The sequence below is a fragment of the Pseudomonas sp. UBA2684 genome, assembly GCA_002354655.1.
GTDB lineage: Bacteria > Pseudomonadota > Gammaproteobacteria > Pseudomonadales > Pseudomonadaceae > Aquipseudomonas.
Window position 1 is genome coordinate 1 of sequence record DELY01000026.1, and the last position, 56,066, is coordinate 56,066.

At 63.7% G+C, this 56,066-nt stretch carries 52 protein-coding genes and 3 pseudogenes (1 of these 55 running past the window's edge); 41 read left to right on the forward strand and 14 right to left on the reverse strand.

The genetic code is table 11. The annotated features are described in order from the left end of the window. The first annotated feature begins 256 nt into the window (after positions 1-256). The 3 genes from brnQ (at position 257) to B3M58_RS09295 (ending at position 2,794) form a co-directional block, all read left to right on the forward strand. Positions 257-1,570, forward strand: a complete 1,314-nt coding sequence (brnQ, locus tag B3M58_RS09285; RefSeq protein WP_296218537.1) for a branched-chain amino acid transport system II carrier protein — start codon at positions 257-259, stop codon at positions 1,568-1,570. 100 nt (positions 1,571-1,670) lie between these two features. Beyond that, entirely contained in the window at positions 1,671-2,405 is a 735-nt protein-coding gene (locus tag B3M58_RS09290; RefSeq protein WP_296218539.1) for a DUF599 domain-containing protein, read from the forward strand. Beyond that, on the forward strand, positions 2,402-2,794 hold the full coding sequence (locus tag B3M58_RS09295) for an MAPEG family protein (protein WP_296218541.1): 393 nt from the start codon (positions 2,402-2,404) through the stop codon (positions 2,792-2,794). Before B3M58_RS09290 ends, B3M58_RS09295 begins: the two co-directional genes overlap by 4 nt. Before the next feature lie 57 nt (positions 2,795-2,851). Here B3M58_RS09295 and B3M58_RS09300 read toward each other — a convergent pair whose 3' ends face one another. After that, positions 2,852-3,142, reverse strand: coding sequence for a hypothetical protein (locus tag B3M58_RS09300; protein ID WP_296218542.1), 291 nt, complete (start codon positions 3,140-3,142; stop codon positions 2,852-2,854). A 189-nt stretch (positions 3,143-3,331) separates the two neighbouring features. Between B3M58_RS09300 and B3M58_RS09305 the strand changes: the two genes are divergently transcribed. From B3M58_RS09305 to B3M58_RS09325, 5 genes and pseudogenes are all read left to right on the forward strand, one after another. Continuing rightward, the gene (locus B3M58_RS09305; RefSeq protein WP_296218543.1) at positions 3,332-3,808 is read left to right on the forward strand and encodes a PaaI family thioesterase; all 477 of its coding nucleotides are present in this window, start codon (positions 3,332-3,334) and stop codon (positions 3,806-3,808) included. Beyond that, complete coding sequence (locus tag B3M58_RS09310) at positions 3,805-4,251, forward strand: PaaI family thioesterase (RefSeq protein ID WP_296218544.1); 447 nt, start codon at positions 3,805-3,807, stop codon at positions 4,249-4,251. The genes B3M58_RS09305 and B3M58_RS09310 overlap by 4 nt, the downstream gene beginning before the upstream one ends. Positions 4,252-4,280: 29 nt before the next feature. Next, complete coding sequence (locus tag B3M58_RS09315; RefSeq protein WP_296218545.1) at positions 4,281-5,537, forward strand: MFS transporter; 1,257 nt, start codon at positions 4,281-4,283, stop codon at positions 5,535-5,537. Between the two features lie 103 nt (positions 5,538-5,640). Continuing rightward, positions 5,641-7,541 (forward strand): annotated as a pseudogene (gene htpG, locus B3M58_RS09320) (molecular chaperone HtpG). Positions 7,542-7,645: 104 nt separating this feature from the next. Continuing rightward, complete coding sequence (locus B3M58_RS09325; RefSeq protein WP_296218546.1) at positions 7,646-8,428, forward strand: dienelactone hydrolase family protein; 783 nt, start codon at positions 7,646-7,648, stop codon at positions 8,426-8,428. Between the two features lie 45 nt (positions 8,429-8,473). Here the strand turns inward: B3M58_RS09325 and B3M58_RS09330 are convergent, their stop codons facing one another. The 7 genes and pseudogenes from B3M58_RS09330 to B3M58_RS22560 form a co-directional block, all read right to left on the reverse strand. Then, positions 8,474-9,265 carry a DUF4394 domain-containing protein gene (locus B3M58_RS09330; protein WP_296218548.1) on the reverse strand — a complete coding sequence of 264 codons (792 nt, stop codon included), beginning with the start codon at positions 9,263-9,265 and terminating at the stop codon, positions 8,474-8,476. A 171-nt stretch (positions 9,266-9,436) separates the two neighbouring features. After that, entirely contained in the window at positions 9,437-10,156 is a 720-nt protein-coding gene (locus B3M58_RS09335) for an anti-sigma factor (RefSeq protein ID WP_296218550.1), read from the reverse strand. Beyond that, positions 10,153-10,701 carry a sigma-70 family RNA polymerase sigma factor gene (locus B3M58_RS09340; RefSeq protein ID WP_296218551.1) on the reverse strand — a complete coding sequence of 183 codons (549 nt, stop codon included), beginning with the start codon at positions 10,699-10,701 and terminating at the stop codon, positions 10,153-10,155. Before B3M58_RS09340 ends, B3M58_RS09335 begins: the two co-directional genes overlap by 4 nt. A gap of 103 nt (positions 10,702-10,804) precedes the next feature. Beyond that, entirely contained in the window at positions 10,805-11,665 is an 861-nt protein-coding gene (locus tag B3M58_RS09345) for a pirin family protein (RefSeq protein ID WP_296218553.1), read from the reverse strand. Further along, positions 11,662-12,063: an OsmC family protein gene (locus tag B3M58_RS09350; RefSeq protein ID WP_296218554.1), complete on the reverse strand. Its 402-nt coding sequence runs from the start codon at positions 12,061-12,063 to the stop codon at positions 11,662-11,664. The genes B3M58_RS09345 and B3M58_RS09350 overlap by 4 nt, the downstream gene beginning before the upstream one ends. Before the next feature lie 68 nt (positions 12,064-12,131). Then, positions 12,132-12,440 (reverse strand): PDC sensor domain-containing protein, encoded by a 309-nt coding sequence (locus tag B3M58_RS22555; RefSeq protein WP_414704069.1) that lies wholly within the window; start codon positions 12,438-12,440, stop codon positions 12,132-12,134. Between the two features lie 252 nt (positions 12,441-12,692). Next, positions 12,693-13,523 (reverse strand): annotated as a pseudogene (locus tag B3M58_RS22560) (methyl-accepting chemotaxis protein); the annotation flags it as partial. A gap of 257 nt (positions 13,524-13,780) precedes the next feature. Between B3M58_RS22560 and B3M58_RS09360 the strand changes: the two are divergent. From B3M58_RS09360 to B3M58_RS09375, 4 genes are all read left to right on the forward strand, one after another. Further along, positions 13,781-14,803: an amidohydrolase family protein gene (locus tag B3M58_RS09360; protein WP_296218557.1), complete on the forward strand. Its 1,023-nt coding sequence runs from the start codon at positions 13,781-13,783 to the stop codon at positions 14,801-14,803. A 63-nt stretch (positions 14,804-14,866) separates the two neighbouring features. Then, on the forward strand, positions 14,867-15,331 hold the full coding sequence (locus B3M58_RS09365) for a DUF3859 domain-containing protein (RefSeq protein ID WP_296218558.1): 465 nt from the start codon (positions 14,867-14,869) through the stop codon (positions 15,329-15,331). A gap of 152 nt (positions 15,332-15,483) precedes the next feature. Continuing rightward, the gene (locus B3M58_RS09370; protein WP_296218559.1) at positions 15,484-15,789 is read left to right on the forward strand and encodes a methyltransferase family protein; all 306 of its coding nucleotides are present in this window, start codon (positions 15,484-15,486) and stop codon (positions 15,787-15,789) included. Between the two features lie 235 nt (positions 15,790-16,024). Further along, on the forward strand, positions 16,025-17,650 hold the full coding sequence (locus tag B3M58_RS09375; RefSeq protein WP_296218561.1) for a methyl-accepting chemotaxis protein: 1,626 nt from the start codon (positions 16,025-16,027) through the stop codon (positions 17,648-17,650). Positions 17,651-17,838: 188 nt separating this feature from the next. Here the strand turns inward: B3M58_RS09375 and fabB are convergent, their stop codons facing one another. The 5 genes from fabB to B3M58_RS09400 all read right to left on the reverse strand — a co-directional run bounded on the left by fabB (position 17,839) and on the right by B3M58_RS09400 (position 24,804). Beyond that, on the reverse strand, positions 17,839-19,059 hold the full coding sequence (fabB, locus tag B3M58_RS09380) for a beta-ketoacyl-ACP synthase I (protein WP_296218562.1): 1,221 nt from the start codon (positions 19,057-19,059) through the stop codon (positions 17,839-17,841). Positions 19,060-19,071: 12 nt separating this feature from the next. Next, positions 19,072-19,587, reverse strand: a complete 516-nt coding sequence (fabA, locus tag B3M58_RS09385) for a 3-hydroxyacyl-[acyl-carrier-protein] dehydratase FabA (RefSeq protein WP_296218563.1) — start codon at positions 19,585-19,587, stop codon at positions 19,072-19,074. A gap of 207 nt (positions 19,588-19,794) precedes the next feature. Beyond that, positions 19,795-21,723, reverse strand: coding sequence for an ATP-binding protein (locus B3M58_RS09390; protein WP_296218564.1), 1,929 nt, complete (start codon positions 21,721-21,723; stop codon positions 19,795-19,797). Continuing rightward, positions 21,720-22,601 (reverse strand): ABC transporter substrate-binding protein, encoded by an 882-nt coding sequence (locus tag B3M58_RS09395; RefSeq protein ID WP_296218565.1) that lies wholly within the window; start codon positions 22,599-22,601, stop codon positions 21,720-21,722. Before B3M58_RS09395 ends, B3M58_RS09390 begins: the two co-directional genes overlap by 4 nt. Before the next feature lie 46 nt (positions 22,602-22,647). Further along, entirely contained in the window at positions 22,648-24,804 is a 2,157-nt protein-coding gene (locus B3M58_RS09400) for a TonB-dependent receptor plug domain-containing protein (RefSeq protein WP_339628711.1), read from the reverse strand. 141 nt (positions 24,805-24,945) lie between these two features. Between B3M58_RS09400 and B3M58_RS09405 the strand changes: the two genes are divergently transcribed. The 20 genes from B3M58_RS09405 (at position 24,946) to B3M58_RS09500 (ending at position 46,611) form a co-directional block, all read left to right on the forward strand. Next, positions 24,946-25,968, forward strand: coding sequence for an NAD(P)H-dependent glycerol-3-phosphate dehydrogenase (locus B3M58_RS09405; RefSeq protein ID WP_296218567.1), 1,023 nt, complete (start codon positions 24,946-24,948; stop codon positions 25,966-25,968). A gap of 29 nt (positions 25,969-25,997) precedes the next feature. After that, positions 25,998-26,345 carry a DUF4389 domain-containing protein gene (locus B3M58_RS09410; RefSeq protein ID WP_296218569.1) on the forward strand — a complete coding sequence of 116 codons (348 nt, stop codon included), beginning with the start codon at positions 25,998-26,000 and terminating at the stop codon, positions 26,343-26,345. A gap of 10 nt (positions 26,346-26,355) precedes the next feature. Further along, positions 26,356-26,820, forward strand: a complete 465-nt coding sequence (gene sixA / locus B3M58_RS09415; protein WP_296218570.1) for a phosphohistidine phosphatase SixA — start codon at positions 26,356-26,358, stop codon at positions 26,818-26,820. Between the two features lie 114 nt (positions 26,821-26,934). Further along, positions 26,935-28,602, forward strand: a complete 1,668-nt coding sequence (locus tag B3M58_RS09420; protein WP_296218571.1) for an AMP-binding protein — start codon at positions 26,935-26,937, stop codon at positions 28,600-28,602. A 103-nt stretch (positions 28,603-28,705) separates the two neighbouring features. After that, entirely contained in the window at positions 28,706-29,152 is a 447-nt protein-coding gene (locus tag B3M58_RS09425) for a hotdog fold thioesterase (protein ID WP_296218574.1), read from the forward strand. A 278-nt stretch (positions 29,153-29,430) separates the two neighbouring features. Further along, entirely contained in the window at positions 29,431-30,240 is an 810-nt protein-coding gene (locus B3M58_RS09430) for an alpha/beta fold hydrolase (RefSeq protein WP_296218576.1), read from the forward strand. After that, a complete protein-coding gene (locus B3M58_RS09435; protein WP_296218577.1) occupies positions 30,237-31,100 on the forward strand; it encodes an alpha/beta hydrolase in 864 nt (287 codons plus the stop codon). Before B3M58_RS09430 ends, B3M58_RS09435 begins: the two co-directional genes overlap by 4 nt. A gap of 51 nt (positions 31,101-31,151) precedes the next feature. Next, a complete protein-coding gene (locus B3M58_RS09440; RefSeq protein ID WP_296218579.1) occupies positions 31,152-31,814 on the forward strand; it encodes a glutathione S-transferase family protein in 663 nt (220 codons plus the stop codon). A gap of 8 nt (positions 31,815-31,822) precedes the next feature. After that, positions 31,823-32,626, forward strand: a complete 804-nt coding sequence (locus tag B3M58_RS09445) for a DUF4892 domain-containing protein (protein ID WP_296218581.1) — start codon at positions 31,823-31,825, stop codon at positions 32,624-32,626. 174 nt (positions 32,627-32,800) lie between these two features. Continuing rightward, positions 32,801-33,880, forward strand: a complete 1,080-nt coding sequence (locus B3M58_RS09450; protein ID WP_296218582.1) for an AI-2E family transporter — start codon at positions 32,801-32,803, stop codon at positions 33,878-33,880. A gap of 234 nt (positions 33,881-34,114) precedes the next feature. Then, on the forward strand, positions 34,115-34,204 hold the full coding sequence (kdpF, locus tag B3M58_RS09455; RefSeq protein WP_296218584.1) for a K(+)-transporting ATPase subunit F: 90 nt from the start codon (positions 34,115-34,117) through the stop codon (positions 34,202-34,204). A gap of 9 nt (positions 34,205-34,213) precedes the next feature. Further along, positions 34,214-35,914: a potassium-transporting ATPase subunit KdpA gene (gene kdpA / locus B3M58_RS09460; protein ID WP_296218586.1), complete on the forward strand. Its 1,701-nt coding sequence runs from the start codon at positions 34,214-34,216 to the stop codon at positions 35,912-35,914. 156 nt (positions 35,915-36,070) lie between these two features. Then, positions 36,071-38,131, forward strand: coding sequence for a potassium-transporting ATPase subunit KdpB (gene kdpB, locus B3M58_RS09465; protein WP_296218587.1), 2,061 nt, complete (start codon positions 36,071-36,073; stop codon positions 38,129-38,131). 143 nt (positions 38,132-38,274) lie between these two features. Beyond that, on the forward strand, positions 38,275-38,841 hold the full coding sequence (gene kdpC / locus B3M58_RS09470; RefSeq protein ID WP_296218589.1) for a potassium-transporting ATPase subunit KdpC: 567 nt from the start codon (positions 38,275-38,277) through the stop codon (positions 38,839-38,841). Between the two features lie 5 nt (positions 38,842-38,846). Beyond that, positions 38,847-41,498, forward strand: a complete 2,652-nt coding sequence (locus tag B3M58_RS09475; protein WP_296218591.1) for a sensor histidine kinase — start codon at positions 38,847-38,849, stop codon at positions 41,496-41,498. A 49-nt stretch (positions 41,499-41,547) separates the two neighbouring features. Next, complete coding sequence (locus tag B3M58_RS09480) at positions 41,548-42,246, forward strand: response regulator (RefSeq protein ID WP_296218593.1); 699 nt, start codon at positions 41,548-41,550, stop codon at positions 42,244-42,246. 132 nt (positions 42,247-42,378) lie between these two features. Further along, positions 42,379-43,521 (forward strand): efflux RND transporter periplasmic adaptor subunit, encoded by a 1,143-nt coding sequence (locus tag B3M58_RS09485; protein ID WP_296218595.1) that lies wholly within the window; start codon positions 42,379-42,381, stop codon positions 43,519-43,521. Further along, positions 43,518-44,201 (forward strand): ABC transporter ATP-binding protein, encoded by a 684-nt coding sequence (locus B3M58_RS09490; protein ID WP_296218597.1) that lies wholly within the window; start codon positions 43,518-43,520, stop codon positions 44,199-44,201. The genes B3M58_RS09485 and B3M58_RS09490 overlap by 4 nt, the downstream gene beginning before the upstream one ends. Then, positions 44,201-45,415 (forward strand): ABC transporter permease, encoded by a 1,215-nt coding sequence (locus tag B3M58_RS09495; protein WP_296218598.1) that lies wholly within the window; start codon positions 44,201-44,203, stop codon positions 45,413-45,415. Before B3M58_RS09490 ends, B3M58_RS09495 begins: the two co-directional genes overlap by 1 nt. Further along, a complete protein-coding gene (locus tag B3M58_RS09500) occupies positions 45,415-46,611 on the forward strand; it encodes an ABC transporter permease (protein WP_296218599.1) in 1,197 nt (398 codons plus the stop codon). Before B3M58_RS09495 ends, B3M58_RS09500 begins: the two co-directional genes overlap by 1 nt. Before the next feature lie 8 nt (positions 46,612-46,619). Here the strand turns inward: B3M58_RS09500 and B3M58_RS09505 are convergent, their stop codons facing one another. Beyond that, entirely contained in the window at positions 46,620-47,669 is a 1,050-nt protein-coding gene (locus tag B3M58_RS09505; RefSeq protein WP_296218600.1) for a patatin-like phospholipase family protein, read from the reverse strand. Positions 47,670-47,778: 109 nt separating this feature from the next. Between B3M58_RS09505 and selD the strand changes: the two genes are divergently transcribed. The 9 genes and pseudogenes from selD to B3M58_RS09545 all read left to right on the forward strand — a co-directional run. Continuing rightward, on the forward strand, positions 47,779-48,813 hold the full coding sequence (gene selD / locus B3M58_RS09510) for a selenide, water dikinase SelD (protein WP_296218601.1): 1,035 nt from the start codon (positions 47,779-47,781) through the stop codon (positions 48,811-48,813). Then, on the forward strand, positions 48,813-49,913 hold the full coding sequence (gene mnmH / locus B3M58_RS09515; protein ID WP_296218603.1) for a tRNA 2-selenouridine(34) synthase MnmH: 1,101 nt from the start codon (positions 48,813-48,815) through the stop codon (positions 49,911-49,913). The genes selD and mnmH overlap by 1 nt, the downstream gene beginning before the upstream one ends. Before the next feature lie 89 nt (positions 49,914-50,002). Next, positions 50,003-50,281, forward strand: coding sequence for a hypothetical protein (locus B3M58_RS09520; protein ID WP_296218604.1), 279 nt, complete (start codon positions 50,003-50,005; stop codon positions 50,279-50,281). Continuing rightward, a complete protein-coding gene (locus B3M58_RS09525) occupies positions 50,281-50,889 on the forward strand; it encodes a flavin reductase family protein (RefSeq protein ID WP_296218606.1) in 609 nt (202 codons plus the stop codon). Before B3M58_RS09520 ends, B3M58_RS09525 begins: the two co-directional genes overlap by 1 nt. Before the next feature lie 1,165 nt (positions 50,890-52,054). Next, positions 52,055-52,189 (forward strand): annotated as a pseudogene (locus tag B3M58_RS22565) (HAMP domain-containing protein); the annotation flags it as partial. A gap of 150 nt (positions 52,190-52,339) precedes the next feature. Continuing rightward, the gene (locus B3M58_RS22570; protein ID WP_414704070.1) at positions 52,340-53,044 is read left to right on the forward strand and encodes a methyl-accepting chemotaxis protein; all 705 of its coding nucleotides are present in this window, start codon (positions 52,340-52,342) and stop codon (positions 53,042-53,044) included. Between the two features lie 102 nt (positions 53,045-53,146). Continuing rightward, positions 53,147-54,064 carry an AAA family ATPase gene (locus tag B3M58_RS09535; RefSeq protein ID WP_296218609.1) on the forward strand — a complete coding sequence of 306 codons (918 nt, stop codon included), beginning with the start codon at positions 53,147-53,149 and terminating at the stop codon, positions 54,062-54,064. Next, positions 54,061-55,017 carry a DUF58 domain-containing protein gene (locus tag B3M58_RS09540; protein WP_296218611.1) on the forward strand — a complete coding sequence of 319 codons (957 nt, stop codon included), beginning with the start codon at positions 54,061-54,063 and terminating at the stop codon, positions 55,015-55,017. The genes B3M58_RS09535 and B3M58_RS09540 overlap by 4 nt, the downstream gene beginning before the upstream one ends. After that, positions 55,014-56,066 carry the 5' portion of a transglutaminase TgpA family protein gene (locus B3M58_RS09545; RefSeq protein WP_296218612.1) on the forward strand. 963 nt of this gene lie beyond the right edge of the window, so the window shows 1,053 of its 2,016 coding nt (coding positions 1-1,053); the start codon lies at positions 55,014-55,016; its stop codon lies off the right edge, out of view. Before B3M58_RS09540 ends, B3M58_RS09545 begins: the two co-directional genes overlap by 4 nt.

Here is a 56,066-nt window from a genome sequence, read left to right on the forward strand (position 1 = left end):
AACCTATTTCAGGACTAGACACGGCCAGGGATGAACTGTTGTCGATGCGACAGCTTTTTTCACCAGTCCGACAGCCTGACCTGTGTCAGTGCCGCTGCTGCGTCAATTTCGTTAGGCTTGCAACTATTAGCGCCTGCTCCGCCACAAGCGGCTCAGGGTGCTGCAGTGGCCCCGCTTAACCGGCTGGGTGACGTTTCCCCCGATCCATCGGGAAACCCTCGGAACTTTTAACTTTCTGCCTGTGGTATTCCCTTCTATGACTCGTTTGAAAGGCTCGGATCTCCTGGCCCTCGGCTTTATGACGTTTGCGCTGTTTCTCGGCGCCGGCAACATCATTTTTCCGCCCAGCGCCGGTATGGCGGCGGGTGAAAACATCGGCCTGGCGGCGTTGGGCTTTCTGCTTACGGGCGTTGGCTTGCCGTTGTTGACCATCGTCGCCCTGGCGCGCGTGGGTGGTGGCATGGCGCTGCTCACCGCGCCGCTGGGCAAGCGCGCCGGCGTGCTGTTTGCGGTCGCGGTTTACCTGGCCATCGGCCCGCTATTTGCCACGCCGCGCACCGCAGTGGTGTCGTTCGAAATGGGTGTGGCGCCGTTCAGCGGAAACAGCAGCGCGGCGTTGCTGCTTTACACCCTGGCCTACTTTGCCGCAGTGCTATTCCTGTCCCTCAATCCTGGGCAACTGGTGGACCGCATTGGCAAGTACATCACCCCGGTGCTGTTGGCGGCGCTGTTGGTATTGGGCGGCGCTGCGCTGCTGGTTCCGGCAGGCGAGATCGGCCAGGTTTCGCCGGATTACCAGAGCGCGCCATTTGTGCAGGGTTTCTTGCAGGGCTACCTGACCATGGATACCCTCGGCGCGCTGGTGTTTGGCATCGTGATTGCCACAGCGATTCGTGACCATGGCGTGACCGATGGCAAGCTGATTACCCGTTACTCGGTAATTGCCGGCCTGATCGCTGCGGTTGGCTTGTCGTTGGTTTATCTGGCGCTGTTCTACCTCGGTGCAACCAGCCAGGGGATTGCTGGTGAAGCGCAGAATGGCGTGCAGATTCTTACCGCCTATGTGCAGCATACCTTCGGCACTGCCGGCAGCCTGCTACTGGCCGTGGTGATTACCCTGGCCTGCCTGACCACGGCTGTGGGTCTGTTGACCGCTTGCGGTGAGTTCTTCAGCAGCTTGTTGCCGGTTTCCTACCGCGCGGTGGTGATCACCTTCGGTCTGTTCAGCCTGCTGGTCGCCAACCAGGGGCTGACCCAGTTGATCAGCTTCTCGATTCCGGTACTGATCGGTTTGTACCCGCTGGCCATCGTACTGGTGGCGCTGAGTCTGCTGGATTATCTATGGTGTTCGTCAGCGCGAGTATTCCGCCCGGTGATGGCCGTGACCCTGGTGTTTGGTCTGGTTGACGGGATTGCCGCAGCTGGTGGCAAGGCCCTGATCCCGAGCTTCTTCAGCCAATTGCCATTGGCGGACCAGAGCCTCGGCTGGTTGTTGCCTGTGCTGCTGACCTTGGTCCTGGCTGTTGTGGTGGACCGCGTGCTGGGTGCGCCGAAAACCGCCGCAGCCTAAGTTCTGTTGTTTACCCCAGGCCGCTCACTGAGCGGCCTTTTTGTTGGCCAGCTGAAAGCCAGGCCTGGCTATAATCGGCGCAGGCTAACAAGGAGTCTCCATGCCGATCAGTGACTATTACCTGCCGCACCTGCTTGCCGTTATCTGGTTCGTGATCTGTTGGGGAGGCTACACCCGTTATGCGCAAGCCAAGGGGCGCACCACGCCGTGCCTGGCCAGCGTGCTGCACCTGTATCGCGAGGACTGGATGCGCCGTATGTTGCTGCGCGACAACCGCATCGCCGACGCCAATGTGATCGGCAACCTGGAGCGCAATGCGTCCTTCTTCGCCTCCAGCACCCTGATTATCCTCGCCGGTATTCTCACCGTGCTTGGCGCGTCCGATCGCGCGGTATCGCTGCTGGCTGATCTGCCATTCGTGCAGGCCGCCAGTCGCGAGATGTCTGAGGTCAAGCTGCTGTGCCTGGGGGTGGTGTTCGTCTACGCCTTCTTCACCTTCAGCTGGTGCATGCGTCAGTACAACTTCGCCGCGGTACTGGTGGGCTCGGCACCGATGATTGGCGAGCGGCATGTCACCGAACAGGAGCGCAAGGCTTTTGCAGAACGCACCGCGCGGGTGATCTCGATGGCCGCCAACCAGTTCAACCAGGGTTTGCGCGCGTATTACTTCGGCATGTCGACGCTGGCCTGGTTTATCAATCCATGGTTTTTCATGCTGGTCAGCGCAGGTGTTGTATTGGTGTTGTACCGCCGCGAGTTTCATTCCGACGTGTTGGAAGTGATGGTCTACACCCAGACTCCGGCGTTTGAGCCGAGCAAGGAGAAACACGAATGAGCTTGCCGTTTTGGTGCATCTTGATCAGCGCAGTATTGATTTTTATCGCCAAGGCTCCTGTGGCCAAGGCCATGGCGAAGGAGGGTGATGGGCATTACGACAACCATCATCCGCGTGCTCAACAGGCCCGGCTGACGGGGTTCGGCGCGCGAGCCTTGGCCGCTCACTTGAACAGTTTCGAAGCGTTCCCGTTGTTTGCCGTGGGCGTGTTGATGGCCCATGTCACGCAAACGCACGGCGTGCTGGTGGATGTGCTCGCCGTGACCTTCGTGATCGCGCGGGTGCTGTATCTGCTGTGCTATTGGGCCGATCTGCATTGGCAGCGCAGTCTGGTGTGGGTGGTGGGGTTGCTGTGCAGTCTGTTGTTGATGCTCACGCCTGCGATGTAAGCACGGCACAAACAACAAGGCCCGCATGCTGCGGGCCTTGTTATTCAAGCGAGACGGTTACTGACCTTCAACAGCATCTTTTACTTCATCACCCGCGTCTTCGACGGCGTCTGCGGCATCGTCCGCAGCGTCTTCAATTTTCTCGCCGGTGGTAGGTTCGGTACCCATCACTTCATCGGCTTTCTGCTCGATAGCATCACCCGCATCTTCAGCAGCGTCACCCATGGACTCGGCAGCTTCCGAAATAGACTCCTTAGCGGATTCCATTTTGTCTTCCGGGGTTTTCTCGCAAGCCGCAAGGCCTACTACAGCAGCGAGAAGCAGGGCATAAGTAAATGGTTTTTGCACGGTCAATACTCCTTGTAGATGTCGTTATTGCTGGGTTTCCCCAAGCATGGCTCTTTGAGCACTGTCAATTCGACGAAGTTCCCTGCGAATTGCTCGAAAGTATTCAAGACGCAGCCGCTGCGATGTGCTGCTTGAGCTGCGAAACGCTATGATGCGCGCCCTTTGTGCAGTTGTCATGGGACTGAATCGATGAGTGAAACCCTCATGTATGAGCGGGCGCAGCGCTTTTTGACGGCCTTGCGCCATTGTCAGGTGCTCGGTATGCAGGTCCACAGTGCCGATCCGCAGGGCTTGACCCTGCGTTTGCCCTACAGCCAGCACATCATCGGTAACCCGCAAACCGGGGTGATTCACGGCGGGGCGATCACCACCTTGATGGACACCACCTGCGGTATTTCCACGGTATGCGTGCTGCCTGAGTTCGAGATTTGCCCAACGCTCGATCTGCGCATCGACTACATGCACCCGGCCGAGCCGCACAAAGACGTGTTCGGTTTCGCCGAATGCTACCGGGTTACCCCCAATATCATCTTCACCCGCGGTTACGCCTACCAGGACGATCCGGCGCAACCGATCGCCCATGTCGTCGGTGCCTTTATGCGCATGGGCAAGGGCGCTCAGGGCGATAAAGGTCTCAAGCACGATATTCAAGGCGGTGGCGCATGAGCGGCCTGAACCTCAACCAGTTGGTCCGCGAGGCCCACGAAAAGAACGACTACGATTCACTGATCAGCCTGATTCCCTACGCCAAGCTGCTCGGTATCGAATGCCTACGGCTGGGCGACGACATGGTTTTTCGCCTGCCAGCGAACAAAGACAGTATCGGTAATCCGATCCTGCCGGCGATTCATGGCGGGGTGATCGCCGGTTTCATGGAGCATGCCGCCATGCTGCATCTATTGATGTTCATGGGCACCCCACATTTGCCGAAAATCATCGACTTCTCGATAGATTACCTGCGCGCCGGTCATTATCGTGACACCTATGCCCAGTGCCAGGTGTGGCGGCAAGGTCGCCGCGTCGCCAACGTGGCCATCACGGCCTGGCAAACCAAGCAAACCGAGCCGATTGCCACGGCCCGTGCGCACTTCAAGGTCGACGAGCCTTAAGCCTCGGCCTACGTATTAAGGAACTGTGAATGGATGCGTTGCTGATCCTCGGTGGCTTGCTGCTGATTCTCGCCGGCTTGGTCTGGTTGGTCATGCGGGCTTTCAGTACCAGCCTGCTGTGGGGCTGCGCCAGCCTGTTACCGCCCTTGACGTTGTTCTATGTGCTGCGCCATTGGCGCTCCGCGCGCCAGGCGGTGGGCCTCAGTGCCTTGGGTTTTATTCCGCTGATTGTCGGTTTGACCTTGCTCGCCAGCCAGGACTCGCAACGCCTGGCGGCCATTCTCAGCCTGCAGTGGCTGAAACCCGAGGTGCAGGCGCCGGCGGAGTTGGCCATCGAGTTGCACGGCGAGCTGAATGGCCAGCCGTTTGCGCCGCAACAAGGCGAGCTGATTGACGGAGTGCTCAGCCTGCGCGAAGGGCAGGATTTCTTTGCCCGGCGCGAGGTCGTGATCCGCCTGCCGCAGCCGGTGAGCGGGGCGCTGCGGCTGGATGTCCTGCCCGGCGATGCGCAGCCGTTGCCCGAGGTCGAAGTCAGTTGGTTGCTGCCCGAGCAGGAATTGCCCGAGGCGCGGCGCTTGAGCCACGGTTACACCCTGCACCTGAACTTGCAGCCGCTGGCACCGAACAAGCTGGTCGGCGATTTTCACCTGGTACTGCCGCCGCAATTCAAGACCACCCTGAGCGGCAAGGTCGAGCTGTTCAGCGATGGCCTGCGTTACCGCGATGGCCGGGTTGATCGGCATGTCGATTCGCCCGATACCGTGGCCCATGTCATCGAAGACTATTTGCAGCGGCGTTTCGCCACCCGCGCGGTGCAACTCAGCGAACTGCCGGTGTTGGCGCTGCCGGCCGAGAGCCTGGACGTGCAGGTCCAGGCGCGCATCAATGGTCAGTTGCAGCGCCTGCCGATCCTCTTGGAGAAGAGCGATGCACGGGGCTGGACGGTGCACGCGGACCGTTTCCCGGCATTGGCCGCCGTGCCCAGCGTACCGCTGGCGGGGTCGCCAGTCGCCGCCACGGCCAGTGCAGAGAGCAGCGAGCGGCAGAGCCGTCCGCTGGATCGGCGTCTGCGCTTCAGCCTGGAAGGTTTGCTGCGCAGCCCCAGCCGCTATCAAAATCTGAGCATGCGCGTGTCGACCGAGCGGGGCAGCAGCGCCGAAGGGCGTTTCCAGGGGATCGACCCCGAGGGCCGCATCATCCTGCGCCAACGGATGAGCGGGCAGGGCATGGTCAGCTACACCCTGCGGCCTGAGGAAGTCAGCAAAATCGAGCTACTGGAGCCCTGAGCGCGCTTGAGTTGCCAGCAACTACTTGAAATCCCACTGATTGCCCCCACCTGTATGACATCCGTCGCGCTGCGGCTTAGTCAACCATGTGGAGTAAGAGAGCATGAGTGTGGAAACTCAAAAAGAAACCCTGGGCTTCCAGACCGAGGTGAAGCAACTGCTGCACCTGATGATCCATTCGCTGTATTCGAACAAGGAAATCTTCCTTCGTGAGCTGATTTCCAACGCCTCCGATGCCACCGACAAACTGCGTTTCGAGGCGCTGGCCAAGCCTGAGCTGCTCGAAGGCGGCGCTGAGCTGAAGATCCGCGTCAGCTTCGATAAAGCAGCCAGGACCGTCACCCTCGAAGACAACGGCATCGGCATGAGCCGCGAGGATGCGATTACCCATCTGGGCACCATCGCCAAATCCGGCACCGCCGATTTCATGAAGCACCTGACCGGCGACCAGAAGAAGGACTCGCACCTGATCGGCCAGTTCGGCGTGGGTTTCTACTCGGCCTTTATCGTCGCCGACCAAGTGGATGTCTACAGCCGTCGCGCCGGTAGTCCGGCCAGCGAAGGGGTGCACTGGTCGAGCAAAGGCGAGGGCGAGTTCGAAGTCGCCACTGTCGACAAAGCCGAGCGCGGCACCCGCATCGTGCTGCACCTGAAAGCCGCCGAAGACGAGTTCGCCGACGGCTGGCGCCTGCGCACTATCATCAAGAAGTACTCCGACCATATCGCCTTGCCGATCGAGCTGCCGAAGGAATTCCACGGCGAAGAGAAGGACAAGCCAACAGAAGTCGAGTGGGAAACCGTCAACCGTGCCAGCGCCCTGTGGACCCGTGCGCGTACCGAGATCAAGGACGAGGAATACCAGGAGTTCTACAAGCACATCGGTCACGATTTCGAGAACCCGCTGAGCTGGAGCCACAACAAGGTCGAAGGCAAGCTGGAATACACCTCGCTGCTGTACACCCCGGCCCGCGCGCCGTTCGATCTGTATCAGCGCGAAGCGCCGCGTGGCCTGAAGCTTTATGTGCAGCGCGTGTTCGTGATGGACCAGGCCGAATCCTTCCTGCCGCTGTACCTGCGCTTTATCAAGGGTGTAGTTGACTCCAACGACCTGTCGCTGAACGTCTCCCGCGAGATCCTGCAGAAAGACCCGATCATCGACTCGATGAAGTCGGCGCTAACCAAGCGCGTGCTGGACATGCTGGAAAAACTGGCGAAGAACGAGCCCGAGCAATACCAGGGCTTCTGGAAGAACTTCGGCCAGGTGCTCAAAGAAGGCCCGGCGGAAGACTTCGCCAACAAGGAAAAGATCGCCGGCTTGTTGCGCTTTGCCTCTACCGGCAGCGACGCGGGCGAGCAGACGGTTGGCCTGGCCGATTACATCGCCCGCATGCAAGAGGGCCAGGATAAGGTCTACTACCTGACCGGCGAAACCTATGCCCAGGTGAAGAACAGCCCGCACCTGGAAGTGTTCCGTAAGAAAGGTATCGAAGTGCTGCTGCTCACCGACCGTATCGACGAGTGGCTGATGAGCTACCTGACCGAGTTCGACGGCAAGCAGTTCGTCGACGTCGCTCGCGGCGACCTGGACCTCGGCAAGCTGGATTCGGAAGAAGACAAGAAGGCCCAGGAAGAAGTCGCCAAGGCCAAAGAAGGTTCGAGCGCCTGAAAGCCGCGCTGGGCGAGCAGGTGGCCGAGGTACGGGTGTCGCATCGCCTGACCGATTCGCCGGCGATTCTGGCGATTGGCGAGCAGGACCTGGGCCTGCAGATGCGCCAGATCCTCGAAGCCAGCGGGCAGAAGGTGCCGGACTCCAAGCCGATTTTCGAGTTCAACCCCAGCCATCCGCTGATCGAGAAACTCGATGGTGAACCGGACGAAGAGCGCTTTGCCGATCTCTCGCACATCCTCTTCGACCAAGCCGCTCTGGCAGCCGGTGACAGCCTGAAAGACCCTGCGGCTTATGTGCAGCGTCTGAACAAGCTGCTGGTCGAACTCTCGGCCTGATACCTGCCGTAATGAAAAAAGCCCGCTGATGCGGGCTTTTTTCTTGGCTGTGGCGGGGTAGGCGCTACTGTTGAAGGGTTATTCATTCAACAGGAGTACGGTCGATGAAAAAGTCACTTCTACCCCTGGCGCTGATGGGCCTGGTTGGCCTTGCCGAAGCCGCCGTGGTGGTCAAGCCGGTGCCTTACGAGATTGACGGCGAAGCGTTCGAGGGCTTGCTGATCTACGACGATGCGGTAACCGCAGCGCGCCCAGGTTTGTTGATGGTGCCTAATTGGCTGTGGGTTACCGAGGATTCGGCGAAGAAGGCGGCGCGTGCGGCCGGCGACAAGTACGTGGTGTTTATGGCCGACATGTACGGCAAAGCCGTGCGGCCGACCAATGCCGATGAGGCCAAGGCCGCTGCGACCCTGGTACGCAGTGACCGACCGTTGATGCGCAAGCGTGCGCAGGCTGCCGTGGAAGTGCTCAAGGCACAAACCGCGCAGGTTGCGCTGGATGCCAGCAGGCTGGGGGCGATTGGTTTCTGCTTCGGTGGCGGCGCGGTGCTAGAACTGGCCCGCTCCGGCGCCGATCTGAAAGGCTTTGTGTCGTTTCACGGCAATCTGGATACGCCCAACCCGGCGGATGCGCAGAACATCAAGGCGCCAGTATTAGTGCTGCATGGCGCGGACGATCCGGCTGTGCCGCAGGCGCAGATCGATGGCTTTATTGCGGAAATGAAGGCGGCGAAGGCGGATTGGCAACTGGTCAGCTACGGCGGCGCGGTGCATTCGTTCACCAGTCCGGTAGCCAACGTGCCGGGGCGCAACGAATACCACCCCGTGGTGGCCGAGCGGGCGTTCACAGCCATGAACGATTTGTTCGATGAGGTGTTCACGCAGTAGCCCTGAGCCAACCGGGAAGACATGAGGTCTTCCCGGTTGAGTGGCTTACATGGCCGGTAGCACGGCGATGTCGATGATGTTGTCCGGCAGGCCGGCTACATCGCCCAGGGTGGTTGGCTTGCCGCTGGCCAGGTCGAGGGTGTGCAGGGTTTTGCCCGTCAATAGGTAGGCGGTGTTGCCGCCTTTGCCATCGCTTTGAATATCCAGCGCGGCGGCTTTCAGGCCTTCGGCGATCTTACCGACCACTTGCTGGACGCCGTCGTTTGGCGGGTTTTGCAGCATCAGGTTGCCGCTGGCGAGGTCGACGTTGTACAGCGCGGTGGCCGTGGTGCCGGCATACGCGTTGCTGTAGGCACCGGCCAGCACTTGTGCAGTCTTGCCCGCATAAGGGCCGTCAGCGGCATAGGCGACCGAGCCATCTACCACGACTTCGCCGGTTTCGACATTGACCCGGAAGCTGGTGCCGTCCGGCGCGAGCAGGCGCAGCTTATCCGCTACCGGGTTGAAGTCGATCACTGCCTGGCCACTGCCCGGCAGGCTGTTGTTCAGTTTGGCGGCAACGCTGGCAGCGCCGCTGGCCAAATCCACGGTGTACAACTGGTTATCCGCGCCCAAGGCATACAGCTTGCCGTTGGCCGGGCGGATGTCGATACCGCGTAATGGGCTGGGGCTGCTGGCCGCCATGTTGGCGCTGACTTTCAGGGTTTGTGTGTCGACCTTGAACAGCTGGCCGTCGGCGCTCAGGGCCAACAGGTTGGCGGCGCTGACGGCGCTGGCGCCCAGGCAAAGGGTGGCCGTGCTGATGGCAACAGTAAGCTGCTTGGTGAACCTGTTCATAAGAATCCTCTCTTGAGCATCTAGCATCAGTGCAAGGCTTGCCGCCTTGCAGGTGCCTCGACGAAACACCTGATAGCTATACCCATGAGTGGCGGTTTGGATGTCGCGCGCTGAAGTTTTTTTTTCAAATCCGTCTTGCGCCTGGCCGGCAGGGCGCCGGCCAGGTTCTGCTCAATTGGCTGAAGCGAGCACCGCGCGACCGATATACAGCACTTTGCCGGTTGGGCGGTTGATCGGTGAGCCGCCAACTGGCTCCAGGGTCAGCTCGAACAGTTGTCCGGCTTGCACTGCACCGATCTGCTCGGGCGTGAGCGCCAGATCCCGGCCCGGTTCGACCAGGCCCAGCGAGCGTGGCCCGATGGCGGGGTCGACCAGGGTCCAGAACTGTACCGAACGGTCTGCCGGGATCTGATCTTGCAACAGCGGTTCCAGGCGCAATGCGCCTTGGCTGTCGACATGCACGACCCAGCCCGGTTTGGCTGCTTCGCCCGGCGCTTGCAGCACCACGGTATAGCTGTTGGGTTCGATACCCGGGCGCCAGACGCCAGGCAGCAGCGCCACCACCAGGGCAATCGCCAGGGCCGCACTGGTCAGGCGCCATGCGCCAAGGTTGTTCCACCATGTCTGCCAGGTCTGTTCTTGCACGACCGCCGCTGCCGGCCCCAGCCCCAGGTTGCGCTGAATGCGCGGCCAGAGCACGGCCGATGGGGTGTGTGCGGGCAGTTGATCGCTTAGCTCCAGGAAGTGGCGTTCCCACTCCAACGCCATGCGCGCGGCGTCTTCGTCGTCTTCGAGCAGTTGGCGGACTTCAGCGCTTTCGGCTTCATCGAGCAGGCCCAGGACATATTCGCCGATCAGGGTACGGCGTTCGGCAGGCTGTTGCGGAATCATGCTTGCAAACACTCCTGCAAAGCGCGCAACCCGGCGCGGATACGGCCCTTGATGGTGCCGAGTGGGGTGGTCAGGCGAGCAGCGATCTGGTCATGGGTCAGGCCGCGGTAAAACGCCAGCAGGATTGGGTGCCGGCGCGGGCGTTCCAAGCCTTGCAGGCAGCGCCGCAGTTGCTGCTTGTCGGCTTGCTGGTCGAACAATTCGGCTGCCTGCGGGCTGTCGTCAACCACGCGTTCGATAAAATCGTCGTCCAGTTCGACCAGGCGCCCACGGCTGCGCAACTGGTTCAGTGCCCGGTAACGCAGGATGCTGTGTATCCAGGCGCGACCGCTGCCGATGGAGCGCTTGAAACGCTCGGCATTACGCCAGATTTGCACGAAGGCATCGTGCAGGCAGTCTTCCGCCTGGTCACGGCGGCCGAGCAGGGTAATCGCGAGGCCCAGCATTTGTGGTGCCTCCTGTTGGTAAAGTGCTTGAAAGGCGCGCTCATCGCGCCGGGCACACGCTTCTAAGGTGCTCTCGTAATCGAACATCGGGTCCGGCATGCAGTCTTCCTATGATCCGCCACGTTTCTGACACATCTACCGCCGCCACAGGTTATACCCGAGAGTGCGGCGGCTGGATGTGTTGCAAGTGAAACAAATTCTCTCAGCGTGGCAGTTCGATCCACACCGTTTCTCCGGGCACCGTCGGCCAGTCGCGGTTCGCCCAGCGTGCGCGGGCCTGCTCGATCAGCGCCGCCTCGCTGGCGACGAAGTTCCAATTCATCCGCCGTGGCCCCAGGGGCGTACCACCAATCAACGCCAGATGGCTGCCGCCGCAGGCGCTGAGGGTGAAGGCCTGACCTTCGGGCAGCACTGTCAGCCCGTGTAGCGGCAGTGGCTGGTCGTCGAGCAGGACTTCGCCGTCGATCAGGTACAACGCCCGCTCGGGGTGCTCGGCGGGGATCAGCAGGCTGGCGCCGGCGCTCAGTTTGAGTTCGGCGTACAGCGTGGGCGAGCGCACCGGCACTGGCGACTGCAGGCAGAATCCGCTGCCGGCGATCAGGCAGATCTGCACGCCCATGGCTTCGCTGCGTGGCAGGCTGCTGGCAGGGTGGTGGCTGTAGCTCGGCGGGCCTTGCTCGTCGGCGGCCGGCAGGGCCAGCCAGACTTGCAGACCGTGTAGCCGCGAGCCGCTTTTCAAGCTGTCGGCCGGGGTGCGTTCGACATGCGCCACGGCTTTACCGGCGGTCATCCAACTGACGTCGCCGGGCTGCACCAACTGGTCCGAGCCGAGGCTGTCCTTGTGTTGCAACTGGCCTTCGAACAGGTAGGTGAGGGTGGACAGGCCAATATGCGGGTGCTGGTTGATGTTCATGCCGCTGCCGGGCGGGTAGTGCTTTTCCAGCATGTGGTCGAAGAACACAAAAGGCCCGACGCTGCGGCAGTGTGCCGATGGCAGCGGCCGCAGGATCGGTTGCCCCGCGATATCTTCCGCGCGAGGTTGAATCAACAGCACGCCGCTCATGGCGTACGTTCGCCGAGGTGGGTGCTGACCTGCACCTCGCTGCTGGTCAGCAGTTTATGCACCGGGCATTTGTCGGCGATACGCAGCAGCTGTTGGCGTTGTGCTTCGTCCAGGGCGCCATGCAGGGTCAACTCCACGGCCAGGCGATACAGGCCCTGGCGCTCCTGGCTGTCGTCACGCTGTACCTGGACATCCACACCGCTCAGCGGCAGGCCTTTCTGTTTGGCATAGAGTGCCAGCGTCAAGGCTTTGCAGGCGCCGAGCGCGGCGTCGAATAAGTCATGCGGTTCGGGCGCCGAGCCCTCGCCGCCGAGTTCCACCGGGACATCACTGTGCAGGGTGTGCGGGCCGATATCGATGCGCTGAAGCAGGCCTTTTTCGTTGCGAATACTGATCATGAAAACTCCGGGGCGCTGAGGCCGAGTGCGTGCTACCTGAGCAGCCAGCCTAGCCCATCCCGGTTGCTTCAGACCAGCGCCGACAAGCGCACATCGGCGCCCAGCACGCGCAGCAGACGGCCGTGCTCGTCGAGGATCGGCACCGAAACGGTGAAGCAGAAAGCATCGGTGGCCGAGGAGCGGTAGACCTGGGTGATGTGGCTGCCGAGGCTGTCGGCGGCGGCCCGAAACCATGGGCGTTGGCCCCAGTTGCGGCCGCGGCAGCTGCTGCCGTCATGGCTGACATCGGCGGCAAACAGGTTCTCGGAAACCTGCACGCCGTGACGGTCGACCACGTAGAACAGCTCGAAGCGCGGGTCGCGTTTAAGCGTCTGCATCAGCAGCTGTTCGGCCTGGCCGATCTCGCCGGCCAAGCCGCTCTGCGTCGCCAGTTGCTCCACGGCGCGGCGCACTTCGCGGTGGATTTCCAGGCGGAAATCGCCGAGCCCAGCTAGCAGGCGATCGCCGTCTTCGCGAACCGCCTGGCTGTGGTGCAGCACCTGACTGGCCTTGCCAAGCAGCTCGGCGGCCACTTGGGCAATGTTTTGCACATCGCCATTGATCGAGCGCACGGCCTGGCCGATCTGTTCGGTGCCGGCAGCGATCTGTCCGACCCGGCTGTCCAGGCGGTCCATGGCTTGGCGCGTGCTGTCGAGGCCGGCGCCGACATGTTGCATGCCGGCGCGGCCGTCGGCGACCGCCTGGTGCATATCAACGCCGGCCTCGCCGAGCTGGCGCATGCCCGCGCGAAAACGCTCGATGATCCCGCCAACCTGACCGGTGGCCTCGGTGGTGTGTCCGGCCAGGCGTCTGACCTCCTCGGCCACCACGGCAAAGCCGCGACCATGCTCGCCGGCGCGGGCCGCTTCGATGGCGGCATTCAGGGCGAGCAGGTTGGTCTGCTGGGAGATGCTGGCGATCACCCCGATCACTTTGCTGACCTCGTCCAGCTGGCTGGTCAGCTGCGTGATCACCTGGTCCAGTTGCTGTTCGCGTTCGCCGATGACGTCGACCTGCTGCAACACGGTCTGGCCGCTTTGCTGGCATTGATGCAGGGTTGCGGCGACTTCCGCGGACAACTGCGCCACTTCGGCGGCCCCCGGGATCAGTTCGACATCCAGCGTCGTGGTGACCTGTTCGCTGGCGCTGGCGATCAGCTCCGAGGATTGTGCCAGCGCTTGCCCGCTGACCTGGTTGGCCGCTGCAATGTGCGCCAATTGCGGGGCGTGCGAGGCGATCCCGACGGCGGCGCCGAGGCTGGTACGGATACGTTGTTGCAGGCCGGCGCTGAAGTCGTTCAGGCGGCTCATCCAGCGATAGCTATCGGGCAGGCGCGTGGTCAGGTCATGGTGATTGAACAGGGCGTCAAGCGCGTCTTCGTCCATGGCTTTGCGGGCCGGGTTACGCAGCAACTGGAGCATGGCTTGTTCCTTCAGGGGTCTGGCTGGAACACTGCAAGCCAAGTGCCATTATCTGTGCGCCGCGTCACGCGGCGGGCGCAGGGAAATAACCGCGCACAGACGTTCCAAGCTGGTGCTTGCGCGGTCCGTGGGGGCTTTTATGGTGCCTGTCGCTTCGAGCGCCTTGGCGCGCGGGGGGCTTGTTGCGCTGCGCGGGGTGCTGAACTTGCGCCACGCTTACAGAGTCTATGCTGCTCGAACTGTCAGGAGGACGTCCCTTGCGTGTGCTTCGTTTGAGTTTTGCACTGTTTATCGGTTTGGCTGCCGGCAACGCCAGCGCCCGCGATTATCGCTACAGCGATGCTCACCTGCATTACGTCGATTTTTTCCAAGAAAGCGCCGGCATGGATGTCTTGCTCAAGCGCATGGCCGAGTCGAAGGTCGATCACGTGATGTTCTCCGGTATTCCGGTGGCGAAGAAATGGCACGAGGACGAACCCAAGCGGCCGCGCTATTACGCCGGCGATGACGCCAACGCCTACTGGTACAGCGCCACCGACACCCTGATCGCGCATGCCTACAAGCAGTTGCCGGCCGCACAGCGACAACGCTTTCACCCGTTTCTGTCGGGGTTCAACCCCAACGACAAAAACGCCGATGCGCATATCCGCCGCATGCTCGAACTCGACCCGGGGTTGTGGCAGGGCATTGGCGAGGTCTTCACCCGCCATGACGACCTCAGCGCGTTGATTCATGGCGAGGTGCCGAGGGCCAACAATGAAGCGTTGGCGCGGGTCTATCACCTGGCCGCCGAATACGATTTGCCGGTCATGCTGCACTCCAACATCACCTCCAAGCGCGAGCGCAACCCGCTGTACTTGCAGGAGCTCGAAGACCCGCTGCGCAATCATCCGCACGTGCGCTTCATCTGGGCGCATGCCGGTACCAGCATGGAAATCCATCGCCATCAGGAGAAACTGGATTTCCTCCTGGCGACCCTGCAACGCATGCTCGAGGAATATCCCAACCTGTATATCGACTTGTCCTGGACCATGCTGCGGCCCTACCTGCTGGATGAGCAGGGCAAGCCGAATGCCGAGTGGCTGCACCTGGTCAGCAGTTACCCGGCGCGCTTTATGCTCGGCTCCGACGTGGTCGGTCGTTTCGATAGCATGGGCGAGTACATGAGCGGTTTCGAGCCGTTCCTCGATGCGTTGCCGGAGGACGTGGCGCACAAGGTCGCGCGCGACAACTTCCTCAGCGTGCTACCGCGCAAGGTACAGGCCGAGCTGGCGAAGTAAGGCTGTCATTCATCTGTCACGAGGGTGTCATAGGCTCGCGCCATCCCAAACAAGGAGCGCGATATGCAATACACCCGTTTCAGTGCACTGGCGGCACTTCTGCTGATGGCTGGTCTGACGCATGCCGAAGTGCGTGTCGAAGGACCGGTGGAATACGGCGTTTTCAGCAGCCAGTATGAGGATTTCAAACCGGGCGAGCGGGTGCTGACCCGCATCAACCAGGCCATCGAGCGCAGCGAGGTAATTCCGGCCAAGCTCGGCACCAAGTTCGGCATGCGCTACAACCTGGTCGGCAAAGTGGCCAACGACACGCCGCTGACGCTGCTCTATCTGACCCCGGGTGTGGTGACCGCCGACGGCGCGCGGCATGACAAGTTCGTGGTCACGCAGACGCTGGTGCCAGGAGCGCCGCAGGATGTCATGGCATTCGAGTTCTCCGAACCGCATGAAGTGGTGGCGGGCGAGTGGCACTTCCTGGTGTTCCAAGGCGACCGCAAACTGGCCGAGCAACGCTTCCAGGTGCGCTGAACCATTGGCGCGCACCTGACTATGCTGTAGGCGGCTATGCAAGAGGGCATGCAGGTTCTGATGGTGGACGTCGCCGCCGAGGTGCGCCAGTTGTTGGTGCTCTACAGCACCTTCTTGCTCAACCACTTCGACCTGTTCGGTTTGCGCCAGGTTTGGCTGCAACTGCTCGGCAGCCCTACGCCACGCTGCCGTTCAAGACGCCGGCGCTCTACCGCATCGTCCGTCATCCGCTGTACGTCGGCTGGCTCTTTGCTTTCTGGGCGACGCCCGACATGGGCATGGCCCATGTGCTGTTCGCGCTGATGATCACGGTCTACATCCTCTCGGCGATCCAGTTGGAAGAGCGCGACCTGTGCGAGGCGCATCCGCAGTACCAGGCTTATCGTCAACAGGTGCCGATGTTGTTCCCGCGCCTGAGCAGCAAGCGCCGCAGCGAGCCACTTGAAGAACGCGCATAAGTGTTGCATTGCACCAAGGGCATCCTGTCGATGCCCTTTGGTGTTTCTGCCAAGAAGATTGCCTGCTCCCGTTTGTGAGAAAGCTAATGACCATAACGGCTTGGGAGTTTTTCTTGACGATTGACTCAAGTAGTCGGGCCGCAGTGTCGATATAGACAACAGATGTGCAACGTACCGAATTTGCCCTGTTGATATGCCCAGCCAGGGTGCCACTGCCCTTAGAAGGAAGCCCAACATGACACTGCGTAATCTCAATATCGCCCCCAGAGCCGCCTTGGGTTTTGGTCTGGTGGCGTTGTTGGTGCTTTTCCTTGGCAGTTTTGCCTTGCTACAGATGGCCAGCATGCGCGAGCAATCCGCCGAGGTGGATGAAAACTGGCTACCGGGCGTGTTGGAGCTGGGTGAATTGAGCCAAAGTATCCTGCGTTTGCGCACCATCACCCTGCGTCTGATGCTCAACCGCGATGAGCAAAGTCTGCGCGCTAACGAAGCCCGCGCGGTGCAGTTGAAAGCGGATTTATTGGCTTCCCAGGAACGCTTTGAAAGGCTGATTTCCACCCCCGAAGAGCGTGCGGTGTATCAGCGTTTTCAGACCGCCGAGCGGCTTTACCTGCAAGAGCAGGGCAAGGTCATGCAGCTTTCGCAGCAAGACTTGCTCGACGAGGCGCTGGTCGTAGTCAATGGCGAGCTGGGCCAGTATGCCGATTCGATGGCCGCAGCCCTGGCTGAATTGACCGATCTCAATCGTAGCGGCGCTACCCGCGCGGCAACGCATGCTGGTGAGGTGTTCTATAGCGCACGTACCTGGGTGCTGGTGACCATGCTGCTGGCGGGGTTGGCGACGGTGGTGCTGGCGCTGCTCTTGACGCGCAGCATCGTCACGCCGCTGAATCGCGCGCTGGAAGTGGCGGAAGTGGTGGCTGCGGGTAATCTGACTCACAACATCGTGGTCGATGGCAAAGATGAGCCGGCGCGTTTGCTGACAGCGCTGAAAACCATGCAGCAAAGCCTGCGCAGCACCATTCAGAGTATTTCCGATTCCTCCAATCAACTGGCGTCTGCTTCGGAGGAGTTGAGCGCGGTGACCGAGGATTCGACGCGTGGCCTGCATCAGCAGAACAACGAAATCGAACAAGCGGCGACCGCGGTCAATCAGATGACCACCGCTGTGGAAGAAGTGGCGCGCAATGCGGTGACCACCTCGGAGGCCTCGCGCGAGTCGAACCGCACCGCCCAGCAAGGTCGCGAGCAAGTACGCCAGACGGTCGACTCGATCAGTCACCTGGCCGACGACGTCACCGCCACCGCCGGGCAGGTCGAATTGCTGGCCGATAAGGTGCGCGACATCAGCAAAGTGCTGGACGTGATTCGTTCGATTGCCGAGCAGACCAACCTGTTGGCCCTCAACGCCGCCATCGAAGCGGCGCGTGCCGGCGATGCCGGGCGGGGCTTTGCGGTAGTGGCCGACGAGGTGCGCGCCTTGGCGCACCGTACTCAGCAGTCGACCCAGGAAATCGAGCAAATGATCAGCGGTATTCAGCAGGGCACCGATCAGGCGGTCAGTGCCATGCAAAACAGCAATACGCGGGCCCGTTCGACGCTGGATGTCGCCAAGGCCGCAGGTTTGGCGCTGGAAGAAATCGCCACGGCGATCTCGCAGATCAACGAGCGCAACCTGGTCATCGCCAGCGCCTCGGAAGAACAGGCGCAGGTGGCCCGCGAGGTTGATCGCAACCTGGTGAACATTCGCGATCTGTCCCTGCAAACCTCCGCCGGTGCCAACCAAACCAGTGCCGCCAGCCAGGAGTTGTCGCGTCTGGCGGTCGATCTGAACAGTATGGTCGGGCGCTTCAAGGTCTAGTTCGCAGGCAGGGCCGGCCGGCGCTTGCGGGCGCTGGTCTTGCGGTATCGATTGTGGTGTGTGGGCTGGCGTAGAGCGAAGCGAGACCCCACGCGCCGGCTTCTGAGCAACGCGTCTCGTGGGGACCCATCGCTGGAAATAAAAAACGGCGCCCTAGGGCGCCGTTTTTCTGTGCAGCATGGTCAGGCTTACTGGCCGGCCCAGCGCTTCAGTACCAGGGTGGCGTTGGTGCCACCGAAGCCGAAGCTGTTGCTCATTACGGTGGTGAGTTTGGCGTTCTCCACGGTCTTGAGCTGGATCGGCAGGTCGGCGATCTCTGGATCGACTTCGTCGATGTTCGCCGAGCCGGCGATGAAGTTGCCTTCCATCATCAGCATGCAGTAGATCGCTTCCTGTACGCCGGCGGCGCCCAAGGAGTGGCCGGACAGGCTCTTGGTCGAGCTGATGGCCGGTGCCTTGGCACCGAACACTTCACGTACTGCGCGGCTTTCCGCGACGTCGCCGACCGGGGTCGAGGTGCCGTGGGTGTTCAGGTAGTCGATTGGCGTGTCGACGGTGGCCAGGGCTTGCTGCATGCAGCGCACTGCGCCTTCACCGCTCGGCGCGACCATGTCATAGCCATCGGAGGTTGCGCCGTAGCCGACGATTTCCGCATAGATTTTCGCGCCACGCTTGAGGGCGTGTTCCAGTTCCTCGACCACCACCATGCCGCCACCGCCAGCGATAACGAAACCGTCACGCTTGGCGTCATAGGCGCGCGAGGCCTTTTCCGGGGTTTCGTTGTACTGGGTGGAGAGGGCGCCCATGGCGTCGAACAGGAAGCTCTGGCTCCAGTGTTCTTCTTCGCCGCCGCCAGCAAACACGATGTCTTGCTTGCCCAGTTGGATCTGCTCCATGGCGTTGCCAATGCAATGGGCGCTGGTGGCGCACGCCGAGGAGATCGAGTAGTTGACGCCCTTGATCTTGAACGGTGTGGCCAGGCAGGCGGAAACGGTGCTGCCCATGGTGCGCGGTACGCGATACGGGCCGACACGCTTGACGCCTTTCTCGCGCAGGATGTCCATGGCCTCCATCTGGTTGAAGGTGGACGCGCCGCCGGAGCCGGCGATCAAACCCACGCGTGGGTTGGAGATTTCTTCTGTGCTGAGGCCGGCATCCTTGATCGCCTGTTCCATGGACAGGTAGGCGAAGGCGGCGGCGTCGCCCATGAAGCGGTAGACCTTGCGGTCGATCAGCTCTTCCAGGTTCAGGTCGACGGAGCCGGACACTTGGCTGCGCAGGCCCATCTCGGCGTATTCCGGATTGAAACGGATACCGGCCCGACCAGCGCGAAGGTTGGCGGATACGGTTTCTTTGTCATTGCCCAGGCAAGAAACAATGCCCAGACCGGTAATCACGACGCGACGCATGGAGAAGATCCTTTAGAAACTGTCGGTGGAGGTGAACAGGCCAACCCGCAGGCCTTCGGCGCTGTAGATCTCGCGGCCATCGACGCTGACGGTGCCATCGGCGATGGCCAGAACCAGCGAGCGGGCGATGGTGCGTTTAATCTGAATGTTGTAGGTGACTTTCTTGGCGGTCGGCAGTACTTGGCCGAAGAATTTCACTTCGCCGGAACCCAGGGCACGGCCACGGCCGGGGTTGCCTTGCCAGCCGAGGTGGAAACCCACCAATTGCCACATGGCATCAAGGCCGAGGCAGCCTGGCATCACCGGGTCACCCTCGAAATGGCAAGCGAAGAACCACAGATCCGGAGTGATATCGAGTTCTGCAACGATCTCGCCTTTGCCGTACTTGCCGCCAGTTTCGCTGATGTGGGTGATGCGATCGATCATCAGCATGTTCGGCGCGGGCAGTTGCGCATTACCTGGGCCGAACAGTTCGCCGCGACTGCAGCGCAACAGGTCTTCCCGGGTGAAGGCGTTTTGTTTGGTCATGCGAGCTCCTCATTAATCCCCACGCGCCAGGGCTGGGCGAATCGTCCTGGCTGGCGCCGCACAGCATGTGCGTCTGCCAGCAGCCTAGTCATAGACTGTTGCGTTGTGGTGAAAGTCACAGCGGGTTGAGTACAGTTGTACACCCGCGCACTGCGTGTTGTCACACGAACCGGGCAAGAGGTCTTGCCGCGGTAAGCCTGAAGCATTTCAGGCATCCTCGCTACTCATCGAAGGTCGGGGTGGTAGCCAGCGTTGCAGCACGCGTTGTAGGTCAACGCGTTTGAAGGGTTTGGCCAGGTAATCGTTCATGCCGGCGTCCAGACAGGCCTCGCGGTCACCCTGTAGGGCGTTGGCGGTCAGGGCGATAATGGGCACGCCGGCGTGGCCCGCGAGTCGACGAATCTGCCGGGTGGCCTCATAGCCATCCATGATCGGCAGCCGGCAATCCATCAGGATTGCGGCAAAATCCTGTTGCTCGGCGCTATGCACTGCCTGGGCGCCGTCGCCGACCAAGAACACCTGATAACCGAGGCTGCGCAGCATGGCTTCGATCACCGTCTGGTTGACCGGGTTGTCTTCGACCAGCAGTACCTCCTGCCCCTGGCCTTGGCCGCCTTCGGGGAGGGAATGTCGCTCGATGGGTCGGCTGTGTTGAGAGAATGGCAGCGGTATTTCCAGGGTGAAGATCGAACCGCGGCCTTCCTGGCTTTGCGCGCGCAGGGTGCCGCCCATGCGCTCCGCCAGCGTCCGGGCGATTGGCAGACCGAGACCGGTGCCGCCATAGCGCCGTGAGATCGAGGTGTCGGCTTGCTGGAACGCATCGAACATATGCTCCAGGCGCTCGGGCGAGATGCCGATGCCGCTGTCGTGCACCGCGCAGCTAAACCACAGCACTTGGTTATCCAGTGCTTGCCAGTGGGTTTGCACACGGATGCTGCCGTCTTCGGTGAACTTCAGCGCGTTGCCAATCAGGTTGACCAGTATCTGCCGGATGCGCGTCGGGTCGCCCTGGACTTCCAGTTGCTCCAGGCCGTCCTGGGCCTCCAGTTTCAGCTCCAGGCCGCGCTGCTGGGCACTGTGCTGAAACACCTGTACCGAGCCCTGAATCAGCTCCAGCAGGTTGAACCCGATGCGCTCCAACTCCAGCGCGCCGCGCTCGATGCGCGAAAAATCGAGGATGTCGTTGATGACTTTCAGCAGGTGTTCGGTGGATTCGGTCGCCAGGGCGGCGTATTCGCCTTGCTCCTGGGTCATCTCGGTGGTCTCCAGCAGTTGCAGCATGCCCAGCACGCCATTCATGGGTGTGCGCAGTTCGTGACTCATCATCGCCAGGAAGTCGGATTTGGCGCGGTTTGCCTGCTCCGATTCCTCGCGCGCCTTGATCAGCAAGGCCATCGCTTGTTGCTGCTCATGGCTGGCGCGATCCAGGCCATCGGCCAGGTCGTTGATGTGCCGCGCCAGGGCGCCCAACTCGCCTTCGCCTTGTTCCGGCAGGGCGGTGCGGTAATCGCCGGCCCGAATCGCCGTCACCGCCTCGCCCATCGCGCTCAGCGGTTGCGACAGACGCCGCGCCAGGCGCCGCGCGAGAAAAAAGGTCAGCAGCAAGGCGAACAGGGCCAGCAGCGCGGCTTTGAGAAGGATGCCCTGCTGGCGGGTGTTGAACGCGTCATTGGACATGCCCACCACCACGCGGCCGAGGTAATCGCCCGTCGGTGGGGCTGGCTGCTGGGCGCTTTCCTGGAAAAAGTCGCTGGCCAGTTCGATCCGCTGTAAGCGGATCGGCGCGTGGAATATCTCGACCTGTGCGCTGCCTTGTCCTTGGCTGTTGGGTTGCTCGACGTAGATCAGGATATTGTCCGCGCGGTCGCGCACTTCGAGAAAGCGCACGTGCGCGGTGTTTAAGGTGGCCTGCAAGAGCGAGTCGAGGACCTCCAGGTTGCCGGAAATCACCCCGTATTCGGTGGCCGGCGCCAGTTGGCTGGCGATCAGCTGACCGGTTTGGTTGAGTTCTTCGCGCAGGTCCTGCAAACGCACGAAGGTGAAAAACCCGGTCAGCAGCAGGGTCAATAACAGGGCCGGACCGACGCTGATCAACTGCGTGCGGGTGTGGATGTTCCAGCCTCGGCGCAGGTTCATGGGCTTTCTCCTTCTGCCACTTGCCGCGTCAATGTGACGTCGTCGGCCAGTTCGATAGCTAATGCGCGCGCCACTTGGCGGTTGCCGAGTACTTTGAAATGGGGTGGGTAGGCACTGCTCGGCCAGCGTTGCGGCGGCTGGTCGAGCCAATGCTCAAGGCTGGCTAGCCAGTCGCTCTGGTCGCTGTAACTGCTGACCAAACTGCCCGCCCGCACGAAGCTGGCGCTGGGGCCGATCAACGCCCGTTGCTGGGCATAGCTGGTCAGCAGCAGGCTCTTGGCGGTGTGTGGGTTGAACAGGTCGGCATCGTTGAGGCCGAGCAGCAGATCGCTGCGCTGTAGCAGGGCGAGTACGGGACGATTATCGCGGCTGTCGGGCCAGGCCTGGCTGACGATCTCCAGGCCCAGCGGTGCGGCGGCGCGGCGTAGTTCGTCGAGGAGAAATTCGCTGTGTCCGTCATAGAGCACGCCGATGCGTTTGGCTTGCGGCAGCAGCAAGCGCACCAGGCGCAACTGACGCGCGGGGTCCGGGTCATTCCAGAGCAGGCTCAGGTGGGCCGGGCGCGCATCGCCGAGCAAGGCCTGTGCTTGCACACGGCCGATGCGCACGACCAGGGTCGGCGGCCCTTCGGGCGCCGCCAGTCGCCAGTCGAGGGCTTGCGGGCCGAACAGGATCAGGCGGGTGTCGCGGGCAATCCGCTCGGGCGTCGGCAGGTTTGCGAGGGGCGAAAAGCGTACCTGATCATCTGGCCGCCGTGCGGCCAAGGCGGCGCTGAACGCGCGGATTGCCGGCGTGTCTTCGACGCTGCTGAGAATGATCTCGGCGGCCTGTAGCGGCACAGTGCAGAGTAGGCAGCAGAGTAAGAGCCAGTGGCGCATCCATGGGCCTCGTGCGGGACTCTTCCGTGAAGGGTGGCAACGCATCCTAGAACTCTAGCTCCGCGCTGACATACAGCAGGTGTCGTTCGTCGTAGTTATTTTCCTGCCAGGTCAGCGGCTCATCGTCGAGGCGTTGTTGCAGCACCCCGGCCAACTCCAGCGTGGCTTGGCCTATTGCGATACGTTTGGCCAGACGCACGTCGAGGCGTTCGAAGCGGCGCTCGTTGAGTTGGTCGGCGCCATAGTAGAAGAGGGCGCTGGACCAGCCCTGGCCCCAGTCGCGCAGCCAACCGGCGGAGCCGCTGTTACGCGCGGTAAGGCGCTGGTCGAGCTTGCTGCTGGCCGTGAAGTCGACGTAGGCATAGCTCAGGCGCAGGCGGTCGGCGTGGCTGAGTTGCCAGTCGATCTGGGTCTCGGCGCCGCTGAAACGCATGTGGTTGGCATTGCTCGGGGCGAAACGGTCATTGCGCAGCGGTTCGCTGATCATGTTGCGGATTTCGTCGTAGAACAGCTTGATGTCCAGGGCGACGCCCGCTTCGGCGAACAGGCCGTTATAGCCCAGCTCACGCGAGCGCATGATTTCCTGGTCGAGATTGCCGGGGCCCTGCGAGCGGGCGAAGTAGGTCGCGCTGCTCTGGCCGAACGCCAGCGGTTGCAGGTTGCGCACGCGGTAGCGCCAGTCGACGTTGTTTTCGTACATGTCCGGTGAGCGCACGGCTTCCGAATACACCGCGCGCAGCCCGTGGCGCGCAGTAATCAGGTAGTTGACGGCGACGCGCGGGGTCAGCGAGTCGCCGGTCAATTGATCGTTTTCCAGCATGGCACCGCCTTGCAACAGCCAGTGCTCGCTTAGTTGCCATTCGAGATGGCCGAACAAACGCCAGATGTGGTTGCTCAGGGCACCGTTGAAATAGGTTTCTGAATCGGCCCGGTCATAGCGATAGCCCACACCGCTGAGCAGGCGTAGGTCGTCGGACAGGCTCAGGGTGTCTTGCAGCTCAACGTCGTAGCGGGTCTCGCGCATGCTTTGGTTGACGTCGCCGCACACCGCGTTGGTCGCGCCAGCCAATAACTGTCCTTGTACGGTGCCGGCGAGTGCCTGTTCTTGCGCCGTTCCGGCCGGCACGCTGAATGGGTTTTCGGCGAGCGCGAGCACATAGGCGGGGTTCAGGTCCCACAATTGGCCCAGCGCCGGGCTGAAGGCGATTTCTGCCTCACAGGCGCGCCAGTCCTGCACGCGCTGCCAATGCTGCGCCGAACTTTGCAGTTGCAGGCTGTGCTCGGGGCTGAAGTCGAGGGTCCAGCGCAGGGAGCCGGCATAGTCGCGGGCGCTGACGTCCGAGCCGCTGTCGCCTGGCTCGATGTTGCCGAACACCGGGCTGTAGCTGTACGGGCGCTGGTTGCTGCCTTCCTTGGCTGCCAGTTGCCAGTCCAGGCTGTGGCGGCTGTCGAGTTGCTGGCTGACGGACAGGTTGAAACGGTTGAGGCGCCGGCTGTCGCGGTAATCGCGGTCGAATTCGTTGTGATCGAAGCCCTCGTCCTGTTGCCCGGAGAGCGACAGGCGCACTGCGCCGTCGGCCCAGGCCGTGCCGTGGCGGGCGTACCAATCGTTGATACCGCGTTGGCCCTGGGTGGTTTTCAGGCGTGTGCCGCGGCTGTCGGCCGGTGTGCGGGTGAGGATATTGATCACCCCCATCAAGGCGTTGGCGCCGTAACTGACGGTGTTCGGCCCGCGAAACACTTCGATGCGCTCGATGTCTTCGATGGCCACCGGAATGTCCGTCCAATCCACTGTCGCCAGGCCGGGGTGGTAGACCGAGCGGCCATCGACCAACACTTGCAGGCGCCGCGCTTCGGTCACGTTGCTGCCGTGGTAGTTGGCCGTGGCCTGGTTGCCGTTGCGGTAGCCGACCATCATGCCGGGCACCAGGCGCAACAGCTCGGGGATGTCGCGCGCGCCGCTGGCTTTGATCAAGGCACTGTCGAGCACCGTGATGCTGCCGGGAACGGCTGCGGGCGCTTGTTTCAGGCGCGTGGCGGTGAGCACTTGGGGCATGGCCTGCGCGCCGTCGAACAGGTCTTCAGCCCACACGTCGTCGCCGGCCAGCAGGGTCAACCAAGACAGCGCCAGCAGCGACAGAGAGAGTGGGGCGCGGGGGCGGATAATCACGCAACGGCCTTGTTCGCGTTGAAAGGTTTGCATGTTAACCGAGCTGAGCGGCTTTGCCAGTCGGGGCATGCCGGCCGCATGGCATTTATGCACGGTCGCAGGGCCAGCTAAAGCTGGCCGCAGGACTGTCGCTCCGTATAATGCCCGCTGATCGCCATTGATTACGGATTGGTTATGACTGAGCAGCAACCCATCGCCGTGCTTGGCGGCGGCAGCTTCGGCACCGCGATTGCAAACCTGCTGGCGGAGAATGGCCAGCGCGTGCTGCATTGGATGCGTGACCCGGAACAGGCCGAGGCCATTCGCGTTACCCGTGAGAACCCGCGCTACCTCAAAGGGGTGAAGATTCACCTCGGCGTCGAGCCGCTGACTGATTTGTCGGCAACCTTGCAGGCCTGCCAACTGGTGTTTGTTGCCTTGCCCTCCAGCGCCCTGCGCCAGGCCTTGCAACCGGTGGCTGAGCAGCTCAGCGGTAAATTGCTGGTCAGCACGACCAAGGGCATTGAGGCGCAGAGCTTCAAACTGATGAGCCAGATCCTCGAAGAAATCGCCCCACAGGCGCGTATCGGTGTGTTGTCGGGGCCGAACCTGGCCCGGGAAGTGGCCGAGCATGCGCTGACCGCCACGGTGATCGCCAGCGAGGACGAGGCGCTCTGCCAGCAGGTGCAGGCTGCCCTGCATGGCCGTACGTTTCGCGTATACGCCAGCGGCGACCGTTTCGGCGTCGAGCTGGGCGGGGCATTGAAGAACGTCTACGCGATCATGGCCGGCATGGCCGCCGCGCTGGGCATGGGCGAAAACACCAAAAGCATGCTGATTACCCGCGCCCTGGCGGAAATGACCCGTTTTGCCGTGCACCTGGGAGCCAACCCGATGACCTTTCTCGGCCTGGCCGGAGTCGGCGACCTGATCGTCACTTGCTCGTCACCGAAAAGCCGTAATTATCAGGTCGGCTTCGCCCTCGGCGAGGGTTTGAGCCTGGACGATGCGGTAGAGCGTCTGGGAGAAGTGGCGGAAGGGGTGAACACCATTAAGGTGTTGAAGTCCAAAGCCGAGGAATTACAGGTCTACATGCCCCTGGTCGCCGGCTTGCATGCGATTGTCTTCGAGGGGCGTACGCTGGATCAGGTCATTGCCGCGCTGATGCGTGCCGAACCAAAGACCGACGTCGATTTTATTCCAGCCACGGGTTTCTGAACCCGGGGCCAATTCATAGGGAGAGTGTCATGAGCGAAGAGCATAAAGAGTTGGCGCGTGAGTCCATCCTCTTGCGGGTTCTGTGGATGCTGCTGTTTGTCATCGTGTGGCAGCTGGCCGAGCTGGTACTGGGCGCCGTGGTGCTGCTGCAACTCGTTTACCGGGTGTTTTACGGTGCACCGAGCGCCAGCCTGCTCGGGTTCGGCGACAGCCTGAGCCAGTACCTGGCGCAGATCGGCCGCTTCGGCACGTTCAACAGCGATGAGAAGCCGTGGCCGTTCGCTGATTGGCCGACCCCGCAAGCACCGCAAGGCGAGACGCCGCACAGCGTGCCGCCGGCAGCGCACCCGGTGCGCGACGAAGAACCGAAGCTGTGAGTGCAGGGCGATGAGGCTGTGGTTACTGCGTCATGGTGAAGCCGAACCGCACGCGCGTAGCGATGCCGAGCGTGTCTTGACCGCGCGCGGCCGCGAGGACGTACGCCAGGCAGCCGTGCAACTGGAGGGGCGAACGCTGAGCGCGATCCTCGCCAGCCCTTATGTGCGGGCCCAGCAAACCGCCGCTCTGGTGCGTGATGCCCTGGGCTTCACCGCGGGTATTCACACAGTGCCCTGGTTGACCCCCGACAGCGACCCACGCGAGGTATTGGTGCAACTCGACCGTTACGCTGACGGCGAGTTGCTGCTGGTGACCCATCAACCCTTGGTGGGCGCCGTGGCAGGGCTGTTGTTGCATGGGCACCGGCAGCAGCCGTTGCCTATGCAGACCGCCAGCCTGGCCGAACTGGACGGCGAGATGATCGCCGCCGGGGGCATGAATCTGCTTGCCGTGGTGCACCCACGGCGAGGCTGAAACACCACTACACACCGAAACATTTCTCCACTTGCGGCTCGCCTTTGTGCGTGGAATAGTCCAACCAAGCAATTGCTTGGTTGGCTCCACAAAAACAACAAGGGAGGAAGACCTGTGGCCGATGCTATCCGTTTGCCGCTGGACATGTTTTACGAACGCGAGGCCCGTCACCCGAACAAGCGCTATATGGTGCAGCCGCTGCCAGGCGGGCAGTTGCAGGAGCTGAGCTGGGCTGATGTCGGCGAGCAGGCGCGGCGGGCGGCCAACTGGCTGCGCAGCCGCGAATTGCCGCAAGGCAGTCGCATCGCAATCGTTTCCAAGAACTGCGCGCACTGGATCGTCAGCGACCTGGCGATCTGGATGGCTGGCCACGTGTCGGTGCCGCTGTACCCGAACCTCACCGCCGATTCAGTGCGCCAGGTGCTTGAGCATTCCGAGGCCGCGCTGTTGTTCGTCGGCAAACTGGACGATTGGCCGGGCATGGCGCCGGGCGTACCCGAAACGCTGCCGACCATCGGCCTGCCGCTGCGCCCGCAAGGCGAGTTCAGCTACCTGTGGGACGACCTGCAAGCCTGCACGCCGATCCAGGACGATCCCAAGCCTGCGGCCAATCAACTGGCCACCATCATCTACACCTCCGGCACCACCGGCACGCCGAAAGGCGTGATGCAGCACTTCAGCAACTTCGGCTTCGCCGCTGGGCATGCCATCGAGCTGTTCGGGGTCGGCGAAGACGATCGTGTGCTGTCCTACCTGCCGCTGTGCCACGTAGCCGAGCGCATGTTCGTCGAGCTGGCGTCGATTTATGGCGGGCAGACGGTGTTCTTCGCCGAGAGCCTGGACACCTTCCTTGACGACCTCAAGCGCGCGCGGCCGACCGTGATGTTCGGCGTGCCGCGCATCTGGACCAAATTCCAGATGGGCGTATACAGCAAGATGCCGGCGGAAAAGCTCGATTTCCTGCTCAAGCTGCCGATCATCGGGCGCGTTGTCGGTAAGAAGGTCCTCGCTGGTTTAGGCCTGGATGCCGTGCGCTATGCCCTGTCCGGCGCGGCGCCGGTGCCCGAGAGCCTGCTCAATTGGTACAAACGCCTTGGCCTCGAAGTGCTTGAGGTGTACGGCATGACCGAGAACTGCGGTTATTCGCATGTCTGCCGGCCGGGCAAGTTCCAGCGCGGCTGGATTGGCCAGAACAGCCCCGGCGTGGAAGTGCGCATCGCCGAGGATGGCGAAGTGCAGGTGCGCAGCGGTGCGACCATGCAAGGTTATTTCAAGGACCCGGAGAAAACCGCGGAAACCATCACCGCCGATGGTTTCCTGCGCACCGGCGACAAGGGCGAACAGGATGCCGAGGGCAACCTGCGCCTGACCGGGCGGATCAAGGAAATCTTCAAGACCAGCAAAGGCAAGTACGTGGCCCCGGCACCGATCGAGAACCGTCTGGCCGTGCATTCGCGGATCGAGCAGGTGTGTGTGGTCGGCGATGGCATGGCGCAACCGATGGCGCTGTGCGTGCTCTCCGATGTTGGCCGCCACGAGGCCGCCAATGATGCGCGGGCAGAGCTGGAAAACAGCCTGAAAACCCTGCTCGAAGAGGTCAACCAGGAACTCGACAAGCACGAGCGCTTGCAGGGCCTGGTGCTGGTCAAGGAGGTCTGGGCGGTGGACAACGGTTTCCTCACGCCTACCTTGAAGATCAAGCGCAGCGTGGTCGAAGGGACCTACGGGCCACAGTTCGCCGAGTGGGTCGAGCGCCGCGAAGCCGTGCTGTGGCACGAGTGACCGGTGCGCTGGCCGGGTGCCCTGGCGGGCGCTTGGCCAACGTCGATCTACGCTGGATTTCTCCGGGCTGCGTGCAGCGGCCTCTCTGTCGAAAGGATTTCCCATGAGCCTGTGGCGGCAAACTCCGAATATCGAGCAACTCAATGCGACCCTGAAAAACACCATTGGCGAGCAGTTGGACATTCGCTTCGAAGCGTTCGACGACGATTCCCTCCGCGCCAGCATGGTGGTCGATGCGCGCACCCATCAGCCCTACGGTTTGCTGCACGGCGGCGCCTCGGTGGTGCTGGCGGAAACCCTCGGCTCGACCGCCAGCTACCTGTGCATCGATAACCAGAAGTTCTACTGCGTCGGCCTGGAGGTGAACGCCAACCACCTGCGTGGTGTACGTAGCGGCCGGGTCACGGCGATCGCCCGCCCGGTGCACCTGGGGCGTACCACGCATGTCTGGGACATTCGCCTGAGCAGCGAGGACGGCAAGGCCAGCTGCATCTCGCGACTGACCATGGCCATCGTGCCGCTCGGCGAGAACGGCCCGGCGCAGCGCTAACAGCGCCGTTGAACAAACTAGCGAGCGATGCCATGGCCTAGAGGCTGTCCCCGTCTTGTCGGAGACGTGCTCCACGTAGAGCGGACATGCCGCAGCGCGGCTTGTCCGCCGCAAAGTTCGGTGGACAAGGCTGCGCCATGTCCCCCCTACGGGCTTAGCGTGCCGTCGGGTTGTGCATGGCTTATGGCACTAGAGCCATCATCACTGGCAGTTACAGTCATTGCCGCCGCACAGCGGCTGCCGGACAATTCGTCGGTCTCTTTCATAAGCCAGCCACCATGACTCAACCCGTGTTCTTCGCCCATGCCAATGGCTTTCCCTCGGCCACCTACGGCAAGTTGTTCAGTGCCTTGGCGCCCGAGTATGCGGTGCAGCACTTGGAGCTGCATGGCCATGACCCGCGTTTTCCGGTGAACGACAACTGGAGCAACCTGGTCGATGAGCTGCTGCATCACCTCGAACAACGCAGCGAACCGGTGTGGGGCGTCGGCCACTCCCTCGGCGGCTTGTTGCATTACCACGCCGCGCTGCTCAAGCCGCAGTTGTACCGCGGCGTGGTGATGCTCGATTCGCCGATCCTCACCCTGGCCGACCAAATCGTCATCCGTGCAGCCAAGCGTTTCGGCTTTATCGACCGCATCACCCCGGCCGGGCGCACGCTGGGCCGCCGCGAAGAGTTCGCCGACCTGGTCGAGGCGCGTCGCTACTTCGCCGGCAAGACCCTGTTCCGCCGTTTCGACCCGGAATGCCTCGACGCCTATGTGCAACACGGCCTGCACAGCACCGGCAAGAGCCTGCGCCTGCGCTTCGATCCGGCCACGGAAATCAGCATCTACCGCAGCGTGCCGCACACCAGCCCCGGCCGCCCGCAGCAGCTGCAAGTGCCGCTGGCGATGGTCCGTGGCCGCCACAGCCGTGTGGTATTGCCGCATCACGCGCGGTTGATCCGGCGCATGGCGCAAGGCGAGTACCTGACGTTGCCGGGTGGGCACATGTTCCCTCTGGAGCGCCCGCAAGACACCGCCGAGCTGTTGAAATCGCTGTTCAGCCGCTGGGCTGGCCAGCCGCGTAGCGAGGAGTCGGCATGAATCTGCCATTCGAAGAAGTGCGCCTGAGTCTGCCGCATATCGAGCTGTCTGCGCACCTCTATGGTCCGCCAGATGGGCAGCCGGTGATCGCCTTGCACGGTTGGCTGGACAATGCCGCGAGCTTCGCCCGCCTGGCGCCAAAGCTCGCGGGGTTGCGGATTGTCGCCCTGGATTTCGCCGGTCACGGTCACTCCGATCACCGCCCGGCCGGGGCTGGTTATGCGCTCTGGGATTACGTGCACGACGTGTTGCAGGTGGCCGAGCAGTTCGGTTGGCAACGCTTTTCCCTGCTCGGGCATTCGATGGGCGCCATCGTCTCGGTGATGTTGGCCGCTGCGCTGCCCGAGCGGGTCGTGCGTCTGGCGTTGATCGACGGGCTGATTCCCTACACCGGCGAGGCCGATAGCGCGCCGCAGAAATTGGCCGAAGCGCTCAAGGCGCAGATGGCCCTGGCCGGTAAACGCAAGCCGGTGTATGCCGCGTTCGAGCGGGCGGTCGAGGCGCGCATGCGCGGCGTCGGCGCGGTCAGCCGCGAGGCCGCCGAGCTGTTGGCCCAGCGCGGTTTGATGCCGGTGCCGGGTGGGTACACCTGGCGTACCGACAGCCGTTTGACCTTGCCGTCGCCGCTACGCCTGACCCATGCCCACGCCATGGCTTTCGTCCAGCGCCTGCAATGCCCGGTCAATCTGGTGATGGCGGAGCAGGGCATGCTCCTGACGCAATCGCGCTTCAGCGAGTTGCTCAGCGGTTTGCCGATCAACCTGACTCACTTGCCGGGTGGGCATCACCTGCACCTGGACGATGAAGCCGGCGCGCAGCTCGTAGCAGACTGTTTCAATCCTTTCCTGCGCTCGCCTTGACTTGCCAAAGGCAACTGGGGAAGGTGGGGCCGATTGCAAATGGAGAATCGCATGATCGACCTGTATACCGCCGCGACCCCCAATGGTCACAAAGTGTCCATCGCCCTGGAAGAGCTGCAGCTGCCCTACACCGTGCATGCATTGAGCTTTGACAAGAAAGAGCAAAAAACCGCTGCGTTTCTCACGATCAACCCCAATGGTCGTATTCCGGCCATCGTCGACCGCAACAACGACAACTTCGCCGTGTTCGAGTCCGGCGCGATTCTTATCTATCTCGCCGAACTGACCGGGCAACTGCTGCCGCAGGACGTCAAGGGGCGTTCGCAAGTGCTGCAATGGCTGATGTTCCAGATGGGCGGAGTCGGCCCGATGCAGGGCCAGGCCAACGTCTTCTTCCGCTATTTCCCGGAAAAACTGCAAGGTCCGATCGACCGTTATCAGCACGAGACCCGGCGCCTTTACGAGGTGCTCGATAGGCGTTTGGGCGAGGTCGATTACCTGGCCGGCGACTACAGCATTGCCGATATTGCGACCTATCCCTGGGTGCGTATCCACGATTGGTCGGGTGTTTCGGTCGATGGCTTACAGCACTTGCAGCGCTGGATGAAGGCGCTGGACCAACGTCCCGCTGTGCAGCGTGGGGTGTTGGTGCCGCAGCGAGAAACTGATACTGCGAATGCCGTGAAAACCGCCCAAGCGATGTTGGTACGGTGATGGGCTGCATGCGTTGGTTCAGTTTGATGGGAGCGGTGCTGGCGAGTGGTGCGGCGCTGGCGGCAGATATTCCCGGCAGCCATGACCTGGAGGTGTTGCCACGCTTTCCCGGCAGCCAGATCGTCAGTTTCAAGCAGGTCGCCGAACAGGAGCGGATCTACCCGCAAGGGGCGATTCGTCGTATCAGCGGGCGTCTGCGCTATGAACGCGAGGTGCAGGTACAGGGCGCGCTGACCTCGCTGACCTACGAGTTGCCGCGTACCCATTCGGCCACTGAAGTGTTTACCGCTGCGCGCGAAGCGATGCAGGCGCAGGATGCCGAGCTGCTCTACTGGTGCCAGGGGCGCGAGTGCGGTTCGAGTAGCCTGTGGGCCAACGCGGTGTTCGGCAACGCCACCTTGTATGGCTCCGATGATCAACAAGCCTACGTGCTGATGCGCTTGGCCGAACCACGGCAGGACAGTGTGCTGGCGCTTTACAGCATCACTCGCGGTAACCGTCGCGCCTATTTGCATGCCGAGCTGCTGGCGGCTGATGCCCCACTGGCCGAGGTGCTGCCGACGCCTGCCACCTTGCTGCGGCAACTGAAAAGCAGTGGCGAGCTGCGTTTGCCCAAACAGGCCGAGCCGAGCGAGGCCTGGACCACTCTGCTGGCGCGTAGTCTCAACCAAGACAGCACCCTGCGCGTCAGTCTGGCCGGGCCTCAGGCCGAAGCCTGGCGCGAAGCGTTGATCGCACAGCGGGTGCGTGCCGCGCGCCTGGAGTTGGGTGATGCCACGGCCTCGGGGTTGCGCATAAGCGTGCTGCGCTAGCGACCGGGTTTGCGCGCGGTCCATGGCCTTGCTGCGAGCCGCGCCGCACTGCTGCTTGAACTGGCTTGCCGGCCTCTGCGCAAGCCAGGCATTCTTCTCCGATAAATTCGCTAGGCTCCCTACCTGAAGTACGGAGCCTAGAGCCGTTTCTTTTCTTTGTTCGGAGCCGTGTGCATGCTCAATAACGACCGCTTGCTGGTGCAGATTTTGCTCCTCGGGCTACTCGGCGCGAGCCTGTGGGTGCTGGCGCCGTTCTGGTCGGCGCTGTTCTGGGCTGCGGTGCTGTCTTTCGCCAGTTGGCCGCTGATGCGCTGGCTGACACGCCTGCTGCGTGGTCGGCAAGCGGCGGCGGCAGGGCTGCTGACCCTCGGCTGGACGGTGCTGGTGGCCGTGCCGCTGGTGATGCTCGGTTTCAACCTGGCCGATCACATCAAGGATGCCACGGCCCTGGTCAAGGATTTCCAGGTCGACGGCCTGCCGCCACCCCCGGAGTGGCTGGCCGAGTTGCCGGTGGTGGGCGAGCGTTTGGTTGGCTTCTGGCAGACCATCGATCAACAGGGCGCCGCCTTCTTCGCTACCGTGCGGCCGTACTTGGGCCAGGTTGGCAACTGGCTGCTGGCGCGCAGTGCGCAGATTGGCGGCGGCATGCTGGAGTTGGCCCTGAGCCTGGTGCTGGTATTTTTCTTCTACCGCGACGGCCCGCGTTTGGCCGGGTTCGTTCACAGCGTGCTTGAGCGCCTGATCGGCGACCGTGCCGAGCACTATCTGGAGTTGGTCGCGGGCACCGTGCAGCGCGTGGTCAACGGGGTCATCGGCACTGCCGCCGCGCAGGCGATACTGGCCTACATCGGTTTCACCATCGCCGGCGTACCGGCAGCCTTGGTCCTGGGGCTGATGACGTTCGGCTTCAGCTTGATCATGGTGCCCCCACTGATCTGGGGGCCCGCGGTAGCCTGGCTGGTCTGGCAGGGCGAGGTGGGCATGGCGGTCTTCCTGGGCATCTGGGGCATGTTCGTAATCAGTGGCGTAGACAATATCCTCAAGCCGTACCTGATCAGCCGTGGCGGAAACCTGCCGCTGGTGGTGGTGTTGCTCGGGGTGTTCGGCGGCATCCTGGCCTTTGGTTTTATGGGCCTGTTCCTCGGTCCAACCCTGCTCGCGGTGGCTTACAGCCTGCTCAACGATTGGGTGGCCGACAAGGGGCCAGCAACCAACCCGCCTGTTGGCGGTTCGCCACCGGATAAGCCGTCCTAATCGCCCCCTGCGTTACCCCGATACCCCGCACTCTGCGGGGTATTTTTTTTGTTCGCCTGATGTGTTGCGTGCAGACATGGCGCATTTGGCTTTAGCCGTGAAACCCCTCGCCGCGCATGCCACGCGGTTTTTTACGGCTTCTTTACGCCCCGCGACCGCCTTGCGTCTCGTTCCTTTACGCCGACCTGCGGAGAATTTCGACTAAGCGGGAGTCCCGCATGACGGAGAGGTTCGATGAGTATTCTGGATGGCGTGTCCCTGGTCTTGGCCGCAGGCCTATTCATTTACCTGGTGTTCGCGCTGCTGCGCGCCGAACGGGCGTAGGGGGCGAGCATGCACAGTTACGATTATCTGTTGATCCTGGCGTTCTTCGCCCTGGTTCTGCTGCCTGCGCCCTTTATCGGGCGTTACCTGTACCGGGTGATGGAAGGCGAGAAAACCTGGTTGAGCCCCGTGCTGCAACCGGTCGAGCGTCTCTGCTACCGGCTTGCCGGGGTCGACAGCAAGACCGAGCAGGATTGGAAAACCTACAGCCTGGCGCTGCTGGCCTTTACCCTGGTCAGCCTGCTGACGCTGTTCGCCATCCTCCTGCTGCAAGGCGCGCTGCCGCTCAACCCGCAGCAGCTGCCGGGGCTGGAATGGAGCCTGGCGTTCAATACGGCGGTAAGTTTCGTCACCAACACCAACTGGCAGGCCTACAGCGGCGAGGCGACGCTGAGCTACTTCAGCCAGATGGTCGGCCTCGGCGTGCAGAACTTCGTCAGCCCGGCGGTTGGTCTGGCCGTGTTGGTAGTGTTCTGCCGTGGCATTGCCCGCCGTTCGAGCGCCAGTGTCGGCAACTTCTGGGTCGACCTGACTCGCGCCACGCTTTATGGCTTGCTGCCGCTGTGCCTGCTTCTGGCGCTGCTGCTGGTCTGGCAAGGCGTGCCGCAGACCTTCATGGACTACGTGCAGGCGAAAACCCTGCTCGGCGCAGACCAGTCCATCCCGCTCGGCCCTGCCGCCAGCCAGATTGCGATCAAACAGCTGGGTACCAACGGCGGCGGCTTCTTCGGCGTCAACTCGGCGCACCCGTTCGAGAATCCCACGGCCTGGAGCAACCTGTTCGAGCTGGCCTCGATCCTGCTGATTCCGGCGGCTCTGTTGTTCACCTTCGGCCACTACGTCAAGGACCTGCGTCAGAGCCGCGCGCTGCTGGCGAGCATGCTGATCCTGTTCGCCATCGGCCTGAGCGTGACCCTGTACGCCGAGTACCAGCCGAACCCGGCCTTGGCTGCATTGCCGATCGAGCAGGGCGGTTCGCTGGAAGGCAAGGAGAGCCGCTTCGGGATCGCCGGTTCAGCGCTGTGGGCGGTCACCACCACCGCAGCGTCGAATGGTTCGGTGAATGCCATGCATGACAGCTTCAGCGCCATCGGCGGGATGATTCCGCTGTTCAACATGCTGCTTGGCGAGGTGATCTTCGGCGGCGTTGGCGCTGGCCTCTACGGCATGCTGCTGTTCGTGCTGATTGCGGTATTCCTCGCCGGCCTGATGATCGGCCGCACCCCGGAATACCTCGGCAAGAAGCTCGAAGCCCGTGAAGTCCGCCTGCTGGTGGCGACCCTGCTGGTGATGCCGGTCGGGGTGTTGGTGCTCGGCGCGCTGGCCGCCAGCTTGCCTGGGCCTGCCGCCTCGGTGAGTAATCCGGGCGCCCACGGTTTCAGCCAACTGCTCTATGCCTACAGCTCCGGGACGGCCAACAACGGTTCGGCGTTCGCCGGCTTCGCTGCCAACACGGTGTACCACAACCTGATGCTCGGCCTGGCCATGCTGATCGGGCGCTTCGGCTACATCCTGCCGATCCTCGCCATCGCTGGCAGCCTGGCGGCGAAGAAGCGCGCCCCGCTGGGCAGCAACAGCTTCCCGACCCACGGCCCGCTGTTCGTCACCCTGCTGACCCTGACCATTGTGCTGGTCGGTGGCCTGACCTTCCTGCCGACACTGGCCCTGGGCCCGATTGCCGAGCACATGACTCTGTTCCAGGGCTTCTAGAACCAGTTTCAACGTCTCGCGAGCTAGAGCCAGACAAGGCGAAATCTGGCGAGAAAGCGCAGTTTACTGCTCGTAAATGAGCATTTTGAGCCTGATTTCAACGCCGTATGGCCGACGCGCAGCAGGCGTTGAAGCAGGTTCTAAGGGAGAGCCATGATGAATGCCCAGACTCAAGTAAAAAGCCCGGTGCTGAACAGCGCCCAGCAACAACCGAAAACCGCGTTCGCCGCGCTGTGGCAGCCGGCGCTGCGCCAGGCCTTCGTCAAGCTTGATCCACGCCAGCTGCTGCGCTCGCCGGTGATGCTGGTGGTGGAGCTGACCGCCGTGGTGACCACCGTGCTGTGTTTAATCCCCAACCCGCAGGTGTCTACCGGCCTGGCCGTGCAGATTGCCCTGTGGTTGTGGTTCACCGTGCTGTTTGCCAACTTCGCCGAAGCGCTTGCTGAAGGCCGGGGCAAGGCCCGTGCAGACAGTCTCAAGGCTGGCAGCCAGGGGCTCAATGCGCGCCGGCAGAAGGGCCAGCAGCTCGAGACCGTAGCGGCCAGCAGCCTGCGCCGTGGCGATATCGTCCGCGTCGAAGCTGGCGAGCTGATTCCCGGCGACGGCGAGGTGGTCGAAGGCATCGCCGCGGTCAATGAAGCGGCCATCACTGGCGAATCGGCACCGGTAATCCGCGAGTCCGGCGGCGACCGTTCGGCGGTGACCGGCAACACCCGGGTGGTCTCCGACTGGCTGCTGGTGCAGATCACCGCCAACCCGGGCGAGTCGACCCTGGACCGGATGATTGCCCTGGTCGAAGGTGCCAAACGGCAGAAGACCCCCAACGAAGTGGCGCTGGATATCCTGCTGATCGGCCTGACCCTGATCTTCCTGCTGGTGGTGGCGACCCTGCAGCCGTTCGCCCGCTATGCCGGTGGCGACCTGCCGCTGGTGTACCTGGCGGCGCTGCTGGTAACGCTGATCCCGACCACCATCGGCGGCCTGCTGTCGGCCATCGGCATCGCCGGCATGGATCGTCTGGTGCGCTTGAATGTGATCGCCAAGTCCGGCCGCGCCGTGGAAGCGGCGGGGGACGTGCACGTGCTGCTGCTGGACAAGACCGGCACCATCACCTTCGGTAACCGCCGTTGCACTGCCATGTGCAAGGCCCCAGGCATCAGCAGCAAGGAACTCAGTGACGCCGCGCTGCTGGCCTCGCTGGCCGACGACACCGCCGAAGGCAAGTCGATTGTCGAGTACCTGCGGGCCTTGAGTCCGATGCAGGAGCCTGAGCGCAGTGCGATCAAGTCCATCGCCTTTAGCGCCGAAACGCGTCTGTCGGGTGCCGACTGCAATGGCCATGTGTATCGCAAGGGCGCAGTGGATTCGGTACTCAACTACCTGAATCTAAGTCGCGATGAAGTGCCGGCGCCTCTGGCCCGCGAGATCGAGAAAATCGCCCAGAGCGGTGGCACGCCGTTGCTAGTGGCCGGCGACGGCAAGCTGCTCGGCGCGATCCACCTCAAGGACGTGGTCAAACCGGGTATTCGCGAACGCTTCGCCGAACTGCGCGCCATGGGTATCCGCACCGTGATGGTCACCGGTGACAACCCGCTGACCGCCGCGGCCATCGCCGCCGAAGCCGGTGTCGATGACCTGATCGCCGAGGCTACGCCGGAGAAGAAGCTGCAACGCATTCGCTCCGAGCAGGCCGAAGGCAAGATGGTCGCCATGTGCGGCGACGGTGCCAACGACGCCCCGGCGCTGGCCCAGGCCGACGTCGGCCTGGCGATGAACGACGGCACCCAGGCCGCCCGCGAGGCCGCCAATCTGGTCGACTTGGACAGCGACCCGACCAAGCTGCTCGACGTGGTGCAGGTCGGCAAGGAGCTGCTGGTGACCCGTGGCGCGCTGACCACCTTCTCGGTGGCCAACGACGTGGCCAAGTACTTCGCCATCCTGCCGGCGCTGTTCGCCGGCATCTACCCGCAGCTCGGCGCGCTCAACCTGATGCAGTTGCACAGCCCGCAGAGCGCGATCCTCTCGGCCATTGTGTTCAACGCGCTGATCATCGTCGCGCTGATTCCCCTGGCCCTGCGCGGCGTGCGTGTGCAGGCGCTGGACGCGGCCAGCCTGCTACGCCGCAACCTGCTGATCTACGGCCTGGGCGGCCTGCTTGCGCCCTTTGTCGGGATCAAGCTGATCGATCTGCTGCTGGTGGCGCTGGGGTTGGTGTGACGAGCCCGGGTTTTCGTCGGTTGGCGTTGAGCGTAGCGATACCCAACGAGATGACCTGGATGATGGGTATCGCTGCGCTCAACCCATCCTACGGGCTGGTGGACAAGCACAGCGTTGTCCACCCTACAAACTGGAGAAACATCATGTTCAAGCAAATCCGTCCGGCCTTTGGCGTGTTGGCCTTTATGACCCTGGTCACCGGCGTGGTCTATCCGCTCAGCGTCACCGCCTTCGCTCAGCTGGCTTTTCCGGCGCAGGCCAACGGCAGCCTGGTGCGTGACGACAGCGGCGCGGTGCGTGGCAGCGCGTTGTTGGCGCAAGCCTTCGACGGCGCCGAGTGGTTCCAGCCGCGCCCCTCGGCCGGCGCTTACGCCACCGTGGCCAGCGGTGCGAGCAACCTGGCGCCGAGCAACCCGGCGCTGGCCGAGCGTATCGCCAGCGAGGCTCAGCGCTTGCAGGCAACGGGGCAGGGCGGGGTGCCGATGGAGTTGGTGACTACCTCCGCCAGTGGCCTCGACCCGCACCTGTCGCCGGCCGCTGTGCATTTCCAGATCGCCCGTGTCGCCACCGCGCGTGGTATCCCGGTGGCCAATCTGCAGCGCCTGGTCGAACAGCTCACGCAGCAACCGTTGGTGGGGCCGGCGGTGGTCAACGTACTGGCGCTGAACCAGGCGCTGGCCGACAATCGCCGCTCTGCCGAAGCTGAGTGAGTTGTATGAGTGATGCTGCGCGTGCCGATGCCCTGCTGGCCGAGATGCCTCGTGAGGGGCGTGGGCGGCTGAAAGTCTTTCTCGGCGCGGCGCCCGGTGTGGGCAAGACCTTCGCCATGTTGCAGGCGGCGCAGGCGCAGCTGCGCCAGGGTGTCGACCTGCGCGCTGGGGTGGTGGAAACCCATGGCCGCAGCGAAACCGAGGCATTGCTCGCTGGCTTGCCGCAGCAAACGCTGAAACGCAGCGAATACCGCGGCATCCAACTGAGCGAACTGGACCTCGACGGGCTGCTGGCGAAGCCGCCGAAGCTTACCCTGGTTGATGAGCTGGCCCATAGCAATGCCCCGGGCAGCCGTCACGCCAAGCGCTGGCAGGATGTGCAGGAGCTGCTCGACGCCGGCATCAATGTCTACACCACGGTCAACGTGCAGCACCTGGAAAGTCTCAACGATCAGGTGCAGGACATCACCGGCGTGCAAGTGCGTGAAACTGTGCCCGACTGGGTGTTGCAGGAAGCCGACGAAATTCTGCTGATCGACCTGCCGCCGCGCGAGCTGCTCGAACGCCTGCGCGACGGCAAGGTGTATGTACCCGAGCAAGCGCGTGCGGCGATCGACGCCTTTTTCAGCCAGACCAACCTCACCGCGCTACGCGAGCTGGCGATGCAGACCGCCGCCGCACGGGTCGATGCCGACTTGCGCCAGGGTTACCGCCTGCTTGGCGAACAGGCGCCGAGCGTGCGCGGCCGCCTGCTGGTCGGCGTGGATGGCGACGAACAGGCCGAACGCCTGGTGCGCCACGCCAGCCGCGTCGCGCAGCGCCGCCATCTGCCCTGGAGCCTGGTGCACGTGGACACCGGCGGTGCTCGCGACGAACAAGCGCTGGCGTATTTGCAGGCGGCGCAACGGCTGGCCGAGCGCCTGGGCGGCGAAGTGGTCAGCCTGCGGGCCGGCGAGGTGGCCAGAACCTTGATCGAGCATGCCGGCGAACGCCGCGCCAGCGTGCTGCTGGTGGGGCGTAGCTGTCAGCGCGCACGCCGTCGCTGGTTCGGCAAGGGCGTGGCAGAGCGCCTGCTGCGGCATGCCCAGGGGCTCGAAATCAGTGTGCTGGATGCCCAGTCCATGGCCCGCCCGAAACCGCCGCGCGCGCGCGCGGCGCTGGTCTGGGCCGACTATGCGTTGGCCGTGTGCGCGGCCCTGTTGGCCAGCGCCTTGGCCTGGGGCGTCTCGCAGGTGCTGGAACTGCCGAATATCTCCCTGGTACTCCTCGCCGCCGTGCTGCTGGTGGCGGTGCGCACCAGCTCGGGGCCGGCGTTGGTGTGCGCGCTGCTGTCGTTTCTGGCGTACAACTTTCTGTTCATCTCGCCGACCTTCTCGCTGACCATTCAGCGTCAGGAAGACGTGCTGACCTTGCTGTTCTTCCTGCTGATGGCGGCCTTGACCGGCAACCTGGCGGCCCGCCAGCGCCGGCAATTGCGCGCGCTACGCGAGACCCAGGCGGAAACCGGGGCCTTGCTCGAACTGTCGCGCAAACTCACTGCCGCCACCGACCGGCAAGCGGTGCTCAGCGCTGCCGCGCAGCAGTTCGCCGGCTGGCATGAGCTGGAGATCAGCCTGCTGGGCCGTAGCGCCGATGGGCTGTGGAAGGTCGAGACCGGGGTCTCCCGGCAGCTCGCCGACACCGAGCGAGCTGCCGCCGACTGGGCCTGGCAGCACGATCAGGCGGCGGGTCTGGGCACCGACACGCTGCCTGGCAGCCGCTGGTGGTGGCTGCCGCTGTCCGCTGAAGAGGGGCCGCTGGCGTTGCTCGGCGTCAGCCCGAAAGACCAGCGTGCGCTGCCAGCGGCGCAGCGGCGTTTGCTTGCGGCACTGGCGCAACCGCTGGCGCAGGCGCTGTCCCGCGCGCAATTGGCCGAAGACCTGGAGGCGGCGCGCTTGCATGGCGAAACCGAACAGCTGCGCAGCGCCTTGCTTGCCTCGGTGTCGCATGACCTGCGCACACCGCTGACCGCCATGCGCGGCGCCATCGACAGCCTGCTGACCCTCGACACGCAACTCGCTGCCGGCGACCGCCGCGAGCTGCTGGAAAGCACCCGCGATGAAGCCGAGCGCCTCGACCGCTATATTCAGAATCTGCTCGACATGACCCGGCTCGGCCACGGCGGGCTGAAGCTCGCGCGCGACTGGGTGGCGCCGGTGGATATTGTTGCCAGCGCCACCCAGCGCCTGCGTCCGGTGCTGGCACCCTTGGCGCTGGAGGTGGTGACTCCGGCCGAGCTGCCGCTGCTCTATGTGCATGCGGCGCTGATCGAGCAGGCGCTGGTCAACGTACTGGAGAACGCCGCGCGTTTTTCGCCTGTGGGCGGGCGCTTGCGAGTCGTGCTGGATAGCGATGCCAGCGAGCTACGCATCGCCGTCAGCGACCAGGGGCCGGGGATTCCCGAGAGCGAGCGGGCGAAGATTTTCGATATGTTCTACACCGCCGCGCGCGGTGATCGTGGCGGTCAGGGCACCGGTCTGGGTCTGGCGATCTGTCAGGGCATGCTCGGCGCCCACGGTGGTCGGGTGAGCGTCGGCGAGGGGCTGGATGGCCGCGGTACGTGCATGACCCTGCACCTGCCGTTGCACCCACAGCCGCCGCTGGACGATGAACCCTGACTGGCCAAGTGCCGGAACGCCAGACGCCCACCCTACGCAGATGAATGAGATGACGAGCAATCAACCGACCATCCTGGTGATCGACGACGAGCCACAGATCCGCAAGTTTCTGCGCATCAGTCTGAGCGCTCAGGGCTACAAGGTGCTGGAAGGCGCCAACGGCAGCGAAGGCCTGGCCCAGGCGGCGCTCGGCAAGCCGGATCTGCTGGTGCTCGACCTCGGCCTACCGGACATGGACGGCCAGCAGGTGTTGCGTGAACTGCGCGAGTGGTCGGCAGTGCCGGTGCTGGTGCTCTCGGTGCGCGCCAGCGAGAGCGAGAAGGTGCTGGCCCTGGACGGTGGCGCCAACGACTACGTGAGCAAACCCTTTGGCATCCAGGAGTTCCTCGCCCGCGTGCGCGCGCTGCTGCGCCAGGCCGGCAACGGTGAGCCGCAACCGCCGGCGACGTTCGTCTGCGGCCCCTTGAGTGTGGATTTCGCCTACCGCCGGGTCACCCTGAACGCCGTCGAGGTCGCCCTGACGCGCAAAGAGTACGCGGTACTGGCGCAACTGGCCCGGCACGCCGGACGCGTGGTGACCCAGCAGCAACTGCTCAAGGACATCTGGGGGCCGAGCCATGGCGCAGACAGTCACTACCTGCGCGTGGTGGTCGGTCACCTGCGGCAGAAGCTCGGCGACGACCCGGCCGCGCCGCGCTTTATCGTCACCGAAGCCGGGGTCGGCTACCGCCTGCGCGACAGTTACTAAGGACGTCGCGCGGCGCACAGGGCTATTCGGATTAAGAATATTTATCAGGCGACCAACAGCAGGTCGGTCGCGTTGTTGCGCAAGGGGGGCTGACCTAGGCTGAAGCTGCGAGTGTCAAAAATGAGGCACATCATGCGCAAGTTATCAGTCCTGTTTTTAGTATTAGGCTGTTTTTTGACGGTCCTCTGGTGGTGGCAGCGCCCGCAACCGATCGCCGTGCAATTGGTGGCCGTAGAGCGTGGTCCGGTGGAGACCCTGGTCGCCAACACGCGCGCGGGTACGCTGAAGTCCTGCCGACGCTCGCGGTTGTCGTTCAACCTCGGCGGCCAGGTCAGCGAGCTGCTGGTCGACGAGGGCCAGCCGGTCAAGGAGGGCGATGTGCTCATGCGCCTGCGCCAGGATGACCGCCTGGCGCGGGTGCAGGAAGCCGAGGCGCGCCTCGACGCCCGGCGCAATGCCCGCGAACAGCAGTGCCGCACTGCCGCGTTGGGGCAACGCGACTACCGCCGGCTGCACCACCTGGCCGAGCGTCAGCTGGCCTCGGCCGACCGCCTCGACCAAGCCGAAACCAAGGCGCACCTGGCTCAGCTGGCGTGCGCGTCCAGCGAGGTGGCGATTCGCGAAGCCGAAGCCAATCTGCGCCTGCAACGCGCTTTGCTCGACCAGGCCACCTTGCGTGCGCCGTTTTCCGGCATCGTTGCGCAGATCAATGGCGAGCTGGGCGAGTTCGTCACCCCCTCGCCACCGGGCATCCCCACGCCGCCAGCGGTGGACCTGATCGACGACAGTTGCCTGTATGTGGATGCGCCCATCGACGAAGTGGATGCCGGCCGCGTGCGCATCGGCATGCCGGTGCGCATCAGCCTGGATGCCTACCGCGGCCGCCATTTCGCTGGCCAGGTGAGCCGCATCGCACCGTTTGTCCGCGAGCTGGAGAAGCAGGCGCGCACGGTCGATATCGAGGTGCGTTTCGTCCAACTGCCGGTGGATGTGGCGCTGCTCACCGGTTACAGCGCCGACGTGGAAATTCTCCTGGAGCAGAGCGCCGGTAGCCTGCGCATTCCCACCGAAACCCTGCTGGAAGGACGCCGCGTGCTGCGTTACGACCCCAGCAGCGGCAAGCTGCACGAGGTGGCGCTGAACACCGGGCTGGCCAACTGGCGCTGGACCGAGGTGCTCGATGGGGTGGCGGAGGGCGAACGGATTCTCGCCAGCCTCGATCAGGAAGGCCTCAAGGACGGCAGCACGGTGATCAGCGCGGGGACGCCGCAATGATTCGCCTGCACGGCTTGTCGCGCGGCTTTCAGGTCGGCGAGCAGCGGGTCATGGGCCTCGATCGGTTGAGCCTGGAGATCGAGGCGGGCGATTACCTGGCGGTGGTGGGGGCGTCGGGCTCGGGCAAGTCGACCCTGCTGAATATCCTCGGCTTGCTGGATGCCCCGGATGACGGCGAATACTGGCTCAACGACGAGCCCACCGCGGCGCTCAGCGAGGCGCGGCGGGCCGAGCTGCGCAGCCGCTGGATCGGTTTCGTGTTCCAGTCCTATCACCTGATTCCACGCCTGACCGCCTTGGAGAACATCGAGCTGCCGATGCTGCTCGCCGGTATCGCACCGGCGCTGCGCCGGCAGCGCAGCCGCCAGTTGGTGGAGCGCCTGGGGCTGGGCGAGCGCCTCGACCACCGGCCCGCGCAGCTGTCCGGCGGGCAGCGGCAGCGGGTCGCGATTGCCCGTTCGATGTGCATGCAGCCGACCCTGCTGCTGGCCGACGAGCCCACCGGCAACCTCGACAGCCGCGCCGGTGCCGAGGTCTTCGCCTTGCTGGAGGAGCTGAATGCCGAGGGCGTGACCCTGGTGGTGGTCACCCATGATCCGCGCCTGGCGGCGCGCGCGCGGCGGCAACTCTGCCTGTGCGATGGGCGGCGGGTCGCCGAGGCTGCTCTGGAGCCCGCCTGATGCGCGCCGCCGATGCCCTGGGGTTGTGCTGCGGCGCCTTGCGTGGGCATCGTTCGCGCAGCGCGATGTTGCTGTTGGCCATTGGCATCGGCGTGCTCGCGGTGATCCTCCTCAGCGGCCTGGGCCAGGGCGCACGCGGCTTGCTGCTCAGCGAGTTTTCCCTGCTGGGGCGTAACACCCTGATCGTGCTGCCGGGGCGCAACGAAACCACTGGTGGCATGCCGCCGATTACCGGCATGGCGCCACGCGACCTGACGGTGGAGGATGCCGCGGCCGTCGCCCGTTTACCCCAGGTGCGTCGGGTTGCGCCGTTGCTGGCCGGGCCGATGCAGGTCAGCGTCGGCAATCGCAGCCGCGAGGCCCTGGCCCTCGGCACCAACCATGAATTCTTCGTCATTCGCCAATTGTCGGTTAGCCAGGGCCAACCGCTGCCGCCGCTCGAACTGGGGCAGGCCGAGGCGGTGTGCGTGATCGGTGCCAGCCTGCGCCGCGAACTGTTCGCCGCGCGCCCGGCGCTCGGTCAGTGGTTGCGCGCCGGCGATCGGCGCTTCCGGGTCATCGGCGTGCTTGCCGAGCAGGGTGAATCCTTCGGTATGAATGTGGGCGAGATGCTGATCATTCCAGTGGCCAATGCCCAGGCCTTGTTCAACCGCGAGGGCTTGCTGCGGCTGTTCGCCGAGGTGCGCGGGCCTAGCTTCATGGCCAGCGCCCGCGAGCAGATTATCGACACCCTCAAGGCCCGCCATGAAGGCAAGGAGGACGTCACGCTGATCAGCCAGGACAGCATGCTCGCGGCTTTCGACGAGATTCTTGGGGTGCTGACCCTGGCGGTGGCCGGCATCGCCGCCATCAGCCTGGTGGTCGCCGGCATCCTGATCATGAACGTGACCTGGATCGCGGTGAGCCAGCGCACGGCAGAAATCGGCCTGCTCAAGGCCGTCGGCGCCACGGCCGGGCAGGTGCGTCTGCTGTTTCTCGGCGAGGCGGTGATGCTCGCCCTGGTGGGCGCCCTGGGCGGCCTGCTGCTGGCGGAAAGCCTGCTCTGGCTGGGCCGCCAGGCAAGCGACCTGCCGCTGTACGCGCCGTGGTGGGCGCGGCTCGGTAGCCTGGCGTTGGCGTTCGCCTGCTCGCTGCTGTTCGCCTGGCTACCCGCCAGCCGAGCGGCCGCGCTGACGCCGCTGGCGGCGTTGAACCCGGCCATGGGGGCGCGCTGATGCAGCTGCGCGATGGCCTCGGGCTGACCGCTTCGGCGCTGCTCAGCCGGCCACTGCGCAGCCTGCTGACCCTGCTTGGGGTGGCCATCGGCATTGCCGCGGTGGCGCTGCTCACCGCGATTGGCGAGGGCATGCGCGGTTACGTGCAGGAGAATTTTGCCCAGTTCGGCACGCGCAATATCTCGGTCCGCCCCGGCATGACCCGCACCGCCGGGTTGGGTGGTCTGCTCAGCAGCGTCAAGCCGTTGACCATCGCCGATGCCGATGCCCTGCGCCAGTTGCCCCATGTCGAGGTGGTGGTGCCGATGATCCAGGGCAACGGCGATGTGCAGTTCGGTGCGCGCAGCCGCAATACCGGGGTGCTCGGCGCCGGGCACCAGATGGCCCAGGCTTGGCGTTTCAAGCTGGCGCTCGGGCAGTTTCTGCCCACGCCGCGCGACGGCCGTTCGCCGCCTTACGTGGTGCTCGGGCATACCTTGCGCCAAGAGCTGTTCGGCGACGCCAACCCGCTGGGTGAACTGGTGCGGGTCGGCGGCATGCGCTTTCGGGTGATCGGGGTGATGGAAAAGAAAGGCCAGTTGCTCGGCTTCGATATCGACGATATCGCCTATATCCCGGTGGACTGGGCCGAAAATCTGTTCAACCGCACAGGGCTGGCGAAGATCAATGTGGTGTTCGGCAGCGGCACCAGCGGCCTGGCGCTGAGCGAGGCGATTCGTCAGTTGTTGATCGAGCGCCACGGCGAGGAGGATTTCAGCTTCACCACCCAGGACGACATGCTGCGCAGCCTCGACCGCATCTTCGCGTCGCTGACCCTGGCGGTGGCCGCGCTGGGCAGTATCTCGCTGCTGGTCGGGGCGGTTGGCATCCTCGCCATCATGACCACCGCCGTCGCCGAGCGCACCGCGGAGATCGGCCTGCTGCGCGCCATCGGCGCCACCCCGCAGCAGGTGCTCGGCCTGTTTCTCGGCGAGGCGCTGCTGTTATCGGTACTCGGTGGGCTGCTCGGCCTGTTGCTGATGGGGCTGTTGCTCGGCGCGCTGCACCTGAGCCTGCCTGGCCTGCCATTGAGCCTGCGACCGCTGTTTTTGCTGTTGGCGCTGTTGCTCGCGGCGTTGGTCGGCATCCTCGCCGGCATCGCCCCGGCGCGGCGCGCGGCACGCTTGCAGCCGGTGGAGGCGCTGCACAGCGACTGAGCGGCCGGTTATTGCTCGCGCTCGTATTTATCCAGGGTATCGCGGGCAATCTGCCGGCCGAGCATGATCAGTTCCGGCGCCTTGTAGAACTCGAAGAAGCGGCACACGCGCTTGGGCACGTTGATCAGGATATCCGGCGGATAGCCGGCGATCTTGTACTGCGCCAGCGAGGTTTGCATTACCTCGAAACTCTGGTTGATCAATTCGAGCAGCGAGGCTGGGCCGCTCATGTCGGCAACCCGCGAGCCGCTGGCGGATTTCGGCGCGCCGGTGCTTTCCGGCTCCGGGGCTGCCGGCGACTGTTGCGAGTCGGCGTGCGCGTGTTCCAGCCAGGGGTTGTGCTGCACCGTGTGGCTCTCGATGGCCTGGTCTTCCAGCAACAACAGTTCGTCGTCCTCGCCATTCTTGCGGCGGAACGACGGCAGGCGCGAACCGAGCGAGGCCATCAGCAGGTCGAAACGGCCCTTCAGCGCGGGTGGCCGGTCGATGACCGGCAGTTGGTAGTGCTGCTGGTTGGTCGAGTTGAGGTTGACCGCGATGATCAGGTCGCAGTGGCTGGAGACCACCGGCACGATCGGCAAGGGGTTGAGCAGGCCGCCGTCGACCAGCATGCGTTTGCCCTGAATGACCGGGGTGAACAGGCTGGGAATCGCTGCCGAGGCGCGCATGGCTTGATGCAGGCAGCCTTCCTGGAACCAGATTTCCTGCTGGTTGGTCAGGTCGGTGGCGACCGCGGTGAACGGGATATTCAACTCTTCGATGTTGATTTCACCGACGATCTCACGGATGCGCCCGAACACCTTTTCGCCGCGGATCGCGCCGAGGCGAAAGCTCACGTCGAGCAGGCGCAGCACGTCCAGGTAATCCAGGCTCTGCGTCCAGTCGCGGTATTCCTTGAGTTTGCCGGCCGCATAGATGCCGCCGACCACCGCGCCCATGGAGCAGCCGGCGATGCAGGCGATGTCGTAGCCGCGTGCTTCCAGTTCTTCGATCACCCCGATGTGCGCATAACCCCTGGCGCCACCTGAGCCCAGTACCAGCGCGACGCGCTTAGTCATCTCTTAATCCCCCGTAACGCATTGTTTTATCAACATACGCGCGCGAATCGCTGGCGCCAAGGCGGCATTTGCTAGAATCCGCGCCTGTTGTCGAGATAAGTGAGATTTCATGAGCGAGCCTATTCGTTTGACCCAGTACAGCCACGGCGCTGGCTGCGGCTGCAAGATTTCCCCGAAAGTGCTGGATGTGATCCTGGCCGGCAGCGGTGCGCAGAATCTCGACCCCAAGCTGTGGGTGGGCAATGCCTCGCGTGACGATGCTGCGGTGTATGCCATCGACGGCGAGCGCGGGGTGGTGTCGACCACCGATTTCTTCATGCCGATCGTCGACGACCCCTACGATTTTGGGCGTATCGCCGCGACCAACGCGATCAGCGACATCTACGCCATGGGCGGCGACCCGCTGATGGCCATCGCGATTCTCGGCTGGCCGGTCAACGTGCTGGCCCCGGAAGTGGCCCGTGAGGTGATTCGCGGCGGCCGCGCGGTGTGTGACGCCGCCGGTATTCCCCTGGCCGGTGGGCATTCCATCGACGCCCCGGAGCCAATCTTTGGCCTGGCAGTGACCGGGCTGGTGGAAAAGCGCCATATGAAGCGCAACGACACCGCCACCGTCGGTTGCCGGCTGTACCTGACCAAACCGCTGGGCATCGGCATTCTCACCACAGCGGAAAAAAAGGCCAAGCTGCGCGCCGAAGACATCGGCCTGGCGCGCGACTGGATGTGCACCCTGAACAAGCCCGGCAGCCGTTTCGGCAAACTGGCCGGCGTTATGGCGATGACCGATGTCACTGGCTTTGGTTTGCTTGGCCACCTGATCGAGATGGCCGACGGTAGCGGCCTGACCGCACGCATCGAGTTCGCCAAGGTGCCGCGCCTGGGCAGCGTCGAGTACTACCTGGAGCAGGGGTGTGCGCCGGGCGGCACACAGCGCAACTTCGACAGCTACGGCGAGAAGATCGCGCCGCTGCCGGAGCTGCACAAACTGCTGCTGTGCGACCCGCAGACCAGCGGCGGCCTGCTGGTGGCGGTGACCGCCGAGGGCGAGGCAGAGTTTCTCGCCGTGGCCGCTGAGCTGGGCCTGACCTTGGCGCCGATTGGCCAGTTGCATGAGCGACAGCGTTACGCCGTCGAGGTGCTGTGATGCGCGACAACACCAGCGACTATCGCCAGCTGTTTCTCAACGACACGCCGATGATGGACGCCCGCGCGCCCGTCGAGTTCGACAAAGGCGCGTTCCCCGGGGTGATCAACCTGCCGCTGATGAACGACAGCGAGCGGCAAAAAGTCGGCACCTGCTACAAACAGCAGGGGCAAGAGGCGGCCATCGGCCTGGGCCAGCAACTGGTCAGCGGCGCGCTCAAAGCCGCGCGTATCGAGGCCTGGGCGGCATTCGCCAAGGCTAACCCCGAGGGTTACCTGTATTGCTTTCGTGGCGGCCTGCGCTCGCAGATCGTTCAGCAATGGCTGAAAAGCGAGGCGGGCATCGACTACCCACGGGTGATCGGTGGGTACAAAGCGATGCGTAGCTTTCTCCTCGACACCACCGAGCAGGCGCTGACGCAGTGCGACTTCATCCTGGTGGGCGGCATGACCGGCACCGGCAAGACCGAGGTGATCGCCCAGCTCAGTCACAGCCTTGACCTCGAAGGGCATGCCAACCACCGTGGCTCCAGCTTCGGCAAGCGCGCCACCGTGCAACCGGCACAGATCAATTTTGAAAACGCCCTGGCCATCGACATCCTGAAAAAACGCGCGGCCGGTCAGCAGCAGTTCGTTCTCGAAGACGAAGGGCGGATTATCGGCAAGTGCTCGTTGCCGTTGGAGCTGCACCAGGGCATGCAGCAATTTCCCATGGTCTGGTTGGAGGACAGCCTGGCCGGGCGCGTCGAGCGTATCCTCAAGGATTACGTGATCGACCTGTGCGCCGAGTTCGTCACCCTGCATGGCGAGGAGGCGGGCTTCACGGCCTTTGCCGAGCGTTTGCAACAGAGTTTGGCGAACATCCTCAAACGCCTGGGCGGCGAACGCTATCAACGCCTGGCGGCGATCATGGATCAAGCCTTGCTGGAGCAACAAAGCCAGGGCGAGGTGGGGCTGCACCGGGCCTGGATCGAGGCACTGCTGGTGGAGTACTACGACCCGATGTACGCCTTCCAGCGTGAGAGCAAAGCCGGGCGGATCGAGTTCGTTGGCGAGCAGGCGGCGTTGCTGGAGTTTCTGCGCCAGCGCGCCGTGCGTTAGGCTCCTCGGCGCGGGCACTTTTTGACGCTCTGCTCGTCATATCAAGTCGCGAGTATCTGATCGTTTCTGCTTTTTAAGGAGTATGCGCAATGAAAGCTTGGATCTGTCTGCCAATGATGGCCCTGGTGCTGACCGGCTGTGCCGGTAAAACCGTGTATCGCGACAGCTGCGCCAATCAGTTGGACGCCGCCTGGCGCGAGCTGGACATCGCCAAAGCCGAGGGTTTTGCCGGCACGGTAAGTTACTCGAAGGCGCTGTCGCTGCTCACCGCGGCGAAAACCCAGCAGCAATTCGAGGCCTATGAAGGCTGCACCAGCAAGTCCGAGCGGGCGCATTTCTACATCCGCGAATCGCGGGCGGGCCGTTGATGCTGCTCGACTTCACCAGCCTGACGCCGCTGGACGCCTACCGTTGGTTGGCGTCCACGGTGACGCCCAGGCCAATTGCCTGGGTCTCCAGCCTGTCCCTGGAGGGTGTCAGCAACCTGGCGCCGTTCAGCTTCTTTCAGGTGATCAGCGATGAGCCACCCACCCTGATGATCAACGTTGGCAGCCGTGACGACGGCAGCCTCAAGGACACCCTGCGCAACGTACAGGCCACCGGCGAGCTGGTGATTCAATTGGTGTCGTTCGCCCAGGCTGAGGCGATGAATGCCAGCGCCGCGGTGTTGCCCCACGGTGTCAGCGAGTTCGAGCAGTGCGGCATCCCTAGCCAGCCCTCGCTCAAGGTCAAGCCACCACGCGTGCTCGGCGCACCGGTGGCGTTCGAGTGCCGCGTGGCGCAGGTGCAGCCTTATCCAGCGCAGGCGCCGAACTGCCATTTGATCTTCGCCGAAGTATTGCTTGCCCATGTCGACGATGCGGTGCTCAACGACAAGGGCCGGATCGACCCGCACAAGCTCGATGTGCTCGGCCGCCTGGGCGGCATGGCCTACAGCCGCACAAGCAACATCTTCGAGATGCAGCGCCCAGGCTGAAATGGCAACAGACCCTCGGCGTTGTCCGTCGATTCGTGCTGCGGATGCCGCAAAAGCGACGCCCACTTAGCTGAAAGCACCAAACCGCCCACCTGCTGGCTTGTCGCCAGCAGAGCAGTCCTCCTATGTTGCCGAACCGGGATGCAAGCGCCACCAGGTGACTTGGCTGTCCTCTTGGCTAGGGGGAAATATGTGGACTGTTCTGCAGCGGCGCGTTGCCAGTTTGAGCACGGCAAAAAAACTGGCCAGCGGTTTTGGTGTTGTCCTGGCGTTGACGGCGGTGGTCGCGGCCACCGGTTTCTCCGCCCTGCGTGATGTCGGCACACGCGGCGCATTGCTGGAGCGCATGAGCGCAATCAATGTCGAGGTCCTGCACATGCGCCGCAGCGAGCAGGAGTTTGCCCTGAGTGGCGATCAGCAACCCGCCGAGCGCTTGCAGCAACAGGCGCAGGCCATTCTCGAACGCAGCCAGGCGTTGCAGGCAGAGTTGCCCGCTGGCGAGCGACAAACCCTGGATGAGGTGGCGTTGGCCATCGCCGATTACCGCGCGACCTTTGTGCGTTATGTCGAACTGACCGAGACGATGGGCTTGTCCCTGGAGGCCGCACATTGGCTGGTGGTGAGCGCTTCCAACAGCCTCGACCTACTCAAGGACGGCTTGTCCGAAGACGGTGTCGATCTGCTCAAGAGCAGCCAGGGGGTCGACGGCGCCGAGGCGGTGGCGCAGGCCGGGCAACTCAGCCAGGTGCACCAGCTGTTATTGCAGGCCCTCGATCAGGCCCGTGTGCGTCTGCAACAAAGCCGCAGCTCTGCCGCTGTCGTGCAGACCGAAATCCAGGAGGCCGCCGATGCCCAGGCGCTCGCCGGCGAGCTGCGCGATGCCATGGCGGACCCGGGCTACGCCGCGGTGTTGGTGGAGGTGATCGGCAATGTCGACTCCTTCAACGAACGCCTGAAGGAATACACCGGGCTGTTACAGCAGCAGAAACAGGAATACGCGCGCCTGGTGCAGCAGGCCGAGCGCATCGTCGGCTTGGTGGACCAGGCGTATGTCCGGCAGAAGGCCGGTATGCAGAATCAGTTGCACACCAGCGGTTGGTTGATCGTGCTTGCCGCGGGGTTGGCCCTGCTGATCGGCTTGCTGGCGACGCTGGCGATCACCCTGATGATCGTACGACCGCTCAAGCAGGTGATTCTGCAAGCGCGGCAAATCGCCGAAGGCGACCTCAGCGCGCGCATCGAGGTGCAGCGCGACGATGAAATAGGCCAGCTGTTGAGCGCCATGCAAGGCATGTCGCAGAACCTGCGCGAGATGGTCGGCCGCTTGCAGGGTGGGGTGACGCAAATTTCCGCCTCGGCGCAGTCGCTTTCGGCGGTCACCGAACAGACGCGCCTGGGCATGAATGGGCAGAAAGTCGAAACCGATCAGGTGGCCACGGCGATGAGCCAGATGACCGCCACCGTGCATGAGGTGGCGCGCAATGCCGAGGCCGCCGCCACCTCGACCGAGCATGCGGATCAACGGGTCAGCAGTGGCGCCGAAGTGGTGCGCCAGACCCAGCAGCGGATCGCGCAGCTGGCGGCGGCGATGCTGACCACCACCCAAAGCATCGAGCGGCTGAGCCAGGACACCCAGCGCATCGACTCGGTGCTGGAGGTGATCAAGAGCGTCGCCGAACAGACCAACCTGCTGGCGCTCAATGCGGCCATCGAGGCGGCCCGCGCCGGCGAGCAAGGCCGCGGTTTTGCGGTGGTGGCCGACGAAGTACGAGCGCTGGCCAAACGCACTCAGCAATCCACGGCGGAAATCGAGGGCTTGATTGCCACCCTGCGCGAGGGCGCGCGCCGCTCGGTGAGCGACATGCGCGAGAGTGGCGCGCTGGTCGAGCATGTGGTGCAGGATGCCGGCCAGACCGAAGGCGCCCTGGCCGGTATCGCCGCGGCAGTGACGCAGCTCTATGCGATGAATCAACAAATTGCCGCGGCGGCCGAGCAGCAAAGTGCGGTGGCCGAGGAGATCAATCGCAGCGTCACCTCGATTCGCGATATCGCCGATCAATCCGCCATGGCCATGGATGAAACCGCCGGTTCGAGTATCCAGTTGGCGCAGTTGGGACGTGAGCTGCAAAGCATGGCAGGGCATTTTCGCTGCTGAAAGAGCCGCGTTGGCGCACAGTTTCGTGAGTAAAGGTTACATGGCGCTTTGCCCCGCTCATGCTGGCCAGTAGCATCGACGCACTTGCACAAGGAGCGAACGATGCGCACGAAACTGGATGCCTGCTTGCACGCGGTGAATCAGGTGCTGTTGGGCAAGGAGCCGCAGGTGCGTATGGCGCTGACCTGCCTGCTGGCACGCGGCCATTTGCTGATCGAAGATCTGCCGGGGATGGGCAAAACCACCCTCAGTCATGCGCTGGCCAAGGTTCTGGGCCTGAGTTTCCAGCGGATTCAGTTCACGTCCGACCTATTGCCCGGCGATATCCTCGGCACGTCGGTGTTCGACAAGGACAGCGGGCAGTTCGTCTTCCATCCGGGGCCGATCTTCGCCGAACTGGTGCTGGCTGATGAGATCAACCGCGCCACGCCGAAAAGCCAGAGCGCACTGCTCGAAGCCATGGAAGAAGGCCAGGTGACCATCGAGGGTGCGACCCGGCCATTGCCCGAGCCGTTTTTCGTCATCGCCACGCAGAACCCGGTAAGCCAGGGCGGCACCTTCGCTCTGCCGGAATCGCAACTCGACCGCTTTCTCATGCGCCTGTCGCTCGGCTACCCGGCCAAGGCGGCGGAGAAGGCCTTGCTCCTCGGCGATTCACGGCGTTCGCTGCTGCCCCGCCTGGAGGCGATTCTCGACCATACCGAGCTGGCGCTGATTCAGGCCGAGGTGCCCAAAGTGCGGGTCAGCGATGCGCTGATCGATTACGTGTTGCGCCTGGTCGAGGCTACCCGCACGCAGCCGCAGTTCGCCTGGGGCCTGTCGCCGCGCGCCAGCCTGGCGTTGTTGGCGGCGGCCCGTGCCTGGGCCTTTTTGGCCGGGCGCGACTATGTGATTCCCGAGGATGTGCAGGCGGTGCTGCCGTCGGTGGTTGGCCACCGCCTGCGTGAACGCGCCGATCCCACCGGGCATGGCGGTGGCGCTCTGGTGCAGTGGCTGTTGCGCGAGGTGCCGGCACTTTGAGGGCACTGCTCAAACTCCGTTGGAGTCGCTGGTTGGCCCGGCGGATTCCTGCGGCGACCAGCATACGCCTCACCCAGCGGCGGATTTTCATCGTCCCGACCCTGGTCGGGCTGGCGTTTGCCGCAGCGTTGCTGCTGATGCTGCTGGCGGCCATCAACTACCAGAACAGTTTGGCCTACGGCCTGACCTTTCTGCTCGCCTCGGTATTCATCGTCGCGATCCTGCACACCTACCGCAATCTGGCCGGCTTGGTCCTCAAGGCGCGCGGCGCGCGCGCGGTATTCGTCGGTGAGCAAGGGTGTTTTCAGGTGTGCCTGGAAAGCACGGCGCGGGCACACCAAGCGGTCGCGCTGGGCTGGCCGCCCACAGGCCTACAGACCCGTGACGTGCCGGCGCAGGGCGTCAGCCTGTGCGAGTTGAACCTGCCGGCGGCGCAGCGTGGGTGGCTGCGACCCGGGCGTTTACGGGTCGAGAGTCGGTTTCCGCTGGGCATTTTGGTGGCGTGGAGCTGGGTTGACCTGGATCAGGCGTTGCTGGTCTATCCGCGTCCGCTGGCAGGCGAGTTGCCGTTGTCCGCGGGCCTTAGCGATGACCCCGAAGAGCAGGGCGCGCGCGCTCATGGGCGTGGCGCCGATGACTTTCAGGGGCTGAGAAGCTACCAGCCCGGCGACTCCAAGCGCCGCCTGCACTGGAAGGCCTATTCGCGGGGGCAGGGCTTGCTGGTCAAGGACTTCGCCGCGCTGAGTGGCCGCGACCTGTGCCTGGACTTCGACGCGTTGCACGGCGATACCGAAACGCGTTTATCGCTGCTGTGCCATTGGGTGCTGGCGTTGTCCGAGCGCCAGCAGGCGTTCGCCTTGAGCCTGCCGGGCGGCGTATTGGCGCCCGACAGCGGCGACCAGCACCGCGAAGCCTGCCTGCGGGCGCTGGCGTTGCACGGGCTGCCCGCATGAGTCGCGCGGCGGCTATTCCGCGCATCAGCCTGACCTGGCTATTGGTTGCCCAGGCGTTGGTGATCATCCCGCATCTGGCGCATCTGCCGCTGTGGGTCATCGGCCTGTGGCTGGGCTGCGCAACTTGGCGCATTCAGATTTACCGCATGCGCGCGAACTACCCGCCGGGCTGGGCCAAAGCGGGCTTGATGCTGGGCGCGGGGCTCGGTGTGTTCTTTTCCCGCGGCAGCCTGGTCGGGCTGGACGCCGGCGTGGTGCTGCTGATCGCCGCGTTCATCCTCAAACTGCTGGAGATGCACACGCGCCGCGATGCCTTGGTGCTGATCTTTCTCGGCTTCTTCGCGGTGGTGACCGCCTACTTGTTCAATGACAGCTTTCTCGTTGCGCTGTTCAGCTTGTTGCCGGTGACGGCCCTGCTGGCGGCCTTGATCGGCCTGCAACAGAGTGAAATAGCGACGCGCCCATGGCCCACCGCCAGGTTGGCCGGCGGCTTGTTGGTGCAGGCCGTGCCGCTGATGCTGCTGCTGTTTATTTTCTTCCCACGGTTAGCGCCGCTGTGGTCGCTGCCGGTGCCGAACGACCGCGGCGTCACCGGCCTGTCCGATAGCATGGCGCCGGCGGATATCGCCGAGCTGAGCCGTTCCGGCGCCCTGGCATTTCGCGCCAGTTTCGACGGCGAGATGCCGCCGCGCAGCGAGCTCTACTGGCGCGCCCTGACCCTGGAGCGCTTCGACGGTCGGCGCTGGTCGCAATCCAGTTTCGCCCAGTTGCCCGTGGCCCCAGCCTGGGAAAAACGTGGCGAGCCACTGCGCTACAGCATTGTCATGCAACCCAGCGCAAAGCCCTGGTTATTCGGTTTGGATGTGGCACAAACCCCGCTCGAACAGACGCAGCAGATGAGCGACTTTCGCTTGCAACGGCGTCAGCCGGTCGAGCGTTCGCTGCTGTATCAGGTGACCTCCTGGCCGGATGCCGTGCGCGAGCCCGTTGCCAACCAGGCGGGGCTGCGTCGCGCGCTGCAATTGCCGGCGCAGGGCGACCCGCGTAGC

Bases quoted from the DNA above. Each gene is read 5' to 3' on its own strand.
- brnQ (WP_296218537.1), top strand. From the start codon at position 257: ATGACTCGTTTGAAAGGCTCGGATCTCCTGGCCCTCGGCTTTATGACG.
- B3M58_RS09290 (WP_296218539.1), top strand. From the start codon at position 1,671: ATGCCGATCAGTGACTATTACCTGCCGCACCTGCTTGCCGTTATCTGG.
- B3M58_RS09295 (WP_296218541.1), top strand. From the start codon at position 2,402: ATGAGCTTGCCGTTTTGGTGCATCTTGATCAGCGCAGTATTGATTTTT.
- B3M58_RS09305 (WP_296218543.1), top strand. From the start codon at position 3,332: ATGAGTGAAACCCTCATGTATGAGCGGGCGCAGCGCTTTTTGACGGCC.
- B3M58_RS09310 (WP_296218544.1), top strand. From the start codon at position 3,805: ATGAGCGGCCTGAACCTCAACCAGTTGGTCCGCGAGGCCCACGAAAAG.
- B3M58_RS09315 (WP_296218545.1), top strand. From the start codon at position 4,281: ATGGATGCGTTGCTGATCCTCGGTGGCTTGCTGCTGATTCTCGCCGGC.
- B3M58_RS09325 (WP_296218546.1), top strand. From the start codon at position 7,646: ATGAAAAAGTCACTTCTACCCCTGGCGCTGATGGGCCTGGTTGGCCTT.
- B3M58_RS09330 (WP_296218548.1), bottom strand. From the start codon at position 9,265: ATGAACAGGTTCACCAAGCAGCTTACTGTTGCCATCAGCACGGCCACC.
- B3M58_RS09335 (WP_296218550.1), bottom strand. From the start codon at position 10,156: ATGATTCCGCAACAGCCTGCCGAACGCCGTACCCTGATCGGCGAATAT.
- B3M58_RS09340 (WP_296218551.1), bottom strand. From the start codon at position 10,701: ATGCCGGACCCGATGTTCGATTACGAGAGCACCTTAGAAGCGTGTGCC.
- B3M58_RS09345 (WP_296218553.1), bottom strand. From the start codon at position 11,665: ATGAGCGGCGTGCTGTTGATTCAACCTCGCGCGGAAGATATCGCGGGG.
- B3M58_RS09350 (WP_296218554.1), bottom strand. From the start codon at position 12,063: ATGATCAGTATTCGCAACGAAAAAGGCCTGCTTCAGCGCATCGATATC.
- B3M58_RS22555 (WP_414704069.1), bottom strand. From the start codon at position 12,440: ATGCAGACGCTTAAACGCGACCCGCGCTTCGAGCTGTTCTACGTGGTC.
- B3M58_RS09365 (WP_296218558.1), top strand. From the start codon at position 14,867: ATGCAATACACCCGTTTCAGTGCACTGGCGGCACTTCTGCTGATGGCT.
- B3M58_RS09375 (WP_296218561.1), top strand. From the start codon at position 16,025: ATGACACTGCGTAATCTCAATATCGCCCCCAGAGCCGCCTTGGGTTTT.
- fabB (WP_296218562.1), bottom strand. From the start codon at position 19,059: ATGCGTCGCGTCGTGATTACCGGTCTGGGCATTGTTTCTTGCCTGGGC.
- fabA (WP_296218563.1), bottom strand. From the start codon at position 19,587: ATGACCAAACAAAACGCCTTCACCCGGGAAGACCTGTTGCGCTGCAGT.
- B3M58_RS09390 (WP_296218564.1), bottom strand. From the start codon at position 21,723: ATGAACCTGCGCCGAGGCTGGAACATCCACACCCGCACGCAGTTGATC.
- B3M58_RS09395 (WP_296218565.1), bottom strand. From the start codon at position 22,601: ATGCGCCACTGGCTCTTACTCTGCTGCCTACTCTGCACTGTGCCGCTA.
- B3M58_RS09400 (WP_339628711.1), bottom strand. From the start codon at position 24,804: ATGCAAACCTTTCAACGCGAACAAGGCCGTTGCGTGATTATCCGCCCC.
- B3M58_RS09405 (WP_296218567.1), top strand. From the start codon at position 24,946: ATGACTGAGCAGCAACCCATCGCCGTGCTTGGCGGCGGCAGCTTCGGC.
- B3M58_RS09410 (WP_296218569.1), top strand. From the start codon at position 25,998: ATGAGCGAAGAGCATAAAGAGTTGGCGCGTGAGTCCATCCTCTTGCGG.
- sixA (WP_296218570.1), top strand. From the start codon at position 26,356: ATGAGGCTGTGGTTACTGCGTCATGGTGAAGCCGAACCGCACGCGCGT.
- B3M58_RS09425 (WP_296218574.1), top strand. From the start codon at position 28,706: ATGAGCCTGTGGCGGCAAACTCCGAATATCGAGCAACTCAATGCGACC.
- B3M58_RS09430 (WP_296218576.1), top strand. From the start codon at position 29,431: ATGACTCAACCCGTGTTCTTCGCCCATGCCAATGGCTTTCCCTCGGCC.
- B3M58_RS09435 (WP_296218577.1), top strand. From the start codon at position 30,237: ATGAATCTGCCATTCGAAGAAGTGCGCCTGAGTCTGCCGCATATCGAG.
- B3M58_RS09440 (WP_296218579.1), top strand. From the start codon at position 31,152: ATGATCGACCTGTATACCGCCGCGACCCCCAATGGTCACAAAGTGTCC.
- B3M58_RS09445 (WP_296218581.1), top strand. From the start codon at position 31,823: ATGCGTTGGTTCAGTTTGATGGGAGCGGTGCTGGCGAGTGGTGCGGCG.
- B3M58_RS09450 (WP_296218582.1), top strand. From the start codon at position 32,801: ATGCTCAATAACGACCGCTTGCTGGTGCAGATTTTGCTCCTCGGGCTA.
- kdpF (WP_296218584.1), top strand. From the start codon at position 34,115: ATGAGTATTCTGGATGGCGTGTCCCTGGTCTTGGCCGCAGGCCTATTC.
- kdpA (WP_296218586.1), top strand. From the start codon at position 34,214: ATGCACAGTTACGATTATCTGTTGATCCTGGCGTTCTTCGCCCTGGTT.
- kdpB (WP_296218587.1), top strand. From the start codon at position 36,071: ATGAATGCCCAGACTCAAGTAAAAAGCCCGGTGCTGAACAGCGCCCAG.
- kdpC (WP_296218589.1), top strand. From the start codon at position 38,275: ATGTTCAAGCAAATCCGTCCGGCCTTTGGCGTGTTGGCCTTTATGACC.
- B3M58_RS09475 (WP_296218591.1), top strand. From the start codon at position 38,847: ATGAGTGATGCTGCGCGTGCCGATGCCCTGCTGGCCGAGATGCCTCGT.
- B3M58_RS09480 (WP_296218593.1), top strand. From the start codon at position 41,548: ATGACGAGCAATCAACCGACCATCCTGGTGATCGACGACGAGCCACAG.
- B3M58_RS09485 (WP_296218595.1), top strand. From the start codon at position 42,379: ATGCGCAAGTTATCAGTCCTGTTTTTAGTATTAGGCTGTTTTTTGACG.
- B3M58_RS09490 (WP_296218597.1), top strand. From the start codon at position 43,518: ATGATTCGCCTGCACGGCTTGTCGCGCGGCTTTCAGGTCGGCGAGCAG.
- B3M58_RS09495 (WP_296218598.1), top strand. From the start codon at position 44,201: ATGCGCGCCGCCGATGCCCTGGGGTTGTGCTGCGGCGCCTTGCGTGGG.
- B3M58_RS09500 (WP_296218599.1), top strand. From the start codon at position 45,415: ATGCAGCTGCGCGATGGCCTCGGGCTGACCGCTTCGGCGCTGCTCAGC.
- B3M58_RS09505 (WP_296218600.1), bottom strand. From the start codon at position 47,669: ATGACTAAGCGCGTCGCGCTGGTACTGGGCTCAGGTGGCGCCAGGGGT.
- selD (WP_296218601.1), top strand. From the start codon at position 47,779: ATGAGCGAGCCTATTCGTTTGACCCAGTACAGCCACGGCGCTGGCTGC.
- mnmH (WP_296218603.1), top strand. From the start codon at position 48,813: ATGCGCGACAACACCAGCGACTATCGCCAGCTGTTTCTCAACGACACG.
- B3M58_RS09520 (WP_296218604.1), top strand. From the start codon at position 50,003: ATGAAAGCTTGGATCTGTCTGCCAATGATGGCCCTGGTGCTGACCGGC.
- B3M58_RS09525 (WP_296218606.1), top strand. From the start codon at position 50,281: ATGCTGCTCGACTTCACCAGCCTGACGCCGCTGGACGCCTACCGTTGG.
- B3M58_RS22570 (WP_414704070.1), top strand. From the start codon at position 52,340: ATGACCGCCACCGTGCATGAGGTGGCGCGCAATGCCGAGGCCGCCGCC.
- B3M58_RS09535 (WP_296218609.1), top strand. From the start codon at position 53,147: ATGCGCACGAAACTGGATGCCTGCTTGCACGCGGTGAATCAGGTGCTG.